Source organism: Anaerococcus sp. AGMB09787, from assembly GCF_022808955.1.
GTDB lineage: Bacteria > Bacillota > Clostridia > Tissierellales > Peptoniphilaceae > Anaerococcus.
Genome location: NZ_JAKZEY010000012.1, coordinates 1 through 57,355, shown reverse-complemented (window position 1 = coordinate 57,355; position 57,355 = coordinate 1). Strand labels below are relative to the sequence as shown.

Genomic DNA, 57,355 nt, shown 5'->3' with positions numbered 1-57,355 from the left:
AGCTCAATATTTAGCTTATCGCTCATTTTTTAATTTTATAGCATACAAAATAGCTATAATAGTCTTGGCGTCTGTGATTTTGCCATTTTCTACCATATTATAAAGCTCATCAATTTCCATAGAAAAGGCCTCGACATTTTCATCTTCGTCTTGGTCAAGCTTGGATTCAGAAAAATCTTGGGCTAGGAAAAATGACAACTTATCATTGGTAAAACCAGGGGAAGCATGCATATCAAAGAGGTAGGATATATCATTTGGAATAAACCCTACTTCTTCTTGGAGTTCTCTCTTGGCAGCCTCTACTGGTAGTTCGTTTGACTCGACAAGACCTGCTGGTATTTCTATAGTTACCTTATCGATAGCTCTCCTGTATTGCTTAACCATCCATAGCTTATCTTCACCATCAAGGGCTATAATTCCAACACCCTTTTGATGATCAACTATCTCTCTTTTGGAATATTTTTTGTTAGCTAACTCTACAGTTTCTACCCTGAGCTTTAAAATTTTACCGTCATATATAGTATCAGATTTGATTGGTTTCTCATAAAATTTTTCATCTTGCATTTCGTAAATCCTCCGCCATTTTCAACATTTCTTTTGATGATTCTATAGTAGTTGGAGTTATGTCTACTCCTCCTATAAGTCTTGCAATTTCGTTAACCCTATTAGCCCCCTCGACTCTTTCAGTCTTAGAAATAGTAAAGGAATCAAGATCCTCCTTGCTAATTAATATATGATTACTTGCTAGAGATGCAATCTGTGGAAGGTGGCTTATAGCTATAATTTGCCTCTTTTTCGATAGTTTAAGGATTCTCTCCCCTACTAGTTGAGCAGTTCTACCGGATATACCCGTATCAATCTCATCGAAAATTAAAGTACCTACCTTATCAGAATCTGAGAAAACTTCCTTGAAGGCTAGCATAATCCTAGAAATCTCTCCACCTGATGCAGTCTTTGATAGGGACTTGAGGATTTCTCCCTTGTTGGTTGCTATAAGAAAGTCTATGTTATCGAGGCCCTTGTTGTTGATAGAATCTTTTATATCGAAGGAGATTTTAAAGTTACCATTTTTTATATTAAGTTCTCTTATGGCATCATTTATCTCATCTTCTAAGACTTTGGCCTTTTTCTTTCTTATATTAGAAAGCCCGCTTGCAGTTTTTTCCATTTTTTTATCAATTTTAGAGATTTCCTTATCGATATTTGACCTCAGATCTTCTATATCTTCAAGCTCTGACCTCCTAGATTTAATTTCTTCATAGTAGGTCCTTATCTCATCGAGGCTTGACCCATACTTTCTCTTTAGGGAAAATATTGCTTGGTTAATCATTTCAAGCTCATAAAGCCTTTCTGGGTCTTGCTCTAAGTTCATCTCATAGGAGTCCAAGTCATTGTATAAGTCATTTACTTCATCAGATAAGGTGATGAGCCTTTGGTAGATATCTTCAATCTTATTATCCATAGAGGTAAACTCATCCAGGTCTGATATAGCTTCGTTAATGTAGGCGGTAACCGATGGGGTAGTAAAGTCAGAAGAATCGATCATCTCCTTAATCTTGTTGGTAATATTTATAATAGAAGTTACACTATTTAACTTTTGGTATTCCATGTTGATAGCTTCTTCGTCAATATTAAAGATATCAACATCTTCAATTTCATTTATTTGATAATTAAGGAGGTCCTTTTCCCTCCTAACTTCTTCATCACTTAGGTTGATATGGGAAAATCTCTCTAAGAATCCTTCCCTTTCCTTATTTAGTCCATAAAGCTCATCCAGTAATTCCTGGCTCTCCTTATCCCTGGTATATTCATCAATAAGATCTACGTAGTTGGACGAATTCATAAAGGAGTTACTATCGCCCTGCCTATAGATATCTATCAATAGGTCTGAAAGCTCTCTTAGAAGGCCAAGGCTAACCATACGGCCATTGATTCTTACAGATGAAGACTTCTTGCCAATAGTTCTGGTGATTATTAATTTGTTATCATCATCAAAAGAAAAGCCCATATCATAGAGCTTATCCTTAAGGTCTTCTTCGACTTCAAATACTGCCTCGATTAGAGTCTTATCAGAAAACTTACCAATAGTGTCCTTATTAGCCCTCTTGCCCAAGGCTAGGTTAATAGCCTCAAATATAAGGGACTTACCTGAACCAGTTTCACCAGTTAATACATTAAACCCATCTTCGAAAAAAATATGGTCTCGTTTTATTATTACAAAGTTATCGATAAATAACTCTTCTAACATTATTTAATCAAACTCCTAAGATCTTCCACTAGTATATCAATTTTCTCTCCATCAACGGGAGAAATAAATATAGTATCAATACCTGTTACTATACCACCTACATTGTCTAGCTTTTCATTTGTTATATAGGCACCACAAACTGTTGCACAATAAGAAATAGTCTTTATCACAACAAGTTGGTTAGACTTCTCGATTGATAGTACTGATTCTTTAAATATCTTTTCCATTCTCTCAGTAAAACTATCATAGTCATTATCAACTACTGTGTACTTATAGTCATAATCATCACTTTGTACTTTAGAAATCCTTAGTTCCTTGATATCCCTAGAAATTGTCGCTTGGGTCGCATTAATTCCATGTTCTTTAAGAAGTTCTGAAAGTTGGCTTTGAGTCTTTACATCATTATTTTGAATTATGTCTAAAATTAATCTTTGTCTAGTATATTTTTTCATATCCGCCTCTAATAATTTCTTTTTGAAAGGTAGTCAATTAAAAATATATAAAAATCATTATTTTCTATATCACTAATTGCTAACTCACATTTTTTATTGATCTCATCTAAAATCGAATTAGCTGCTTGTCTATCCATTATATTTAAAATATTTAACTCATCTGTATAGTCACTCTCTAGTAAGTCATCTTGAATTTGAAAGCCTAGTCCCAAATAATAGCCATATTTCTCAAGGCTCTCGATAACCTTACTATCAGCCCCAGCCACAAGGCCACCTGCTACAAGAGAGGCTACAAAGAAGTCTGCAGTTTTTTTTCCATAAACTCTTAGAATATAGTCTAGGTCATAGTCCTTCCTTTCTTCTAGGTCTAGGACTTGTCCATAGATTACTCCTCTCTTACCTAATTTATTAAAAAGATAATCCCCAGCTCTTATGTAGGCTGGATTTTCCTTAGCAAGGCTAAAGATTAAATTTGCTCCCTCATTTAATAGGGCATCTCCAGTTAATATTCCTATATCCTCACCAAAGTGCTTATGGGTGCTTTCTTTACCACGTCTATAGTCGTCATTATCCATGGCAGGTAGGTCATCATGGACTAGGGTATAAGATTGAAGCATTTCTATAGCCAAGGCAAAATCTATGTCTGCTCCACTTAGGTCATGACCTAGGATTTTGCAAGTTTCAAGATACAAACTCGCTCTAATTCTCTTGCCAGCTTCCATAGAGTATTTCATTGCTTCATCTAATATGCTTGGACTATCAAAGTATTTATTAATTCTTTTTTCTATTGCAATTTTATTTTCTTCTAAATTTTTCTTATATATATTTTTATTCATCTTTACTAATTATCTCAATCTTTGCCCTATAATCTTCTAACTTGTCATTTACTTCCTTATAGAGGTCCTTTGCCCTTTGAAAAATTTCGATACTTTCATCAAGATTGGTATCACTCTTTTCAAGCTCTTCTAAGAGTCCCTCTAATTCTTCAAATTTTTCTTCTAAACTTTTATCCATCTATAACCTTAACCTTTATACTTCCATCATAAAAATCGATTTCAAGCTCATCCCCTGCCTTCACTTGTTTTAAAGAATAAACATCATGCCCCAACCTATTCCTTAGTCTAATAGACTTCTTTCCAAGATCTATTAGGTCTTTTATCCTCTTTAACCTTAAGTCTATAAGCCCAAGCCTAGATATATTTTTTTCATAAGTCCTAAGTAGCTTATTATCAAGGTCATTTTTTATATAAGATAAGTCCTTTAGTCTAGCTTCTATCTTTTGGTAGGGACTATACTTATCTAAGATTTCCTTGTAATAGATTAGCTTAAAATATAGGTCCCCATATTTTTTATTAACAAGGCTATCTATCTTCTCCAACTTATTCCTAAAGTCCTTATCGAAATCAGAATAATTCTTGACTATAAAGCTCCCTGCTTCTGTAGGTGTTTGGAGGCTTAGATCACTTACAAGGTCCAAAAGACTTGAATCAATCTTGTGGCCTATGGCTGATAGGATGGGAGTTTTTGCCCTGTAGGCACTTTCTATAAGGTCTTTCTCATTGAAGGTAGCAAGGTCAACCTCAGATCCTCCACCCCTTGTTATAACTATTACATCTAGATCCATCCTATCAAGTCTTTCTAAGGCCTTGACTATTAGATCAACAGCCTCATTTCCTTGGACTCTGACAGGGTTAAAGTATATGTGAATATCATTGGGCTTTTGATTAATTACTGAAATAAAATCCACAAGGGCAGCCCCATCAGCTGATGTTATTAGACCTATCTTTGAGGGAAATTTCTTGATAGACTTTTTATTGGCCTTATCAAAAAATCCCCTCTTTTGAAAGTCTTCTTTCTTTTTTAAGAACTTGCTATAGGCTTCAGACCTACCTAGGTTAGTTACTTCCTTGGCTGATATTGTGACCCTAGAGGAGTAGTTGTTATAGACCAAAACCCCCTTTACTAGGACCTTCTCTCCTTCATTAAAGTCAAGGTCAATTCCCGATTCTTCATAATAATAGATTACACAGTCAACTAGATCCCTATCTTCCTTAAGTGAAAAATATAAATGGGACTTGTTGAACTTTATATTAGCCAGCTCACCACTTATGTAAACATTTTGAAATATAGGGTCATGTTTTATATTAGATTTTAAATATTCATTAAACTGTTTGACACTTAAAGATTTTCTCATTTATTATCTTTTCTAGTAATAGTTCCCAAGATAGAATTTACAAGCCTATAGTCATCTTGATTAGAATATTTCTTAGCAAGGTTAACTGCTTCATTTATAGAAACTGATGTAGGTATAGCCATAAAATATATTTCATTTATAGATAGGCAAATGATAGCCCTCACTACCTTTGATAAGTTCTTGTGCTTATTATCTAAATTTTCATCTATTTTAGAATCTATATCAGACTTATGGTTAAGGTAAGAATTTAGGCTATCCTTAATAAAGTCTTCCCCTAAAAGATCCTTATCATCTAGGGACCCATCTACTTCTTCAATTTTGCTAATTGAATCTTCATATATTAATCTAAAGATCCGTTCTCTTTGCTCAGTCCTTCTCATATTATTTCAAGATTTTCTACATTTACATCGACTTTATCAACGCTAAGGCCAGTCATATTTTCTACGACATTTTTTACATTGCTTTGTATGTCTTTTACAGTTTTTACTACCTTAACATTATTTTCTAGGTTTACTGTCAAACGGAAGTGTAGTTTCTCTCCATTCTTAGTAACCCTAGACTTAGGGTTTTTGTTTAATAGGTTACGTCCTTGATCTTCACTAATAACCCCATATACATCACTTGCAGCAGCATTTGCTATTTGATCAAGAATCTCATCTGCGATTTTTACTGATCCATTTACAAAATTACTTGCCATAATTAACTCCTTATACTCTTGATAGATAATCTCCTGTTCTTGTATCTATCTTAATAATATCTCCTTGGTTTACAAATACTGGTACTTGGATAACTGCACCAGTTTCTACTGTAGCTGGTTTTGTTACGTTTGTAGCTGTGTCACCCTTTACAGCTGGTTCTGTCTCTGTTACTTGAAGTTCTACAAAGTTTGGTGCTTCTACTAGGAATGGATTACCCTCATAGAATTTGATTTGAACTGATTCGTTTTCCTTTACATAGATGATGGCATCTTTTACATTTTCATATTCGATACCGATTTGTTCAAAAGATTCTGGATCCATAAAGTAGTATAGCTGTCCATCATTGTATAAATATGTCATTTCTTTTGTAGAAATAATAGCTTCTTCAAACTTTTCATTAGGGTTGAAGGTAACATCCTTAGCCCCACCATTCATTACAGATTTAATTTTTGCACGAACGAATGCTGCACCCTTACCTGGTTTAACGTGTTGAAAATCTATTACTTGGTAAACACCATTATCGTATACAAAAGTTACACCTTTTCTTAAATCATTTGCTGAAATCATAAATCCTCCTGTTAATGTTTCTTTTATTATTATACCATAGAGCATATAAATTGATAATAATTTTAAATAAAAATTCTTAAATCATTCCTTTTAATATGTATATGCCCTAAATATTATAAGCTATCTTAGTATATTTGTAAAAAAAATGTATAATTTAAGGGGTGATAGTATGAAAAAATTAGCAATTATAGCAGAATTTAACCCCTTCCATGAGGGACACAAGTATTTAATCGAAAAATCTAAAGAAATAACAAAACCAGACTTATCCCTAGCCATTATGAGTGGAGACTTTGTCCAAAGAGGAGAGCCTGCCATCTTAGATAAGTTTACTAGGGCAAGTATCGCTCTTAATAATGGCCTAGACCTAGTGATAGAGATGCCTAGCTTCATATCCCTCCAGTCAGCTAAGTTTTTTGCCTCAAAATCTATCGATATCTTAAATAAGCTAGGGATAGACTACTTGGCATTCGGTATAGAAAATATGGAGGCAGATTACTTTAAGAAAAAAATTGACTCAATCCTAGAAAAAAATGTCCTGATAGAAGAAAAAACCAAGGACTACTTAGATAAAAACTACTCCTACACCAAGGCAAGCTACCTTGCCCTAGAGAACATAGCCGGCACAGAATTTCTATCTTCAAATAACATCTTGGCCCTAGAGTATATTAAGGCGATTAAAAATATTAATCCAAGAATAAAATATCTACCTATACCTAGAAAAGAAGCCTTAAATAGAGAAAAAAATATAAGCCACCCTAAGTTTGCATCTTCAAGTGCTATTAGGGCGAATCTTGATAAGGATCTATCTTCACTTATGCCAAAAGATTCCTATGAAGAGTTAAAAAAAGCCATGGCAGCAAATATCCTACCATCAGCTGATAGCTTGTTTAGGATTTTCCAATATAAACTTATGATAAGCAATGATAATTTTGATAAAATCCTAGCCTACGAAGAAGGGATGGAAGAATATTTCAAAAAAATTCTAATAGCAAATCCAAACCTTGATTACTTTATAAATAAGGCTACTAGTCCAAGGTATCCTGCGTCAAGGATTAAAAGACTTATATTAAATTACTTACTTGATAACACGAGTGCTCTAAACGATGTGGATATTAATTTTATAAAGATCCTTGCCCTAAATAAAAAAGCCAAGACATCCTTAGGAGAGATGAGTCAGGATATTAAAATAATTATGAGAAAAGCCGAGAGCCTGGACTTGGATAATGATAATTTGCTAGTATATAAGAAAATGATAGAAGCCTCTAATCTCTATTCTATAATAAGTAGGAGAGATTTTAATAGAGACTACAAGGTTAAGTTTTAAAAGAAAAATCGTCCCTTAGTCCTGATAAGTTTAGGATTAGCCTAATACCACCAGTCTGGGACGATTTTTTATTCTTAGTTTTTGTTATTTAATAAATTTTGTCTATTTTTTTCTAGTTGCTCAGCAAGTTGAGAGAAGTTTTGAACTGATCCTTTGAATAGTCTATCAACATAAACATAAGATTGTTCTCTAAGTTTAGCTGCTTCGTTGTTTGCTTCAGCTAGTATTCTTTGAGCTTCATTCCTAGCTTCTCTAGTGATTTCATTTTCTGAAACTAATTGTCTAAACTTATTTCTTGCTTGTTCTTTGATATTGTTAATTTCGTTTTCAGTTTCCTTGAGTCTGCTTTCAGCTTCACCATTAGCTTCTCCAACTATCCTATCTTTCTCATCAATTACCCATTGAGCTTGTTTGATTTCTTCAGGAAGAGAGTCTTTCATCTCCTTTAGTAAATCAAAAATATCGTCTGGATCAACTGATACCTTCCTAGAAAATGGTACTGAAGAAGCCTCATCCAATATATCTTCCATTTCGTTAATTAGACCCATTAATTTATTTTGTGCCATAAGAACCCCCTATTTATAAAAATTTTCTTCAATTTTTTTCTTAACATTGCTACTTACAAATGTAGACACATCCCCTTTAAATCGTATAACTTCCCTTACCCCACTCGAGCTAATAAAGGAGTATTTAGGATTGGACAAAAGAAAAATAGTTTCAAGACCTTCATAAAGCTCGGCATTAAACATGGCTATATTTTTCTCATACTCATAGTCAGTTACTTGCCTTAGGCCCCTAGCTATTAGCTTGACATCCTCTTTTTTGGCAAAGTTAACAAGTAGTCCATCAAAAGATTTTATACTTACATTTGTTAGATTTTCTGCTTCAATTTCTTCTTTTATAATCTCTTCCCTCTCTTCTAAGGTAAAGAGAGAATTTTTATTGTCATTTATTAATACAGCTACGATTACCTCATCATACATCTTGGCCAATCTTTTTATAAGATCTATGTGACCTAGAGTAAGAGGGTCGAAGCTACCTGGATATATTATCTTCATTTCTAATATAAAACTTAATTATTTTCCTTCCATAAGACTTTTCTTTTATCAAACTTAGGTCCAGTTCATGGGAAAAATCTATATCTCTGTCTGATTCAGTTATTATTATACCATTTAAAGCAAGTAATTCATTAGCTATAATTAAATTAAGGCTATCTTCTAGATAATTTGTATCGTAGGGTGGATCTAAGAAGATGTAATCAAACTTAAGCCCATCTTCTTTGTAGGTAGATAAGGCCTTCTTGAAGTCCATCTTACTTACCTTAGCATTAGCAGCCTTTATCTTCTCTAAATTTTCCTTGAGGATCCTAAAGGTGGACAAATTTTTTTCATTAAAATAAACCTCGTAGGCTCCCCTAGATAAAAATTCTATCCCCATCTGTCCTGTTCCAGCAAATAAATCTAGACCCACAAAGTCAACCTTGAAGGGATAGAGCATATCAAAGACTGCTTCCTTTACCTTGTTATCCGTAGGCCTAGAGTCCTTGGACTTAGGTGATAATAAGTTGAATCCCTTGTATTTTCCTGCAATAACTCTCATTAATTTAAAATTATCCTCTTATCTTCCTTAAAAAATTCTTTTATAAATGATAGGTCGCAGTCTTTGTAGTCATTTTCTCTTAGGTAAGAAAATATTTCAAAGCTCTTGTCAATCTCAGCCTGGTCCATATTGAGATATTCGATATCTGATAGGTTCTTACCATGTTGGAGGAGGGATAAGATCTTGCCCCCACCACGCATTTCAAAGTCCTTCTTGGATATTTCAAAGCCATCGGTATTTTCTTCTAGGACCTTGAGTTTGCCATCTGGCCTATCTTTTTCATTAACCAGGAAGCAGTAGGACTTATAGTTGCCCCTGCCAACTCTTCCCCTTAGCTGGTGGAGGGTAGAAAGACCAAAATTATTAGGATTATAGATAACCATAATATTAGCATTTGCGACATCTATCCCTACTTCTATAACAGTAGTCGCTACCAATATATCAAACTTTCCCATAGCAAAATTCTTTAGGACTTGGTCTTTTTCACTTGATTTCAATTTCCCATGAAGGATACCCACCCTAAAGGCTTTGAAGGCTTTTTTATACAACTTATACAAATTTATAAGAGAATTTTTATCATCGCTATCTATGTTATTTGTAACAACATAGACTTGTCTTTTATTTTTTATATTTTCTTCTATAAAATCAAATAAAATATCTTGGCTACCTGTACCTACTAGCTTAGTTTCTATAGGTTTTCTTCCCTTAGGGACTTCATCTATCACAGACATATCCAAGATATTGGATATTTTTAGGTATAGGGTTCTAGGAATCGGGGTCGCAGTCATTGTGAGGTAATTAACATCTTCACCCTTTAGGGCTAGCATCTGCCTTTGACTTACCCCAAACCTATGTTGTTCATCATTTACCACAAATTTCAAATTTTTGAAGCTAACATCTTCTTGAATTATGGCATGGGTCCCTATCAAGATATCAATCTTCCCCTCTGCCAGGTCCTCCTTAAGGTTATCTTTATCCTTGGTAGATCCCGTTAGCAAGGCTACCTTTACGCCAAATTTATTAAAGAGTTCTAAATTTTTCTCATAGTGTTGGATGGCTAGGACTTCTGTCGGTACCATCATGGCAGCTTGGTAAGTATTCATGGCAAAAATTATCATCACAATGAGTGCAACTATGGTCTTACCTGAGCCCACATCCCCTATGAGGAGCCTATTGGCACTATAGGGAGCGACACAATCTCTAAGAATTTCTTTGAGGGACCTTAATTGAGATTTAGTTAGGTCAAAGTCAAGTTCACCCAAAATCTCTTTTAAGTGATAGGATAAGTTAAGCTTATGAGGATGCTTAGTCTTTTTCTTGATTTGATCGAGAAAGACTAGGTCCTTACATAAATCCAAGACTTTAATATTAGACTTTGCCTTTGTTAGGTTAGAAATACTGGTTGGATTATGTACTTCTTCTAGATTGGTAAGTCTTGAACACAATTCAAATTTCTGAACAATTTCCTTGGTTACAAAGTCTTCTTTTGAATCAAAATATTCTAGGGCCTCATTTATAAAAGTATGAACTTGCTTATTGGATAGTCCAGAAGTTAACCTATAAATCGAAACAATAGATCCGATCTGGTCTTCATCCATTTCGCTAAACTCTGGGTTTATCGCCTCTATTTCACCCCTATATTCCTTAATTTTTGTAAAAAACTTATAGGTCTTGCCAATTTTTAGTTTCATAGGCGTGTAACGATCGTAGAGCCATACTAGCCTAATTCTCTCATTACTTCCCTCTTCACTAGCGTAGAGGTAAGAAACGGTCATCTTTCTTAGGTTTTTGGTGTAGAGTTTAGACCTTATCGTCCATATGAAGAAGTGCTTTTTATTATCCTTTCCTTCACCAAGCCTTGTCAATTTTGACCTATCCTCATAGGACTTGGGATAGTAGTTATAAAGATCAGCTACCGAGTAGATATTTAATCTAGCTAGCTGATCTTTTTTCTTTGCTCCGATTCCCTTTAATACATCAATATCCATTATTCGAAGGTGATTGTGTAGTAATAAACTGGTTGGCCACCATAAACTACTTCTACATCTATGTCCTTATGTTTTTTACTAATCTTCTTAGCTATTTCTTTAGCCTTTCTCTTCTCAATATCTTGTCCATAATAAATTGTAACAAGTGATATTTCAGAATCTTCTAGGGCCTTATTAATTAGCTCTTCGCTAGTCTTTTCAATACTTTCTTTACTTGTTGTTATTTGACCATCCAATATGCCTATATAGTTATCCTTTTTGATCTCAATATTATTGACAGAAGTATCCCTTATAGAAATAGATACCTCTCCTACATGCATATCACTTATGGCTTCTTCCATGTTTCTTATATTACTTTGAGGATCTAGGCTTTCATCAAACTCTAGAAGGGCAGTAAATACTTGTGGGATAGCATTTGTTTCTAGGACGAAGGCATTTTTCTCACTTACTTCTGCTGCTTGCTTAGAGCTTAAAATAATATTCTTGTTGTTAGGGAAAATTATTATATTTTCGGCATTAACTTCTTCTATGGCCTTATAAATATCTTCTGTAGATGGATTCATGGTTTGCCCACCAGCTATAATCTTATCGATATTCATAGATTCCATAATTGAGTCATAGCCATCACCACGAGATACTGCTATAAAGCCGTATTTTTTGGCTGCCTTTACTTCCTTACTGGGACACTCCTTGGCGTTAGCCTTAAGATTTTCAAGGCTGATTTTTAAAATAACTCCATCAAGTAGAATCATTTGAACTGTATTTTGGTAAGAATCTGTAAGTAGGCTTGCTTCTAGGGTCTCATCTCCTAGGGTTGACTTATAGTCCTTTGATATCCTCTTCAAGTTATTATCTAACTTTTCTAGGTCAGATTTTTTACCAGCTAATTCAAATTCTATCCTATAAATAAACTTTTCATCATCTACTTCTTCAACTTTAGTAGATAAGTCTATATCCCTAGCTATGTCAGAATTTAGAGCATTTAAAGAGCCTCTTAGTAAGTAGATAAGACCTTGTCCACCTGAATCCACAACTCCTGCTTCCTTTAAAACTGGAAGTTGGTTAGGGGTATTTTCTAGGGCTTGTTGACCAGCTGCTAGGATCTCAACTAGGTACTCATCCATTTCCTTGCTATCGTCATAGGCTTCTTCTGCCTTCTCTGACATCTTGTTTGCAACTGTGAGTATAGTTCCTTCTTTTGGTTGCATAACTGCCTTGTAAGCGGTCTTTGCTGCTTGGTTAAAGATATCCTTGACATCAGCAAGCTCAATTGTAGATTTTCCCTTTACAGTTTTGGAAAGTCCCCTTACTAATTGGGATAAAATTACACCAGAATTCCCCCTGGCTCCCATTAGGGTACCTTGGCTTAAGGCCTTAGCTACTTCATCAACAGATGATAGATTGGAAGCATTAACCTTATCAAGACCAGACTTTATGGTCATTGTCATATTTGTTCCAGTATCTCCATCAGGAACTGGAAAAACATTTAATTCATTTACATGGTCTTTATTTTCATTTAGATATTCATAAGCTCCAATAATCATTTGTTGAAGCTTTGTTGCATCAATACTCTTCATTTAAACTCCTACTTTTCAATTCCTTGAACATAGATATCAACGTTAGATACACTAACTTTCAAAGATTTTTCAATATTATATTTTACATTTTCTATTAGGTTTTGTGCTACTACAGGAATACTTACTCCAAATTTCATAAATAAGGATATGCTTACATTAATGGTTCCATTGTCAAGTCTTTGTACCTTGACTCCCTTTTGTAAATTATTTATTCCTAATAGTTCATAAATGCCGTCTTTAGCAGATACACTAGCAAGACCTACAACTCCGTAGGACTCAATAACGCTCGCCACAGCAATATTGGTAATTATTGAATCATCAATCGTTACCTTGCCTAAATTATTAACATACTTAATAGTCATATTTACCTCCAGTATGAATAGTAAATCTATTTATCTTTTAGGGATATTATACCATATATTAGGCTTTTATATAGGTTAAATAAGGCTAATATTAAAAATATCCTATTGGAAAAAATAAAAAATTGCATAGTTAAATAACTTGTTTACCTTAAAGACCACCCTAAGTTATAAATCCCTATTTTATAATTATTTAAAAAAGAACAGTAACAATTCCTACAAAATTAAATTCTTTAGCTTTCTCTACAAATTTATCTTGCTAGGTTTATTCCACTAAGATATAAAAAATACTAACATATCTTTCTAAATTAAAATATCTATTAATCAGTTTCTAAGATTTTATTTATTTTATAGATGGATGGTAGATAATTTCCTATCCTAGTTTTTATTAGCCAGTAAACAAAAAAACCGGCACAAAGTTTTTCTTCATGCCGATCTCTTAATGGAAATTTATTCCTATTTATTACCCACCTTAGTAGCTTTTATTTTTTATTTTGCAGCTAATCTCTTATATGTTTCGTATCTTTCTTTAGCAGCTTTTTCTGCTTCAGCATATAGTTCGTCAGCTGTTTCAGGGAAGGATCTCTTTAGTGATGAGTATCTTACTTCACCTTGGATAAATTCTTGGAATGATTCTTTTGGTTCTTTAGAATCTAATTGGAATGGATTCTTGCCCTCTTCTGCAAGTCTTGGGTCGAATCTCCATAAGTGCCAGTAACCAGCTTCAACAGCTTGTTTTTCTCTGTATTGAGATTTGCCCATACCAATTCTAATTCCGTGGTTAATACATGGTGCATAAGCTATTACTAATGATGGTCCGTTGTAGCTCTCAGCTTCTTTTAATGCTTTAAGTGTTTGGTTTTGGTTAGCACCCATAGCTACTTGTGCACAGTATACATAACCATAAGATGTCATCATTAGTCCTAGGTCTTTCTTTCTTACTTTCTTACCACTAGCAGCAAATTGTGCTACTGCAGAAAGTGGAGTTGCCTTAGATGATTGTCCACCTGTGTTTGAGTATACTTCTGTATCAAATACTAGGATGTTGATGTCTTCACCACTTGCTAGTACGTGGTCTACACCACCAAATCCGATATCATAGCTCCAACCGTCACCACCGAAGATCCAAATTGATTTTTTGATCATGTAGTCTTTTAGGTCGAAGATGTTGTTTAGAAGTTTGTTAGCTTCTTCGCCTTCAACTTTTTCGTCTTTTAGGCTTAATATCTTAGCTGTTGCTTCTTTAGAAGCTTTTACATCATGTCTTCCTTCGATCCAAGCCTTAAATGCTTCATTGAATGGAGTATCAAGACCAAGTTCGATGAATTGGTTCATGTTTGTTTCAAGTAGAGCCATATTTGCATCAGCAGCAAGTTTCATACCATATCCGTATTCAGCTGCATCTTCAAATAGTGAGTTACCCCAAGCTGGGCCCTTGCCTTCACAGTTCTTTGTATAAGCCATAGCAGGTGCACTAGCTCCCCAGATTGATGAACAACCTGTTGCGTTAGCTACATACATTCTATCTCCGAATAATTGTGTTACTAATTTAGCGTAAGGAGTTTCACCACAACCAGCACAAGCACCTGAAAATTCAAGAAGTGGTTGTCTGAATTGACTTCCCTTTAGTGTTGTTGGATCCATAACTTCATCTTTGTATCCAACTTCTTCGTTAGCATATGTCCAGTTATCTTTTTCTGCTTCAACTTGTTCTTCGAAAGGTTTCATGATTAAAGCCTTGTTTGGAGCAGGACATACGTCAGCACAGTTTCCACATCCTGTACAGTCTAGTGGAGAAACTTGGATTCTAAATTCATATTCATCCATTCCCTTACCGATAGCTTTCTTAGTATCGAAGCCTTCTGGAGCGTTAGCTTTTTCATCAGCTGTTACTAAGAATGGTCTAATTACAGCGTGTGGACATACAAATGAACATTGGTTACATTGGATACAGTTGTCTATTTGCCATTCAGGAACTGTAAGAGCGATACCTCTCTTTTCGTATTGAGTTGTACCTGATTCAAATGATCCGTCTGTTCTATCTGCGAAAGCTGATACTGGTATATCATCTTCTTTTTGTTCTATCATTGGTTTTACAATGTTTTTAACGAAGTCTGAAGCTTTTAATTCTTCTTTAACATCATCTTCTGCATTGATCCAGCTTTCTGGTACTTCTACCTTGTGGATTGATTCAATACCATGATCCACAGCCTTGTAGTTCATGTTTACTATATCGTCACCCTTATGTCCATAAGATTTAACGATAGAATCTTTTAGGTATTTAACAGCTTCATCTATATCAATTATTTTAGCTAGTTTGAAGAAGGCTGATTGCATGATCATATTTGTTCTTGATCCAAGACCGATTTCTTGAGCAATGTGAGATGCATCAATTGTGTAGAAGTGAATCTTATGTTCAGCAATGTAACGTTTCATTTGGCCTGGAAGTCTATCTTCTAGTTCTTCATCAGTCCATGAGCAGTTTAATAGGAAAGCTCCCTCATCTTTTAGCCCCTTTAATAAATCATATTGATTTACATAAGCAGGTTTTGAGCAAGACATAAAGTCAGCTTCGTCTAGTAGGTATGTTGATTTGATTGGGTTTTTACCAAATCTTAAGTGAGACATGGTTAGACCACCTGACTTCTTAGAGTCATAGTCATAGTAACCTTGTGCATACATGTCTGTATTATCACCTATGATCTTGATAGCTTGTTTGTTAGCACCTACAGTACCGTCTGAGCCGAATCCCCAGAATTTACATCTTGTTGTTCCTTCTTGTCTGATCTTTAGGTCTGTTCTTTCAAGTGATTTGTGTGTTAGGTCATCGTTGATTGATATTGTGAAGTCATCTTTTGGTTGATCACTTGCAAGGTTTTTAAATACAGCGTCTATATCTCCAGGAACTGTATCCTTTGAAGAAAGTCCGTATCTACCACCAATTATTAGTGGTCTATCTTCTTGATCAAAATAAGCTGATTTAACATCTAGTAGTAGAGGTTCACCAACTGATCCTTTTTCTTTTGTTCTATCAAGAACAGCGATTCTCTTAACTGTCTTTGGAATAGCTTTTAGAAGGTGTTCTTTAGAGAATGGTCTATAAAGGTGAACTTCGATCATTCCGACTTTTCTGCCTTCTTTTAATAAAGCATCAATAGTTTCTTCTGCTGCTTGGCAAACAGAGCCCATAGCAACGATGATTTCTTCAGCATCGTCAGCACCATAGTAGTTAAATAGTTCGTAATGTGTGCCAATTAGCTCATTAATTTGATGCATATAGTCTTCAGTGATTCCAACTACATCTTCGTAAGCTGTGTTGCTTGCTTCCATTCTTTGGAAGAATATATTCTTTTCTGCTGTACCAACAGTTTTTGGTCTTTCTGGGTTTAGTGATTCATTTTTGAATGCTCTAACTGCATCGTAATCTACAAGTGGAGCTAGGTCTTTATAGTCCCAAACTTCAATTTTTTGTACTTCGTGGCTTGTTCTAAATCCATCGAAGAAGTTTAAGAAAGGAACTCTTCCCTTGATTGCTGATAAGTGAGCAACCGGTGATAAGTCCATAACTTCTTGAACTGAACCTGATGCTAATAGTGCAAAACCAGTTTGTCTTGCTGCCATTACGTCAGAGTGGTCTCCATATATAGATAAAGCGTGAGTTGCTAGTGTTCTTGCTGCAACGTGGAATACACCTGGTAATCTTTCTCCTGCTATTTTATACATGTTAGGGATCATTAATAATAATCCTTGGCTAGCAGTGTATGTAGTAGTTAATGCACCAGCTGATAGTGCTCCGTGAACAGCACCTGCCGCACCGGCTTCTGATTGCATTTCTTTTACTTGTACCGGTCTACCAAAAATATTTTTTCTGCCATTTGCAGCCCAAACATCTACTGCTTCAGGCATTGGTGATGAAGGTGTGATAGGATAGATTGTAGCAACATCTGTAAATGCGTATGATACGTGAGCTGCTGCTGTGTTACCATCCATGGTCTTCATTGCTCTTTTTATTGTCATCTAAGACCTCCTATAATATTTAGTAACAAATATCGTTAACACTATTCTTAGTATAAAAGTTATCTGGAAAATTGTCAAGGGTTTAGATAAATTATTTATAAAAATTTTCTGTATAAATTTATAAAAGTCCCTTCCTATGCTCTAAGTATTTTATCGAGCTAATTTATTTTCCCTCAGAAAATCGACTTTATCGATTATCAAAAAGCACTTTAAAAGTCATTGTTTATCTTTCTAAATATATTATCTGTCAAAACCTTAGCAGCATTATAGCCCATAAATTTTTCCCTTTGATTCATTGCCGCTACTTCTACTATTAGGGCAAGGTTCCTACCAGCCCTAACTGGAACAACCATGTGAGGAACTTTGATATTTAAGATTTCAATATAATGCTCATCTAGGCCAAGCCTATCATATTCATAGTCTTCCTTCCATTGTTCAAGCTCTATAACTAGGTCTATATCTGTCCTTACCTTTACAGCTCCAGATCCATAAAGTTTTCTGACATTTATAATACCTAGTCCCCTAAGTTCCATATAGTGCCTTATATTATCTGGTGAAGTTCCCGTAAGCTTGTTGTTGTATGCTATTATATCTACCATATCGTCCGCTATAAGCCTATGCCCCCTATTAATCAGGTCTAGAGCTGTTTCACTTTTACCAACAGAGGACTTACCCATAAGTAGGACTCCCATACCATATACTTCTAGGAGTTCTCCATGGACATTGGTAGTAGGAGCTAGGTGAAATTCTATCTCATTTGAGAGATCTGATATTAATCTGGTTGAGCTTTGAGGTGACCTAAGGAGAGTCACATCATAATAATCACATAGGTCGACTATATCCTGGTTAATAAACTTGTTGTAGGAAAATATAATTGCAGGAAGTTTATAGGATAAAATTCCCCTAAATCTCTCATACTGCATCCTAGAATCTAGGCTAAAGAGGTAGGTATATTCTACACTGCCTATAACCTGGATCCTATCATGAGGGAATTTCTCGAGGTATCCTGTAAGTTGTAGACCTGGTCTATTTATCTCGGCACTCCTAAGTTCGACTTGGTCAAAGTCTGATGCCTTGTGAATTATTTCTAGATCTAAACTTTCTACAATAGTCGATAGTTTTACTGTTCTATTGCGAGATCCACTCCTGACTTCCTCATCTATTTGATCACTTATATCGTCTATATTCTTGCTATCAGCCATACTTATCCTTTCAGTCTAAAGTATTTGTATATTTCTAAGGCCTGTTTTTTGCCGATTAGATCTACTTCCATAAGATCTTCTACACTGGCCTTTTTTATATTTGAAATTGTTTTAAAATGGTTTAGTAGGTTTTTCTTGGTCTTCTTGCCCACTCCCTTTATATTATCAAGCTCTGAAGTCTTGACGGTATCTTGCATAAGCTTCCTATGGTAATTTATGGCAAACCTGTGGGCTTCTTCTTGGATTTCGTAAATAAGTTTATAGACAGGATCGCGCCTATTGATAGGGATTTCTTGGTTATTGTAGATAATGGCCCTTGTCGTGTGCTTATTATCTTTAACAAGTCCTGCCACCTCTATGTCAAGTCCTACTTCCTTCAAAACCTCTAGGGCAATATTAACTTGACCCTTGCCTCCATCCATTAGTATGAGATCTGGTAAATAGCCAAAACCTGTAGTAGTATTGCCCTTAACAGCTTCTTCCTTGCCTCTTTTTAACCTCCTTGTCAGAATTTCCTTATGGGAGGCATAGTCGTTGGGTCCTTCTACGCTTTTTATCTTAAACTTCCTATATTCCTTGGGTGAAGGAATTCCATCTTCAAAGACAACCATAGACCCTACACTTTGGACTCCGGAAGTATTTGAAATATCGTAGGCCTCAATCCTGTGGATATTGTCAAGCTTCAAGATTTCAGTGAGCTGTTTTATACCAGAAGACTTTTTCCTTTCCTTTCTTTTGACCCTATTGTCATATTTAATCCTCATATCCATGGCATTTCTCATGGCCATATCAACAAGCTCTCTCTTCCTACCAAGCTTAGGCTCAATAAGACTTACCTTCCTGCCGTTTTTTTTGGTGAGGAATTTATTAATAGAATCTAGGTCAGATGGGAGGTTTTGGACAAGAATTTCCTTTGGTATATACATTATGTCCAGGTAAAATTGCTTGACAAAGGATGCCATTATATCAGCATCAGATTCTAGATAATCATTTTTTATTATAAAGTGTTCCCTATCTACAATCTTGCCAGACCTCATGAAAAACACTTGAATTATAACAGCATTTACCCCCTTAGATAATCCGATGATATCCAAGTCGTCTTCCTTGGTCTCGGAGACATTTTGCCTCTCCCTTAGAGTTGACAAGGCCCTATAGTAATCCCTGTACTTGGCTGCCATTTCAAAGTTTAAGTCCTTGCTTTCTTCATTCATTTTCTCTAGAACCCAATTTGATATCTTATCGGACTTATTTTCTAGGAAACTTTTGACATCCCCTATATGGTCCATGTAAGTCCCTTCGTCTTCCCTATCTACACAGGGTGCCTTGCATTTTTTGATAAAATAATTTAGGCAGGGTCTATCAAGTCTTACTTCCTTATCGAAGTTTAGATTACAGGTCCTAAAGGGATAGTAGAGGTGGAAGAGCTCTATGGCATCATTTACGGCATAAGCATCTGGATAAGGACCAAAGTAGTCTGACTTATCATTTACTATCCTTCTAACCTTTTGGATCCTAGGGAATTTTTCTTTTACAATTTTGATGTAGGGATATTGCTTGTCATCCCTTAGGACAATATTGTATTTCGGTCTATTTTTTTTGATTAAATTGCTTTCAAGAACTAGGGCCTCTACCTCGTTTTGAACAATGATATACTCAAAATGGTCAATATGGGAGACCATGGCTAGAACCTTGGCTCCCTTGTTTTTGCTATTATCAAAATATTGACTCACCCTATTTTTTAAATTAATGGCCTTGCCGACATATATTATTTCATCATCAGCATTTCTCATTATATAAACACCTGGCAGGTTGGGTAGTTCTTTTAATTTCTCTTTAATCTCTAATTTGGTCAAATTTCTTTACAGCTCTCTTTCAAATATTCCAAATTTTCCCCTTCTAGGTATGGAGATAATTTTTCATAAGTTTCCTTGTTGTAGTTGTTTAGCCATTCTATTTCATCCCTGGTTAACATCTCGACTTTAACTGGTCTGGTATCTATTGGCAAATAGGTCAATGTTTCAAATTGGTTGAACTTACCAAATTCATTCTCAAAGGCCCTCTTTACATAGGCTTCGTTCTCTATCCTAACTCCGTGGCTTCCTTCGATATAAAGACCTGGTTCGATTGATGTGGTCATGTTTTCAACAAATTCACACTTGTCCCCATTAGCTATTCTTTGTGGACCTTCGTGAACTGTAAGGACAAAGCCAACCCCATGACCTGTGCCATGGAAGAAGTCCTTACCGGCCTTCCATAATGGATACTTGGCAATAGCATCAAGCCTTGCCCCTGTAGTTTTATCCTTGAAACGAGCCAAGAATAGGCTTAGGAAGGATTTAAGAACTAGAGTGTAGTCTATCTTTTCGCTTTCATTAAGGTCCCCTAGGGCTATGGTTCTAGTAATATCTGTAGTACCTTCCTTGTAGTGGGCTCCTGAATCAACTAGGATCAAGCCCCTATCCCTTATAGTTTTGGAGCCTGATGCCTTTGGAGCGTAGTGAACTATAGCCGCATTTTCTTTATAGCCTGCTATTGTTTCAAAGGATTCTTCTATGAAGGTCTCCTCCTCACTTCTCATATCGTGTAGCTTCTTGCTAGCTAGAAGCTCATTAAGAGATCCGGTCTTGGCACCTACTTCTAGCCAATTGAAAAATTTAACAAGGGCAACTCCATCCTTAATGTAGGCTTTTTTGACATTTTCTATTTCTTTATCAGTCTTTATGGCCTTCATCCAAGTCGTTATATTTACTCCTTGGGAAATTTTGACATTGGAATTTATGGCATCATAGATTGATACGTTGGTTCTTTCTGGATCAAGGAAGATCCTGCTCTTGCCAGATATATTCGACAAAAGTCTATAGATTCCTTGGTAGGAATGAATCTTAACTCCCTTATCTTCTAGATAATTACGTACCTCATCAGAAAGTTTATCCTCATCTATACATAAATCTAGACTGTCTTTACCGATTAATACATAAGATAGGACAACTTGGTTGTACTCAACATCGTTACCCCTAATATTTAGTAGATAGCAGATATCTTCTGGAGCACCCAAGAAAATATAGTCATAAGCATTTTCTTCCATGACTTCCCTTATTCTAATAAGCCTATCCTCTAGGCTCTCTCCTGTGTATTCTTCTTGCATAATCCATACAGGCTCCTTTGGTAGGTCAGGTCTATCTTCCCAAATATCAGAAATATAGTCGACATCACTTACTAGTATCCTAGACCCTATATTTTCGCTTAGGTCCTTGTAACCCTTTACTGAATAAGTATTTCCATCAAAGGCAATTTTACCAAACTCAGAAACATTTTCATCCAAATATTCTAAGAGGGTAGGTACTCCTTCCACACCCATCTTCATTAGCTTGAAGCTACCTGCCTTAAGCTCCTCGCTTGCTTGCAAGAAGTATCTTGAATCAGTCCACAACAAGGCCTCATCCATAGTAATGAGGGCAGTTCCTGATGAACCTGTAAAACCAGAAATAAACTCCCTGGTCTTGTAGTAGTCTGATATATACTCACTTTGATGAGGATCAGATGTTGGAACAATATAGGCATCGATGTTCCTGTCCTTCATCAATTTTCTTAGTTTCTCTATTCTATCATTTATAATCATAATTATCTCCTTATAAATAAAAGTAAAGTCCTTGATACTATTATACTAATTATAATTAATTTACATACTTTTTTTATAAGCATATTACGATTGCTATCAGGCTAATTTTCTAAAAATAACAAATCAAAAGTATTCTTCTATAAAAAACTTTTCTTTATCCTAGAAGAGTATAATAATAAAAAGAAAGAAGGTATATATGGATAAAATAATTGAAAGATTTTTAAAATATGTTGCAATGGAAACTACTAGTGATCCATCCTTGGCAGAAGAAAGAAAGCCTACCACTGATGGTCAAATAGTCCTCGCTAAGGAGCTAAAAAAAGAATTAGAAGAACTTGGACTAGAAGCATCTATCAATGAAGAGGGCTTTGTCTTTTCTAAACTACCTGCCAATACTGACAAAAAACTTCCTAGGGTTGGATTCCTATCCCACATGGATACCTCCCCAGAGATGTATGGCAAGATAGAAGAGCCTCAAATTATAAAATACGAGGGTGGAGATATAAAACTTAACCAAGAAAGGTCAATCACAGTTGAAGAATTCCCTATACTTAAAAAACTTGAAGGCCTAACCCTAATTACAACCAGAGGAGAAAGCCTCCTAGGAGCTGATGATAAGTCAGGTATAGCTTCAATTATGAATGCAATCGAATACCTAATAAATAACCCTGACATAGAACATGGGGATGTCCTCATAGCCTTTACCCCTGATGAAGAAATTGGTACAGGATGTGATACCTTCCCGGTTGAAGAATTTGGAGCTGACTTTGCCTACACTGTAGATGGTGGTAACCTTGGCGAACTAGAATATGAATCCTTCAATGCTGCTGGTGCTGATGTTTATATCAAGGGTAAATCAATCCACCCAGGCTCAGCAAAGAACACCATGATTAACTCAATAACAGTGGCTCGTGAGTTTGATAGCCTCCTTGGCGATGTAAGAAGACCAGAGCATACCGAAAATTATGAGGGCTTCTTTCATCTATTGAATATCAAAGGCGACATCGAAAACACCCATCTAGAATATATAATTAGAGAGCATGATAGGGAAAAATTTGAAGCCATGAAGGAAGAATTCAAGTCCTACGGAGAATTTTTAAATAAAAAATATGGAAGCGAGCTTGTTAGGATAGAAATGAAAGATTCCTACTACAATATGGGAGAGGTCATAGCTGACAAGATGGAAATAGTGGACTATGCAAAAAGGGCTATGGAAAATCTAGACATCAAACCAATAATCCAACCAATCCGTGGTGGTACAGATGGATCAAAACTTTCCTTTATGGGACTTCCTACCCCAAACATCTTTACTGGAGGAATGAACTTCCACGGTGTCTATGAACTCATACCAATAGAGCATTTAAAACTAGCAAGTGAAACCATAGTAGAGATCATAAAAGAAATAGCTAAGAATAATTAGTGAAAAATTTTTTAAAATCTGTTACAATAGAAGTATAAATAATAGGAAAAGGAGATTATTATGTCAGATAACAAAATTAGCAATGAAAACCAATATAGAGGAGATAAGGAATTAGATAAAGAATTAAGATCTAAAGCAGACAATTCTGGTGGAGAAACATTAGACAAAAAACTAAGCTCTGACCAAGAAAATCTAAGATCAATCACTGACGAAGCTGACGAAAACTCAAACGTTGGTGTTGAATCACGCAGAACAAGATCTGAATTCTCAGAAAATCCATCTGAAGACGAGTAATTCGAAAATACCAATTGACGGAGTAAAGCTCCGTCTTTTTTGTTTATTTTTAATCTTTCCAAATAAATATTTATAGTAAACATTGCTTATCAATTTTTATATCACAAAGTATGTTACTCCCATGAATTCTAAGAAAGATATTGAATTATTTTATCTAGGTTGTTTTTAAAGATTAGTATTGTAATGCAAATACCAAGTCGTCCTCTTCCCCAAAAAGAAATTTATATTTGAGCAATTGGATAGAACTGAAATAGTAAGTCTATTTTTTATAAAATTAACTTTTATAAGAACTTTAACACTCTCTATATAAACCCTAAGTTTATAGAATTTATTCAAATCCTATAAAAGATATACCTATAAAAATCATAGAATAAACAAGTCCTCCCGATTATAACTACTTATAATCAGAAGGTCTTGTTTCTTTTAGTACTTTATTCTTCAATTTTCTTTCTTACCATATCTCCTTCCCTTAATGGGAGGTCGATTTTTATGAAGATTCTTTCCTTTGGTACATTGGCTACTTCTATATCTTCACCCTTTTTGTTTTTCATATTGTCTATTTTTACTTGGTAGAAATCTGGAGAATTGGAGAAGATTTCTATTTCATCTCCTAAGAAAAACCTATTTCTCTGTTCAATTTCAGCTATTTTGCTTTCTTCATCATAGGATTTGACTACTCCTATGAAGTCATAGGTCCTGATATAGGATGAAGATCCATAGTTTTGGGATGTTTCGTCTGGCTTGTTGTAGAAGAAGGCCTTGGTAAAGTGCCTGTGGCTGGCTTTTTGGATTTCTTTTAGGTATTTTTGAGCTACTTCTTCATTGTATTCACCTTTATAATAGGCATCTATGGCTTGCCTATATGACCTAATTACTGTCGCTACATAGAAGGCTGTCTTCATCCTTCCTTCTATCTTAAAGGAGTCAATTCCTGCCTCAATTAGCTTATCTATTTCATCAATTAGGCAGAGGTCCTTGGAGTTCATGATGAAGGTTCCACCATTTTCGTCTTCGCCTATAGGGTAGTATTCTCCAGGCCTATTTTCTTCTTGAATGGTGTATTTCCATCTGCAAGCTTGGGCGCAGTCTCCCCTATTTGCATCCCTTCCTGTCATGTAGTTAGATAGGAGGCACCTACCTGAGTAGGATATGCACATGGCTCCATGGATAAAGCATTCTATTTCCATATCTTCAGGGGTATTGGCCTTTATTTTTTTGATTTCTTCAAATGATAGCTCTCTAGCTAGGATTATTCTCTTGGCTCCCATATCATGCCAAAATTTAACTGTTTGACTATTTGTAACAGAGGCCTGGGTTGATATATGGAGGTCTATATTGGTGTTTTCCTTGGCTAGGGCAAAAATTCCAGGATCTGATATAATTAGGGCATCTACCTTGATTTCATCAAGAAATTTTAGGTAATCTACTATGCCGACCATATCCTCATCATGGGGTAAGACATTCATGGTTACATGGACCCTTATATCTCTCTCATGGGAGTAGGCAACTGCCTCTCTTAGGTCATCTTTTGAGAAATTTTTGGCATTAGCCCTAAGACCGAAGCTATCTCCTGCCAAAAACACAGCATTGGCACCGTATTTTATAGCGGCCTTTAGCCTCTCCATATCTCCTGCCGGAGCTAATAATTCAACTTGTTTAGTCATTTTCTCTCCTTACACTTAAACTTATACCATCGCCTATGGGTAGAATTGATGTGTAATAATCTTCCCTTGCAGTAATATAAGCTAAAAATTTCCTCAATCTTTTGACTATGGTAATCTTTCTTCGCTCAATAAGATCATCATTACAGACTTCTCCCCTAAATAAAATATTATCACACACTATGACTCCTTTATTATTAAGGAGCTTATGAGCCTCGTCAAAATATTTTTTGTAGGAAGCCTTATTTGCATCTATAAAAATAAAATCAAAGCCTTGATCTAACTTAGACAAGGCTCTTTCTGCATCATCATTTATTAATGTGACTTTTTTATTATATTTTTCAAAATTAGATCTTGCAAGATCTGCCATATTTTTATCAAGTTCTATAGTAATTATATCAGCTCCTGTGTATTTTTCGAATACTAGGGAGCTATAACCTATGGCAGTTCCAATTTCTAAAATCTTCTTTGGTCTTATAATACTTAAGAGACTTACGAGAAAAGACTTAGTTTCTTCTCTCATTATAGGGACTTTGTTATCCCTTGCGTATTTTCTAAGCTCTACAAAGTCCAAGTCATCTATTAAGTCTTCTATAAATGATGTGGTATGAGGGTAATTAATTTTATCTTCAGTCATTTACAATCTCTGAAATTACAGGTAGGATCATAGGATCACGACCTAGCTCGTTATAGATATAGGATTTTAAATCTTCTCTTATCTTATATTTTATTTGGCTAATAGCCCTAATTTCCTTATCTTGACACTTCTTGATAGACCTTAATACTACATCTTTTGAGTTTTCGATAATGTCTTGGTTTTCTTTAACATATACAAAACCTCTTGATACTATCTCTGGTCCTGCAAGGAGTCTTTGGGTGTGCTTGTCTATAGTCAAGGATACTACAACCAAGCCATCTTCTGATAGGTGCTTACGGTCTTTAAGAACAATATTACCTACATCTCCTATACCTGATCCATCTATTAAGATATTACCAGCTTGGACCTTGCCATGGATCCTAGCAGACTTCTTGGTAAATTCAAATACATCTCCATTTGATCCAATATAGATCCTATCCTTAGGGTGGCCCATAGATACTGCTATATCAGAATGTTTTTGGAGTTGTCTAATCTCACCATGGACTGGCACTAGGAACTTTGGTGTAACTAGTTGGTACATAAGCTTGATTTCTTCTTGGCAGGCATGGCCTGAAGCATGGACCTTGGCGAGGGATGAATAAATTATATTACATCCTATCTTGGTAAGATTATTGATTGTATTGTTGATTGCCATTTCGTTGCCTGGAATTACTGATGATGATAGGATAACAGTATCAGTTTCATTTAGGTGGATTTGCTTGTGTTCTCCTGCTGCCATCCTAGTTAGGGCTGATAGGGGTTCTCCTTGAGTACCTGTGGATAGAACAACTATTTCATCGTCAGCGTAGTTCTTTAGGCTCTTCATATCAATAATGGTGTTTGGTTTTAGCTTTAGATAACCTAATTCCTTGGCTATCCTTACATTATTGAGCATAGACCTTCCAGAAAGAGCAACCTTCTTGTTGTATCTCTCTGCTGCATATATAACTTGTTGGACCCTGTGGAGGTTTGATGCAAAGGTTGCAACAATTATCCTAGATCTTGCCCTACCAAAAAGTTGGATAAAGGTCTCTCCAACTTCCCTCTCACTTATGCTATATCCTTCTCTTTCTACATTAGTTGAATCTGCAAATAGGGCAAGTACTCCCTTTTTACCAAGTTCAGCTAGTCTTTGGATATCAGTTGGATCATTATCTATTGGTGTAAAGTCCATCTTGAAGTCACCAGTGAAGATTATTCTTCCGATTGGTGTTTTGACTGCTATAATGCAAGCATCTGGAATTGAGTGGCTGGCTCTAATAAATTCAACAGTAAAACAACCTGCCTTAACAGTATTGTTTACATTAACCATCTTTATCTTGTTAGGGTTTAAGCCATGTTCCTTAAATTTATTTTCCAAAAGTCCCTTAGTTAGTTTAGAACAATAAACATTGGTATCTATTTCTTTTAGAAAATATGGTATAGCACCAATATGGTCTTCATGGGCATGGGTTACAAATATCCCCCTAAGCTTATCCTTGTTTTCTTCAACATAGGTAAAATCAGGAATAACTGTGTCTACTCCCAGCATATCAGCATCAGGGAAGGTTAGACCACAGTCTATCATTATCATATCATTTCCATACTCAACTATAGTTGAGTTCTTACCTACTTCTTGTAATCCCCCTAGTGGGATGACTCTTAACTTTTTATCATCTTTCATTTTTACTCCTTGTTATTCCTACAATCGGAGCAAGTACCATAAATTCTCAATGAATAATAGTCAAGTTCAAAATCATACTTTTCACTTAAGGATGATCTCATCTCTTCACTATCTATACACTCAACTTCTATGATTTTTCCACAGTTGGTACATATCAAATGATCATGGTGTTCATGGTTTTTGTCAATTAATTCATAGGTGTAAGCATTGTCTGTAAATTCTTGCTTATTGACAATCCCTAACTCTTCAAAAATATTAAGGGTTCTATAAACTGTAGCTATACCAACTTGCTTGTGTTCTAAATGAATTTCAGAAAAAAGTTCCTCAGGCGTTATATGTTTTGCCTCTGAGTCTTGGAGGGCTTTGAATACTATTTGTCTTTGCTTGGTAAATTTTTGGTTGTTCTGTTCAAAAATCTTCTTAACCTGATCAATATTCATCTTTTTCTTCTTTCATCTCTTCATAAAAGCTAATGATTTCATCTAATTTTTTATCATCGTCTATAGCCTTAAATATAATTTCCTTATCTTCTTCAATAATTTCACAAATTAGAATCAATTCATCATTTACTTGCTTTAGGGCGGCATAATTTGCTTCGTCTACTCCGAATGTATCTATTAGTTCAAATTCAACTTCATTATTCTCTTCGTCGAGTAAAATAATCTTATCCATTTTTTCTCCTATCCAAATATGTTTGTAGAATAAAGGCTGCCGCAATCTTGTCTATATACTTCTTGCGATTTTCTCTTCTAACTTTCATATCCATAAGGACAGCCTCTGATTGAATAGTAGTCATGCGTTCATCTTCATATACAATTTCGATATCAATTTCTTTCTTTATAATGTCGACAAAGCTCATCACCTTCATAGATTGGGGACCTATAGTATTGTTCATATTCTTAGGTAGACCCACTACAAGAAGGCCAGCTTTGTATTCCTTTATCAATTCCTTAAGCCTATTGATATCATTTTTAACTTTTGTTCTCTTTATAGTTTCTACTGGTTGGGCGAGTAAAAACATAGGGTCACTTACAGCAACCCCGATTGTTTTATCACCGACATCAAGTCCTATTATTCTACTCATTAATATATTCTTCTAATAATTCTTCTAATAACCTATCTCTATCTATTGATCTTATAAGTTTTCTAGCTCCGTTATGAGCAGTTATATAAGTTGGATCACCTGATAATAAATATCCCACTATTTGACCTGTTGGATTGTATCCTTTTTCCTTTAGGGCAGCATATACTGTTGTTAGTATTTCCCTTATGTCTTTTTCTGAATCTTTTTGTGCTTTAAATAGCATGGTCTCATTGAAGTTATTCTTATCAGTCATATATATACTCCTTAAATGATTTCGTAAACTTTATCTAGAGCCTCATCTAACTTAGAAATGTCCTTTCCTCCAGCTTGAGCAAAGTTCTTTCTACCACCACCGTTTCCTCCAGTAATTTGGGCAACGGTTCTTACGATTTTACCTGCATCATATCTATCTGTTAGCTTATCATCCACTGAAACTGTAAATACTATCTTATCATCCACAGAAGCAAAGACTATAATTAGATTATCTACCTTGCTCTTGATCCTATTTTCATAGTCACGTAGCTCATCCATACTAGCCTTGTCAAACTTCTTGACTAGGACGTTAACACCGTTAATTTCTTTGATAGCTTCTTTTAATTCTCCAACTATATCTTGGGAGCTTGTAGCCTTTAGTCTATTAATCTCTTGTTTTTGACTTTCTATCTCAGCTTTTAGGTTATCAATCCTATTTTCGATGTTGTTTTGATTGGTATTTAATTGTCTAGCTATGCTTGCTAGCTTATTTTCATCTTCTAACAAGAGCTCATATACCTTAGTTCCTGTTATAGCTTCTATTCTTCTAACTCCAGCTGATACTGAAGACTCTGATTTGATTTTAAACATCAATATATCTGATGTGTTATTTACATGGCAGCCACCACAAAGTTCCTTTGAGTAATCTCCCATGCTTACAACTCTAACCTTATCCTTATACTTATCTTCAAATAAGCCTATAGCACCTGCTTCTTGTGAGTCCTTGTAGTCCATAATTTCCTTGGTAACTACATCTCTCTTGGCAATTTGCCTATTAACAATTTGCTCTATTTGAGATAACTCTTCACTTGTCAAGGCCTTATTGTGGGTAAAGTCAAATCTTAATTTATTTTCATCTACCAGTGATCCTGCTTGTCCAACTTGACTTCCTAATACATCTTTTAGTGCTTGGTCTAATAGGTGGGTAGCTGAGTGGTTTCTCTCGATAGCATAACGTCTATCCTTATCTACCTCAAAGCTTGCCCCATCATTTATAGCTAGTTTTCCTTCTATAACTTCTACATAATGGAAATAGATATCTTTTTGCTTTTGGACGTCGATTACCCTTGCCTTAAAGTTTTCATTATAGATATATCCTGTATCGGCAACTTCCCCGCCGCCCTCAGCATAAAACGAAGTCTTATCAGATATTACTATACCATTTTCTCCTTGATCTTCACTTATAGAATCAACTTGATCATTATTTTGGTAGAGTCTAAGAACCTTGCCTTCTACGACTAGGTTGTCATAACCTAGGAAGTCGGTCTTAGCGATGCCTTCAGTATTTAGGTTATCAAGTGACCAACCTGCCTCTTTCTTCCTAGCATCCCTGGCTGTTTGCTTTTGGATTTCCATTTCCTTATCGAAGGCCTCTTCATCAACACTTAGGTTATTTTCTTCTAGTATTTCCTTGGTTAAGTCTAGTGGGAAACCATAGGTGTCATACAATCTAAAGGCTTCTTTTCCATCAAGGATAGACTCACCCTTAGCTTTGATAGCTTCGATCTTTTCTTCTAGCATAAGTAGGCCTTGGTCGATAGTTTTTTGGAATCTGTCTTCTTCTTCTATGATTATTTCTTTAATTTTTTCTCTATTGTCTTCTAGTTCTTGGTATTCTACCTTGTAGGAATCTATTACCTTATCAACTATTTTACTTAGGAATTCTCCTTCTATTCCTAGTAATTTTCCATGCCTATACGCTCTTCTTATAAGTCTTCTAAGAACATAGCCTCTCTTTTCATTTGATGGAATTACTCCATCTCCTACTAAAAAGGTCATAGCCTTGGTATGATCTGCTATTACTCTGATAGATACATCGGATTTCTTGTCTTTCTTATATTTTTTGCCAGAAACTTTTTCAATTTCATCAATGATAGCAGCCATAACGTCAACTTCAAAGATGTTGTCTTTTTCTTGAAGGACCATGGCAATCCTCTCAAGACCCATACCTGTATCTATATTTGGATGGGCAAGTGGAGTGTAATTTTTATCCTTTTCCTTGTTAAATTGGGTAAATACTAGATTCCACACTTCCATAAACCTATCTGAATCATCATTGCCAGGTTTAGTATCATTCTCATCTACTGCCCTAGCTTCTCCCCTATCGACAAAGATTTCTGAACAAGGACCACATGGACCCATTTCGATTTCCCAGAAGTTATCTTCCTTGCCTTGTCTCAAAATTCTTTCTGGATCTATACCTATCTTATCCTTCCATATATTGTAGGCTTCATCATCATCCTTGTAAACTGTTACCCATAGGAGGTCCTTAGAAATTTCAAGTTCTGAAGTCAAAAATTCGTAGGCCCAGCTTATGGCTTCTTCCTTAAAATAATCCCCAAAGGAAAAGTTACCCAGCATCTCAAAGAATGTTCCATGGCGTTCAGTCTTCCCAACTCTCTCAATATCTGCAGTCCTAACACATTTTTGAGATGAAGTCGCCCTATTATTTTTCATCTTCTTCTCACCAGTAAAATATTTCTTTAGGGGTGCCATACCAGCATTTATTAGTAGTAGTGAATCATCATCTACAGGTATTAGTGGAAAAGATTTAAGTAGGGTATGGCCCTTGTCCTTAGCAAAAAAGTTTAAAAATTTACTTCTTAACTCATTCATTCCTAATTGTTTCATTTGTTTACCTCATACTTCTTGATTTATAATATTTTCTAAAGTAATAGAATCAACAGCGTCGTTAATTACCTGGTCTATCCTATTAAAAACACTGTATGCATCACACTTATTGTAGCAGTCATAACTACCACTTACACATTCACTCATCGTGATATTTCCCTCAAGGGCCCTCAAAACCTCGCCGACACTTATATCCTTGAGGTCTTTTGTAATCATATAGCCACCCTTGGGGCCTCTTTGAGACTTGATTAGTCCCTCGTTTTTTAAGAGCCTAATTAGCTGTTCCAAGTAGTTCTCTGATAAATTTAGCTTATCGGAGATTTCGGATACAGATATATAGCCCTTGTTCTTATTGGAAGCCAGGTAGCACATGGCTCTCAATCCATACCTTCCTCTTGTTGATAATTTCATTTTATCACCTATATTGTTATTAAATCCTTCAATGCCTCGAAAAATTTATCGCCTATTCCAGTAACTTTTTTTATGTCTTCGATTTTTTCAAATCGATTTTCTTCTCTATAGTTTATAATGGCTTCTGCTCTTTTTTCTCCAACATTGGGAAGCTCCATAAGCTCTTCCTTGCTGGCAGTGTTTATATTGACAAGTCCACCAGCACTTGTACTTTCGCTCAAATTTAGGTCTTCTTCTATAATATCTTCATCGATATCCGGTATGTATATTTTCATTTGGTCTTCTAATTTAATAGCTAAATTCAAGTTCTTGTTGTTGGCTCTTTCTGTTAGGCCTCCTGCCATTTTTATTAAATCCTCAAGCCTATCATCATCTCCTATGATATAGACACCAGGATTTGTGATTTGGCCTGTTATGTAGACTTTTCTATCAGCCTTTTCCTTAGTAATTTCTTCTTGATTTTCTTCAGAAATACTATCTTCTGCTATTATTTTTAAATCTTCGTCCCTTTTAAAGGCACTAGAAAAGTCTCCCTTAAAGAAACTCCTAGCACCCAGGGCAACTATTACAACTACCAAAAAATAAATTATCTTATCTCTTTTATCCTCTGACATTGTAAGCTCCTACAATTTAGGGAACTATCTCTCCCATAAATTATCTAAGTCGTAAAATTCACGTTGTTTTTGTGTAAATATGTGAACAATTACATCTCCTACATCAAGGAGAATCCATTCACCCTCCCTAAGACCCTCCTTAGAAAATACCTTATATCCTTCCTTTTCTAGGTCTTCTTCGACATAATCTGCCAAGGCGCGGGTTTGGTTAATTGATCCACCACTTGCTATAATGAAAGCATCAGCTACTGACGAATTATCTAGCTCTATAGTTTTTATATCTATAGCAAGTTTATCGTCTAAGGTCTTTAAAATTCTTTCAACTTTTTCCATTTTTCTCCTTTATTAGATAATTTCTAGCCTCAAAAGTAAGACTTTCGATATAAGACTTCTTATCTATTAAAAACTTTATATTATGATCTAGGCACTCTAAAAGTCCCTGATCGATATCCTCAAAAGCCTTTTTCCTTATATCCTCTACTCCTGGATAGTCCCTTTTTTCTTCGATGGCATCTGCCAAGAATACTATCTTCTCATAGAGGCTCATATTGGCCCTACCAGTCGTGTGGTACCTTATAGCATCTAGGATATCATTATCTTTAATATTATACACTTTTTGGGCAACTTCTGCCCCTACAAATGCATGGATAACAGGACTTGTTGGATCGATTTTTTCATCTATCTTTAGGTCAAGCTCTCTTATATATTTCTCTTCATTGTACTTGGCACAATCATGCAAAACGGCCGCCGCCTTTACCTTGTCAACTTCTATATCAAGATCTTCACTTAGCTTAATAGCTGCATCTACCACTCTTAGACTATGCTTGTAACGTTTTTTGCCTATGTCCTCCAATAGCTTATCCTTATATAAGTCTATATCAAACATACAACCCCCTATTTTCTATTATATATTTTACTCCATCCCTTACTAAGTATTTGATGCTTTTGTCATCCTTAACCAAGCCCCTAATAAGGGTTGATGAGATATTTATATTTAGGTTGTTTATTAAAAAAATATTTGGATTATCCTTCCTTATATCGTGAACCTTCCTAACCAGTTCGCTATCTTCGTCTATATTAGACCTGGTAAAGACAATAATATTGGTATCCAAGATATCCTCGTAGTTTTTCCAGGTATCTATGGTTAAGAAAGAATCTTCTCCCATGATATAAAAAATATCATCATCTGGAAAATTTTCCCTAAAATATTTTATAGTATCGTCAGTGTAGTGAACTATATGGTCTGTGGATTCATAGGTTGATAGGACTAGCTTGTCATTATCCTTTATGGCTTCGCTCACCATCTCAACTCTAATACTTGTAGCAGTCTTTTTCCTATCTCTCTTGTGGGGAGGATCTGAGCTTGGCAAAATTATAACCCTATCCAAATTCATATAGTTAATACAATTTTCCACAACTATAAGATGGCCAATGTGAATGGGGTCAAAAGTTCCTCCAAAAAGTCCTATCCTCATTATAATCCGTACTTATTTTCTTCGTTTTTTCTATAAATTGTAAAAATTGAACCCAGGTGGGATATAAATTCTGCATCGAGTCTTTCGATAACATCATTTACTATCTCTTCTTGGTCATCTAAATTATTAGATAAAATTTTGATCTTAATTAGCTCTCTTGCTTCCAAGGCTTCATCTATAGCCTCAATTAACTCATCAGTTATAGAATTTTTGCCTATATTTATTACAGGCTTAAAATCATGTGCCTCTTGCTTGAGAGCTGCTCTTTGTTTACCTGTTAACATAAATTCCCCTATTCGTAATATTCAAATACAATATCTCCAAAGGCTACGCTGTCACCTTCTTCGATACCCATTTCCTTTAACTTATCAAAAACTCCCATTTCCCTAAGTTTTTTCTCAAAGTGCATGGCTCCGTCATATTCCTTGTAGTCGACCTTCTCTAAGAGGTTGTCAACCCTCTTACCATAAACAAGGTAGATATCTCCATCCTTGCCAAAGTTTAGGTCATAGTCGATTTTCTTATTGTAGAAGCTATCTAGGAAGTCTTCGTCAACTTCTTCCATTAGGTCAAATTCCTTGGCCTTACTTTGACTTAACAAGTCATAAACACCATCTATTAATTCTTTTATACCCTTAGTTGTAGCAGCTGATATGGTAAATATCTTATATTTTTCACCAAATTCTTCTATAAACTTATCAGCATTGTTATTATAATCTAAGTCAGACTTATTGAGGGCCACTATCATTGGCTTATCCCCTAGTCTATCATCATATAGGCTTAGTTCCTTGTTTATTAACTTAAAGTCTTCTATAGGATCTCTACCCTCTATGCCAGATATATCTACCAAGTGTACTAGGACCCTACACCTTTCTATGTGCTTTAAGAAATCATGGCCCAAGCCATTTCCATCGCTAGCCCCCTCTATAAGACCAGGAATATCAGCCACTATAAAGCTTCTTTCCCTATCTATATTTACAACTCCGAGATTTGGATCAAGGGTTGTGAAGTGGTAGTTGGCAATTTTGGGCTTGGCCTTTGATATTACTGAGATTAGGGTAGACTTACCTACATTAGGTAGACCGACAAGGCCCACGTCAGCAAGGATTTTAAGTTCTAGTATTACTTCTATCTCTTGGCCCTTTTTGCCTATTTCTGCAAACCTAGGAGCTTGTCTAATGGAGCTTTTGAAGTGGACATTACCCCTGCCCCCCTTGCCTCCCTTGGCAATTACAAATTCTTCTCCATCGACACTCATATCTTTAACAATTACATTAGATTCTGCTTCTCTTATAACTGTACCCATTGGGACATTAATATAAAGATCTTCGCCTTTTTTGCCAAATTTTTTGCTCTTGCCACCAGCTTCTCCATTAGGAGCCAGGTACTTTGTCTTATATCTAAATTCATCTAGGGTTGATAGGTTTCTAGTAGCCCTAAGGACAATAGAGCCACCATTACCACCATCGCCACCGGCAGGGCCACCGTTTGGCTCATACTTTTCTCTTCTCCAAGCAACAGCTCCGTTTCCACCATCTCCTGCCTTGAGGTATACTTTTGCGTAATCTATCATAGGATTTTCCTCTCATATAAAAAAGCTTGCCAACAGGCAAGCCCTAATTTAAGCTATTTCTTCTTGAGCGTAAACAGAAACTTGCTTTCTGTCTCTTCCTCTTCTTTCAAATTTAACAACGCCTTCGCATACAGCATATAGAGTATCATCAGCACCCTTTTTAACATTGTTGCCTGGATGAATCTTGGTTCCTCTTTGTCTTACTATGATTGTTCCAGCATTAACAAATTGTCCATCGCTTCTCTTAACACCAAGCATTTTAGGATTTGAATCTCTACCGTTCTTTGATGAAGATACTCCCTTTTTACTTGACAATCTTTGTAAATCAATATTTCTTATCATATTCAAGTCTCCTTATAATTTAATTTTACGTAATCACCATAATTCGATAATAAAGTTTGGACTCCTGTTTCAAAATAAGCAAATACTGTTGCTATTTCCTTGCTATCTTCATCTGTTCTCAAATACAATATATCACCATCGTCGATAAATTCTACCTTATCAGCATATTGGTCCAAGGTATTTACACATGAATAAGCAAGTATTGTAACAGCAGAGCAAACTATATCGCTGCCATGTTCAGCAAAGTCTGCATGGCCTCTTATTTCATAACCTACTCTTCTATCGTCTTTAATTAATACTTCAACATTAATCATTAAAGAGATATGCTATCAATTTTTACTAAAGTATAAGGTTGTCTGTGACCGTGTTTTTTTCTGTATTTTTTCTTTGGTTTATACTTAAATACAACTATTTTCTTTTCTTTGTTTTGATCTTCAACTGTCGCAGTAACTTTTGCGTTTTCTACGTATGGAGCTCCAACTTTTACTTCATCTCCTGCTACTAAAAGAACTTGATCAAATTCTACGGTTTCACCAACTTCGTTGTTAAGTTTTTCAACTCTAACTAAGTCACCTTCTGATACTTTGTATTGTTTTCCACCTGTCTTTATAATTGCGTACATGGAAACCTCCTATTACTTAAAATTCTCGCCAGATTTGGGGATCAGAACCCGAAACTGAGCGGTTTACTTATTTATATTACTGTACTTTACCATCCTTGTCAAGATATTTTTATAATTTCCATTGATTTTATAGCATCTTCTTCTAATTTTTCTATATCTAAGTTTTCTTCAGATTTCTTTATAAATTCAAGCTTAGGTTTTGTTACTGGATTTGCTGGGGCAAAGATAGAGCAGCAATCATCATAAGGTTCAATTGCCTTCTCATAGGTATCTATATTTACAGAGATATCTATTATATCCTTCTTGTCCATGGCTATAAGGGGTCTAAGGATAGGTAAATCTGTCGCTTCATTTATTACAGAAACTGACTCTATTGTTTGGCTTGCCACTTGCCCTAGGCTCTCACCTGTAATAAGGCTTTGGTAGCCATAATCTTTTGCAAGCTTACTTGCAATTCTCATCATAAACCTCCTAGATAAAATCGTAGTATCCCTTCTAGGACAATTTTGACTGATGGCCTTATATATTTCTGCGAGATTTATTGAATAAACTGTCATTTCTCCAGTATAGGCTGATAAAAGTCTTGCAAGATCCATAGCCTTTTGGTGGGCCCTCTTTGAGGTAAAGGGATAAGAATGGAAGTGGAGGGCGTTTATCTCCATCCCTCTCTTTGCCATAAGAAAACCTGCAACAGGTGAATCAATCCCACCAGATAAAAGCAAGAGTCCACTACCAGATGAACCTATAGGTAGGCCTCCTAGACCCTCTTCCCTTACTATATAAACATAGGCATGGGCCTTGATATCGATGCTTATTACAAAATCAGGCTTATGGACATCAACACTCAAGTTTTTCTTATTTTTTAGGACTACTCCACCTATCTTGCTGGATAATTGAGGAGATATAAGAGGAAAGGACTTGTCAGTTCTCTTTGACTCAACCTTAAAGGTTTTAGCTTGGTCCCCGTAATAAAACTCTACAAGGTCGATTACACTCTTTGATAAGACTTCTAGGTCTTTCTCCGTTTTTATAACCTCTGCTATGTAGGAAATACCAAAAACCTTCTTGATTTCTTTTTTTAGCCTATCAAATTTGGGCCTATCTGCCTTGATATAGAGTTTAGAAGACTCTACATACATATCTTCATAGCCTATATCCTTTATATTTCTTTTTATATTATTAATAGCAGTCTTGTAAAAGGTATTTCTATTCTTACCCTTTAAGAAAATCTCTCCAAAGCTTATTGCTAGTAACCATTCCATTAAAAAACTCCTCTTATCATTTCAATACCCTCTCTTAGGGCTTCTACTGTCGTGTCTAAATCTTCCCTTCTTATATCCCTTGAAAAAGAAAATCTAATAGCCCCATCAATATAATCCACAGGTACATCTATGGCAGATAGAATCCTGCTCTTGGCTCCCAAGGCACAGGCTGATCCTGATGAAACATAAATCTCCCTATCTTCTAGAAAATGAACTAGGACCTCAGACTTTATATTTTTGAAGGCAACATTTAATATATAGGGACTATAATATTCTTCTGGAGAAATAACCATATAATCACTTATACTTTCTTCTATTTTTTCTTTGAGATAAGTCCTAAGTCCGTCTATATAGGAATAATTATCCTCATTTACAGCGTCCCTTAAGGCTACTGCCATGGCATAGATGGCTGGATGATTTTCTGTACCAGAACTTATCACCTCTTGCCTGCCACCAAAGAGAAGTGGTTTTATCTTTGATAGAATCTTCTTTTTGACGTAAAGGCCCCCTACTCCCTTGGGTCCGTGAAACTTGTGGCCAGAAAAACTCATTGTATCAACACCAAGATCTTCTACATCTACAGGAATTTTTCCTAGGGCCTGGGTTCCATCCAAGTGGATCAAAATGTTTTCATCAAAGTCTTTTACAATTTTACTAATAGTCTTTATATCAGTAATTGACCCAGTTTCATTGTTTACATAGATTAGTGATAGAAGTTTGACCTCATGGGATAGATTTTTCTTCAAATCATCTAGATCTATCTGTCCATCCCTTGTATTTTTCAAATAAATCACTTTCTTGAAGTCACTATTGTTAAGGGCATCATACACAGATGAATGCTCTATAGAAGAGCTAAGGGCAAGGCCGTCCTTACCAGCAAGGGATGCTATAACAATATTGTTAGATTCTGTCGCCCCCTTAGTGAAGTAAATTTCACTCTCCTTGGCATTAATTATATTTGCTATTTCTTTCCTTGATTTTTTTATAAGATTTTCTGATTCCATACCATAGGAATGGATAGCTGAAGCATTAGCATAGTAATTTTCTAAGACATAAACTTCAGCCTCTATGGCTTTTTTACTCATTTTACTTGTAGCAGCGTTGTCTAAATAAATCATAATATCTCCTTAACTCTTTTTATTATATTGTTATTAAAAAAGATTACAAACAGTATAGTAGACCTATGATATGTATAAAAAAAATTATTGCTTGTAAGAACATTAAAGAAAATCAAATAGTATTAGATATAGAAACAACTGGACTTGATTCATCAGTTGATACCCTAGTGGTCTTGGGCCTAGTTTTTCGTGAAGATAAGAAGGCCTACACCATCCAATACTTTGCAGAAGATGATAGTGAAGAAGAAAGGCTCCTAAGAATATACTTAGAAAAGTCAGCCGAGAAGGAAATTATTACCTACAATGGAGATACCTTTGATATCCCCTTTCTAAATAACCGCCTTATCGCCCATAAACTTCTTCCAATATTTCCACCTACCATAGACCTCCTAAAAGTTATCAAGAAATACCGTATATTTTTTGACTTCGACTCCCTCAAACTTTCTGATATGGAGAAGTTGGTAGGTTTTTATAGGGTAGATCCATCAAGGTACAAGACCATTAGTAAGCTAAGTGATGACCTTGGCAAAAGGGATAAGCCCTTCCCAATTATTAAACATAACCAAAATGATATCATTGCAACCGAGCTATTGATGGATATAGAGAAGTCTTTTATAAAAGAATTAACAATAGGGACCAGGCTTGGTCAAGTTTCCCTAAAATCAGTCTATATTAATAATGATATAGCTAATATCAAGCTAGAATCCTCAGAGGAGCAAGAAGAGGCATTTTTTGTAAATGATAATTATGATATCTCAATAAAAAATAAAAACATAACCATCAATCTCCAAGTCCTCTACGGCCTCCTTGATGGCAAAACTAGAGGCCATATAGCTATAAATACCTTTGCCATAGAAAATCAAACCGACCTTAGGATAGATCCTCACTTCCTAGTTATAAGGCAGGGACACATTTACAAGTACAAAAACATCCTAAGTTTAAGCAAAAAAATAATTGAGAATCACTTGTGATCCTCAATTCCTTATGTTTTCGATTTGCCAGTCAATAGGCCTCATATTGTTTTCTTCTAAAAATTTATTAGTCTTGGAAAAGACTTTTGATCCAAAAAATCCCCTATAGGCAGATAGTGGTGATGGGTGGACTGACTTTAAAATAAGATGGTTCTTATTAGTAATTAGCTTCTCCTTGGATCTTGCATTGGCTCCCCAGAGGATAAAGACTATAGGTTTTTCTCTCTTATTTAGAAGCTCTATTATCCTATCAGTTAGATTTTCCCAGCCCATACCCTTGTGGGAATTAGCATTTCCTTCCCTTACAGTAAGGACTGTATTCAAGAGCAAGACTCCCTGTTCTGCCCACTTAATCAGGTTGCCATTATCTGGAATGTATAGACCTAGGTCATCATGAAGTTCCTTGTAAATATTTTGTAGGGAAGGTGGAGTAGGGACTCCCTTTTGGACAGAAAAGGCAAAACCATGGGCCTGACCCCTGCCATGATATGGATCTTGTCCCAAGATTACTACCCTTACATCCTTATAAGGAACATAAACTAGAGCATTAAAGATATCATACATATCAGGATAAATCTTTTGAGTTTTATATTCTCTTATCAAAAACTGCCTCAAAGTCTTATAGTAAGGCTTCTCCCATTCATCCTTTAAAAGCTCATCCCAATCATTTCCAATGTGAACGCTCATTTTTCTTCCTCTTTATTTTCAAATACCACATAAATTATAATCAAAAAACATCCAGTTGACACCAAAATATCGGCTATATTAAAGACTGGGAAATTTATAAAGGCAAACTCTATAAAGTCGACTACATAACCTTGAAATAACCTGTCATAAAAATTTCCCAAGGCTCCAGAAATTATTAGAGCAAAGGCGTAATTTAAAATTTTGGGATTGGTCTTTAGGTTTTTGATGAAATAATATAGCAAAAATCCTACTATTGCTAGGGTTAAAAGTATAAAAAACGCCCTCTTATCTTGTAATATCCCGAAGGCCGCTCCCCTATTTTCTACATAGGTCAGATTGATTATCGGCCCATCTATGGGGTTATTTATAAAATTATTCACTGCGTAATTTTTGCTAAGTCTATCTAAAACTATTCCTATTATAATTAAAAGTGCATATATCATACTAACTTCCTATACTCTATATGGTAATTATCCTTCTTGCTTCTGCCAGTCACCCCATCAAAGATAAATCTCCCAACTCCTCTAATCGAAATCATAGAATTTTCTTCAACCTTGTAGGCTACATCGGTTATGGTTTGGTAGTTTACCTTGACTTGGGATTTGTTAATAATTTCCTTGACCTTAGACCTAGAGGTACTCATTAAAAGAGAGACTATATTATCTAGTCTAAGTGATGATACAAAACCTGATTTTTCTATATAGGCTGGTTCGACTACCTTTAGTTCGTTAGAAGGCTTAAAGTCTATAGAAACCCCTTCATTTTTTATCTTACTTAGGTTGTATTTGATAAAAGGACCATCTTCCTTTAGAACCACAAACTCGCATCTGCCATCACTGACCTCTATATCCCCTATCCTTTCCCTATCAAAGCCAAGGTGGATCAAGGCTCCAAGGACATCAGGGTGTTTTATATCTAGGCTTTCAAATTCAAGTACCCTTATATAGTCTTCACTATTAAGTGGCTCATAGTAGGGCTTAGCCACAAAAATTTGCCTCTCAGCTCTTTCATTTCCTCCAAGAAAAACTAGATCTATATTATTTTTCCTAGCTATGTCCCCTATAACAGATCTTTCGAAGGGATCCAAGAAAAAGCTAGAAGTTTCCCTAGACGTATAGTAGGCCTTTTCTAGAGATGAGATGGCCTTTTTTATATTCGATTTTTTACTCTTATCACTTATAAAGTCTAAATTATATTCTAAAGCCATTAACTTTCCTAAAAAAATATATCTGCTGCACCATAGGATACAGCAGATTAAGCAAAATAAGGTCTATAATTGATTGTAATTTCCATCCTCAACTTGTTCCCTAATATCTTGACTAACTTCAACTCCTGATGGACTAATTATAAAGATTCCCTTATTTACTTTAGTTACACTTCCATCTACGGCATATACAGCTCCTGAAACAAAGTCGAAAATTCTTCTTCTTAGGTCTGTGTCAACCATTTCCAAATTTAATACTACAACTTTTCTATTAAGGATATCATCAATAACCTTAGGTGCATCTTGGTCATATTCAAGTGGTTCTTGAATAGAAATTCTCATCCCAGCTGATGGACTAAAAGTTTTATCGTTCATATTGACTATGTTATCTCCTCTCCTTGATGTTGTAGAAAAATTATATGATACTTCCTTATCCTTTGATGAATTTGTACTATAGGTACTATCATCTCCTTCATAAGACTTATCACTAAAAAGACTAGAATAATTTGTTTTATTAGTAGTTTCTACTGGTTTTGTTTCTACTTTTTCGTCTTCGTCATCATAATACAATTGCTCATCGTCGTAATCATCATAATTATCATCGATGCCTATAAATTCTTTAAACCTGTCTAACATAATACTCCCTCTTGAAATTTTTCTTCTCTATAACTATTATAACATTTTAGCAAAAAATTTCGACTTTAATATTCATTTTTAAGATCCCTACCCATGAGGTCTCTTACAGATTGGTCGACATCCTTGCCTTCAAACAAGACCTTGTATAACTCATTTGTTATAGGCATTTCTATACCCATATCCCTAGATAGCTCATAAACTGCCTTGGTTGTAGGAATTCCTTCGATAACCATATTTATTTCCTTGGACAAGTCATCTAGGCTCTTACCTTGACCTATTAATTTACCGGCCCTATTATTTCTAGAGTGTTCACTAGTAGCAGTTACAATAAGGTCTCCAATCCCTGCAAGTCCATGGATTGTCTTAGGCTCCGCTCCTAGGTGGCTGGCAAATCTTTCCATCTCGTGGATGCCCCTAGTAATTAGGGCAGCCTTGGAATTATCTCCATAGCCTAGGCCACTTGCCATACCAATAGAGAAGGCCAGGATATTTTTTACACTACCTCCTAATTCTACCCCATTTACATCAGTAGAGGTATAGACTCTAAAGTAGGACCTGGAGAAAATATTTTGAATTTCCTTGGCAAGTTTTAGATCTTCTGAGGCACAAACTACCACAGTAGGCATATTATCTATAACTTCTTCTGCATGAGATGGTCCACTTAATACCGCAAAGTTTAAATCTCCATAGATATCCTTCAAGATCTCAGATATCCTATAGTGGGTATTAAGTTCAAGTCCCTTGGATAAGTTTATTATAACTTGATCATCCCTTAGCCATTCCTTGGTATTTTCATAGACCCTTCTCACATTTTGTGTAGGGATAGCATTTATAAGGATTCTATTTTCAAAGCAAGTTTTAAGATCTGATGTAGCCCTTATATTTTCTGAAAGTTTTTTCTTAGGGAAGTATTTAAAATTGACATGGTCCTCATTTATTGATCTCTCAAGATCCCTATCCCTTGCATAAAGTAAGACTTCGTTCTTATCACTTAGGAGAGAGGCTATAGCACTAGCCCAACTCCCAGCACCGATTATTGATATTTTCATAATAGCTCCTAAAATAGTTTCTTCTCTTCCCCTTTGATAAGCCTTTTTATATTATCCTTATGACGCAACTCAACCAAGGCTCCAATAAATAATACAGCAAAGGAGAAAGAACTTATCCCGTGATAGTAAAAGCCTAGTAGAGGCGCTAGACTTGCTACCACAACTGATCCCAATGATACCTTCCTAGTTAAAACAACTAAGATTATAAAAATAGTAATTAGGATCATCGCCATCTTAAAATCTGCAACACATAGGGCTCCAAAGGAAGTGGCTATGCCCTTACCACCTCTAAATTTGAGAAAGATACTAAAGATATGGCCCAAAACTACAAATATTAGTGCAATTGTAACTCCTCCATCTACTATCAATTTTTTACCGATAAAGACTGCAAGTATCCCCTTAAAATAATCGAAGACGAAGGTCATAATGCCTGCAGACTTACCAAAATTTCTAAGTAGATTAGTAGCACCTATATTACCTGAACCCAGAGTCCTTATATCTTGCTTGTAGACAAACTTGGCTATAACAAAGCCTGCTGGAAGAGATCCAAGGAGGTAGGATAGCAAGGCTATAAAAATCTTCATCATTCTTCTCCCCTTTGTTTGAATACAAAGCTAAAAGGCACACCTGTTAGCCTATAATTTTGTCTGATTTGATTTTCTAAATACCTGGTATAGGAAAAGTGGACTAGGTCCCTGTTATTGATTGATAGCATAAACTTAGGTGGGACAGTGCCGACCTGAGAAATATAGAAGATCTTGAGCCTCTTACCCTTATCTTGTGGTGGTGGATTGAGCATTATAGCATCTTGCAAGATGTTATTTAGCATACCTGTCTTAATTCTTGTGTGGTAGTTATTTGATACCACCTCTATTAGGTCTAATAGCTTATCTATTCTCTTATTTTCAAGAACTGAAATAAATACTATTGGTGCATAGGGTGCAAATGATAGAGTAGATCTGATTTCTTTTTCAATCTTGACCATGGTGTTGGTGTCCTTATCAACTAGGTCCCACTTGTTTACAGCTATTATCATAGCCTTCTTGTTATTGTGGGCATAGCCTGCAATCTTGGCATCTTGTTCAGTAACACCTACACTTGCATCAATCAAGAACAAGCAAATTTCTGCACTATCTACCGCATCAAAGGTCCTTTGGTTGGCATAGTATTCTACATTTTCCTTTACTCTGGACTTTCTTCTAAGGCCAGCCGTATCTATTAAAACATAATTATTATCATTATAAGACCAGTAAGAATCTACTGCATCCCTAGTAGTACCAGCTATATCTGTTACAATCATCCTCTCTTCATTTAGTAGAAGATTTACTAGGGATGATTTTCCAGCGTTAGGCTTACCGATTATAGCAATCCTTGTAGCATCTTCTATCTCATCGTAGGCTGAGAAGTCTATAAAAGAGATGATTTTATCTAAGAGATCTCCAAGACCCTTAGCCTGCTCCGCACTAATCATTGCAAGCTCATCAAAGCCAAGTTGATAAAAATCATAGACGCTATCTGTATTTTTAAAGGAATCTAGCTTGTTAGCTACTATTATTACCGGTTTATTGTATCTTCTTATTTCATTGGCTATATCTACATCATAAGGATTCAATCCCTCATTTCCATCTACCATAAATAGGATAAGGTCAGTTTCCATAAGAGCCTTTTCTACCTGACCCTTTACTTCCGTATTCATAACTTCCTTATTTGAAATATCAAGACCACCAGTATCAACTAGTAAGAATTCCTTATCTTGCCAGTCAACCTTATCGACTATCCTATCCCTGGTAACTCCTGATATGTCCTCAGTTATTGATTTTCTTTTTCCAACCAACCTATTAAATAAGGTCGATTTTCCTACATTGGTCCTTCCGACCAAGGTAACCATTGGCATAACCATAATTAATCTCCGTAATTAAGAATTACCGTCAGGTCAACCCAGAAGATTTTCCCAACGGTGATAACTTATTTTTCTTATTTTTTTCTAACTTGCATCAAGTTTTCTTTTTCTACTTTTTTGTCCATCGCTTTAACAATAATTATTGAAATCGCAAGAAATACCCCTACTGATATGAGGGTCATGAGGTTTATATCTAAGCCTGTATTTGTAAAAAAGAGGCTTGGTAAGATTGCACCTATAAACATCATAACTACAGGGATGAGGTAGACCTTAGCAGTAAGCTTGGTTACTTCGCTAGCATCTCCTTCTATAACTACCCAATCTCCCTTTTTGATATCTTCGTGGGTGTAGACTTCAATTTCAGTAGTCTTGCTCTCTGCGCAGTTTCCATTGGCAGCACAAGATCCACAAGCCCCATTTCTAAAGACTTCTACTGTCAAGCGTCCTTTATCATTATTTAAAACTAATCCCTCTTTTGTTAATTTATCCATATTACTCCTTATCTAATTTTATAGAAAGTTCATTTAATGCCCTATCATCTATTGGGCTTGGAGCCTCAGATAGTGGACAAGTAGCAGATTGTGTTTTAGGGAAAGCTATAACATCCTTAATATTTTCAGTTTTAGCAAATAGCATTATTAGTCTATCTAGTCCATAGGCAAGTCCTGCATGAGGTGGTGTACCATATTTAAGGGCTTCAATGAAGAAACCAAATTTGTTCTTAATATCTTCTTCTGTCAAATTAAGGGCTTCAAAGACCTTTTCTTGGAGGTCTGAATTGTTAATTCTGACAGATCCCCCACCCATTTCATCGCCGTTGATTACTATATCGTAGGCTTGAGTCCTAACCTTGCCTGGTTCTGTAAGAAGAAGGTCAATATCTTCTTCATTTGGCATGGTGAATGGATGGTGTTGGCTCACATATCTTCCCTCTTCTTCAGAGTACTCGAACATTGGGAAGTTTACAACCCAACATAGGGCATATTCTTTTTCATAAAGGTCATTGTCCTTGGCAACTTTTCTCCTCAAAGCTCCCATACCTTCAAGAACTGTCTTGTCCTTGTCAGCTCCTATTAGTACTAGGTCATTATCCTCAAGATTTAGAGCTTCTTTTAGTTTTTCTAGGATATCATCTGTTAAGAATTTCTTGATTGATGATTGGATTTCTTCTTGATACTTTATATAGGAAAGTCCCTTTAGTCCATAGTCCTTAACAAAGTCTGTTAGCTTGTCTAATTGCTTTCTTGAGTACTTATCAGCCAGATTTTTAAAGTTGATGGCCCTTACAGATCTACCCTCTAGAGTATTATCACTAAATACCTTAAAGTCACTATCTTTAAATATCTCACTAACATTTTGGATCTTGTAACCATACCTTAGGTCAGGCTTGTCTGATCCATAGGAATCCATGGCTTCTTTATAGTCCATCCTAGCTATAGGAAGTTCAAGGTCATAGTCTGTATACTTGTCAAAGAGTTCCTTAATGAGTCCCTCATTCATTTCGATTACGTCATCTTGGTTGGCAAAGCTCATTTCAAGGTCTAATTGGGTGAATTCTGGTTGTCTATTAGCCCTTAGGTCTTCATCTCTAAAGCATTTTACAACTTGGAAATACCTATCCAAAGAGCCTATCATTAGGATTTGCTTTAAAAGTTGTGGTGATTGTGGTAGGGCATAGAACTTACCCTCGTTTATCCTTGAAGGCACCACATAGTCCCTTGCTCCTTCTGGAGTAGGTTTGGTCAAAAATGGAGTCTCAACTTCAGTAAAGCCATGCTCATACATATATTCACGAGCAGTTCTAATGATATCAGACCTGAGTTTGAGATTTTTTTGAACCGAAGGCTTTCTCATATCGAGGTACCTATATTTTAATTTCAAGTTCTCGCTTACATCATCGTCGTCTTTGATATAGATTGGTGGGGTATTGGCACTATCAAGAATGTTGATCTTATCGGCAACTATTTCTATGTCACCTGTAGGTATTTCACTATTTTTTGATTCTCTCTCCCTAACACTTCCCTTAACTTCAATGACATACTCTTGGGATATTTCCCTTGCCTTTTTGTAGTTGTCCTTATCTTCTTCCCTGACAACTATTTGAGTAATTCCAGTCTTATCCCTAAGGTCTATAAATACTAGAGAACCAAGGTTTCTTTTCTTTCCAACCCATCCCATAAGGACTACACTCTTGCCAATGTCTTGGCTTCTTAGCTCTCCACACATATTAGTTCTTTTAAATTCCATACTTCCTCCTAATTTATAAACGGATTATTTTGTAATTCATATTTTAGACTTGTATAGTCACCATGACCTGGTAATATTTGATAATCTCCGTCAAGACTACCTAGCTTGTTTTTTATTGAATTTACTATTTGTAGGTAGTTACCCCCTGGTAGGTCAGTTCTTCCAACTGAAAGTTTAAATAAGGTATCTCCGACAAATATTATATCATTAATCTTATAGGACATCGAATCTAGAGTATGTCCTGGGGTCTTTATCGCTTCTATCTCAAAGTCAGAAAAGACTTCATTATCCTTTAGATATCTATCTATCGGAACATATACATCATAATCATAGGCTAAGTTATAGTCTGGATCATTGGCTATATCCCTGCTATCTTCGCTGGCATAGACATCTACTTGGTATAAGTCCTTATAATATTTAAGTCCTAGTACATGGTCAAAATGGCTATGAGTTTGAATGATAAATTGAATATCGAGGTCATTCTGTTCAACATAGTTTTCAAGCTTCTTTACGGGATAAGCAGCATCTACTATGAAAGCTCTATTATTTTCATCACTAACTATATACATATTAGTCGATACTGGACCGGCTATAAATCTCTTAATTTCCACTAAATAATCCTTTCACTATCTAAAAGAATGGTGATAGGCCCATCATTTATAAGGGATACCTTCATGTGGGTCTGGAATTTGCCTGCCTTTACAGATATGCCTTCTTTTTCAAGTTCTTCTATCATTATTTCATAATATTCTTCTGCCTTATCAGGTTTCGCTGATTCTATAAATGAAGGCCTATTGCCCTTTCTGGCATCGCCGTAGAGGGTAAATTGGGAGATTAGCAAAATTTCTCCCCCTACATCTTTGATAGATAGGTTTAATTTCCCATCGTTATCTTCAAAAATTCTTAGTTTAGCTATTTTCCTTTTTATATATTCTAAATCTTCAAGCGTATCACTATCTTTAACTGCAAGCAAGACCATAAAGCCCTTATCAATCTCTGAAATTAATTCTCCATCAACAGATACACTTGAATTTTCAACTTTTTGTACTACTGCTCTCATTAATTTTTAACCCTATATACGTTATTTACAGTCTTTATAGACTTTAATTTTCCTATAATATCTGATAATTGATTCATATTATTTACTTCTATTAAAAGGTCTACAACAGCCTCATCTTGGTCAGTTCTAGCATTTATGCCTAGAATATTAACATTGAAAGTAGACATCATCTTGCTTATATCATAAAGTATGGATGGGGCATTGGTCGTTATGACTTGAATCTTAACAGGGAATTTATCCTGCTTGGAGTTGGTCCAATAAACATCTATAAGTCTTTCTGGTGACTTGGAATTTATAATATTTGGACAAGTCTTAACATGGACTGATATGCCCTTACCCTTGGTAATAAAGCCTACAATTGGATCTCCTGGCACTGGCGTACAGCACTTAGCAAACTTGACTTCTACATCTTCTTCTAGGTCGCTTACCTTGACTTGGTTATTGATATTAGTAGGTTGGTCATGGTTTCTGTTGATATCAATTGGTTTATTGAGGTCTTCTTCCTTCTTGAGATCTGCTTCAAATCTCAAGAGTTTTTGAACTATGGCCTCAGGGTTTGTCTTGCCATAACCAACTGATGCATACATCTCATCTTCTGTAGGAAATCCTAGGTCTCTTATTATCTTTTCAATCCATTCTTCCTTTAGGAGACTCTTGTAGGACTGCCTATATTTCTTGGCTTCCTTGATTACCATACCAAGACCCATCTCAATATTCTCTTCCTTGTTGTATTTCTTAAAGAATTGCTTGATCTTGTTTTTAGCTTGGTTTGATTTTACAAAATTGAGCCAGTCCCTAGACGGACCACGGGAGTTTTTGCTGGTGATTATCTCTACCACATCTCCAGTTTTTAGTTGGTGAGTTAGGGGAACCATCTTTCCGTTGACCTTGGCCCCTACGCATGAATTACCAACTTCTGTGTGGATTTTGTAAGCAAAATCAATGGAGCAAGATCCCATTGGTAGAGAGTATACTTCTCCGCTAGGAGAGTAGACATATATTTCTCTTGAGAAAAAGTCAGTCTTTAGGGTATCCATAAACTCCTTGTTGTTTACTTCATTTCCCCCTTCTTGTTGCCATTCTATTAGCCTTCTTAAAAAGCTCATGGCATCATCGAAGTCTGTCTGGACAGTATTATTTTCCTTATAACGCCAATGGGCTGCTATACCATATTCACATTCCTTGTGCATTTGCCTGGTTCTTATTTGAACCTCAAAAGGCTTAGAATCTTCTCCAAAAACTGTAGTATGGAGGGACCTGTATCCATTTGGTTTGGGTTGGCCGATATAATCCTTTATCCTATTTGGTATAGGTCTCCATAGGGAATGGACCTTACCTAGGACTGCATAACATTCCCCAATTGTATCAACTATGACCCTTACAGCTGTTAGGTCATAGATTTCATCAAAGGCTATCCCATTTCTTTCCATCTTTTTATTTATGGAATAAAGGGACTTAGGCCTACCACTTATTTCATAGTCTATGCCAGTTCCTTCCAAGGACTTGGAGAGAGTTTCGATAATTTCGTTGATATAGGCTTCTCTTTCTCGCCTTTTGACATTTACCATTTCAGCTAGCTCATAGTACTTATCTGGCTCTTGGTACCTAAAACATAGGTCTTCTAGCTCCCACTTTAGGGAGTAAATACCCAGCCTATGGGCAAGGGGAACATAGATCTCCAGGGTCTCATCTGCTATTTGCTTTTGCTTTTGACGAGTCATATACTCTAGAGTTCTCATATTGTGGAGCCTATCAGAAAGTTTGATTAGGACTACCCTAACATCATTGGACATGGCCATAACCATCTTCCTGATATTTTCGGCTTGTTTTTCTTCTCTAGATGTATAGTTTAAGTTTTTAAGTTTGGTTACCCCATCTACCAAGAAGGTAATCTCTTCTCCAAACTCCTCTGCCATCTCCTCACGACTTACTGGGGTATCTTCTAGGACATCGTGCATCAAACCTGCACAAATGGTCTCATCATCAAGCTTCATTTGGGACAATTTCTTAGCCACTGCTATGGGATGGATAAAATAATCTTCTCCTGAATTTCTCTTTTGTCCCCTATGGTTGTATTCTGCAAAATCGTAGGCTTTCTTGATAATTTCCATATTGGCTTTGGCATTATTGCCTAAGATATACTCTTCAAATTTTATATATTCTTTTTTAAAATCGGTTGCCATTACATCACCTTAAATCTATTATTTTTACTTGTAAACTTCTCACATCCCTAAATTCATTGATATCAGGATAGTAGATTAAGTCTATTTTATTGCCTACAATATTATTATCAAACTTTACATTAAGATAATCATAGTAGTCTCGAGCATTAAATTTGATAGCATCTATATATTGCCCCTGGCTATGAAGCCTTAGTTTCATAGTATTCTTCTCCTTGCCTAGCATGGAAATATTGGCTATATCTACACCCTTACTTGCAAATACTGGCTTAGGGTTATCCTTACCAAAAGGCCCCAGGTCCTTTAATTTTTCTGCAAATTCTAGGGTTAACTTGGATATGTTTATAGCTGCATCGATATTTATATCTTCTATGAGATCACTTTCCTTAAGCTTGGCATTGGTATTGAGATACTTTCTAAACTTATCTAGAATTTCTTTTTTCATGGAAAGTCCACAAGCCATAGGGTGACCCCCAAAGGACTCTAATTTCTTGGCAGTAGGAAGAATTTCCTTATAAATATTATATGCTTCTATAGACCTACCAGATCCCTTAATAATTCCTTCTTCCTTGGCATCTGTAAGGACTAGGGTTGGCCTATAGTATTTTTCCTTGATCCTACCTGCGACAATCCCACAAATCGATTCATCTATACTAGGCTCATAAACTACTATGACCTTATCCTTGTCATAACCCTTCTCTACAATTTCCTTATCTGCCTTTTTAAGTCCTTCTTCAGTGAGGACCTTCCTATGGTTATTTAGTTCGACTAATTGTTTGGCAAGGTCATGAATCTTGTCTATATCTTCTTCTGTTAGTAGTTCTACGGCAAGCTTGGCTGTCGAAAGCCTACCAGTGGCATTCATAAGAGGGCCTAGAATAAAGCCTAGGGTATATTCTGTAATCTCCTTAGTCCAACCAGCTTCTTCTAATAAAATCTTTATGGCAAGCTTATCTGTGTGGTTTAGTCTCTTTAGGCCTTCTATAACAAAGATCCTATTTTCATCAGTAAGGGATACTATATCACAAACCGTTCCCATGGCTACATACTCTAGGAGAGAATATAGGTAATCAAGGTCTCCATCAAGTTTTTGGTAGAGGGCTGATATAAGTTTGAAGGCTACTCCTGCCCCACACAAGTCCCTAAAGGGGTACCTACTATCTAACCTATGGGGATTAATTACTGCATCAGCATCAGGCAAGACCTGCTCTACCCAATCTCCCTCACCCTTTTTGCTAATTTGGTGGTGGTCGGTTACTATTACCCTAATTCCTGCTTCCTTGAGTCTTTTAATCTCATCAAAGCCAGTTATACCATTATCGCATGTTATAACTAACTTGACCCCATCGGCGATAGCCTTCTCACTCATCTTTGATGAAATTCCATAGCCTTCTTCTACCCTTTGGGGGATATCATAGGAAATATTGTCATAATAAAACAAAAACCCATCCAGAAGGGTCATTACAGAAGCTATCCCATCTTGGTCATAGTCGCCAAAGATCCTTATCTCTTCTCCTTCTTGGATAGTATCAATTATAATCTCTACGGCCTTATCCATATCATTTAACAAAAATGGATCATGGAGCTTATCTAGGCTAGGATGAACAAACATATCAACAAGCTTGGGATCAACTATGTCCCTATTCGCAAGAATTAGGGCCTCAATCTTGGATAAGTTTTTATTCTTTAGATTGTTTATATAATTTTCGTTCTTCCTATAGATAAACCAGTTTGCCATAAAATATCCTTCCTTTCCTATAATTATACTTCATTTATTGAACTGATAAAGAAAAGAGAAATAAGGCCCTTCCATGATTAGGTTATAATAATATATTCTAGAAAAATTAATAGGTATCTATATCGAGTTAAATGATTTTATAATTTATTGCAGTTTTGATTTTGTATCATGAAATAAGTCTTTTATTAAAAAATTAAAAAAAGCCCATAGTATTTACCTATATCTTAGCAAATATAATGGACTTTATTTATTATAAGCTTTATCATTCAAGAATTGTTTTTATCTCATCTATTAAAATTTCTAGGTAGGAATTATTATCAGCTGATCCAGTAATTATAACTAGGCTTTCTCCTTCAATAGATATAACATCTCCCACAATCCCTGACTTTGTAAGGACCTTAGAGGAAATTTCTAGGTTTTCCCTAATAAATTTGGAATTTTTCTTCTCAGCCAAATAATCTTTTACGCTTACTTTATAAAAATAAACTAGAAGGATAAGTATTATTATATATTCAAACTTCATTGGTAACCGTATTTTTTATAAAATTCTTCCTTGTATTCTAGGAACCTATCTTCCATAATGGCTTCTCTTATATTTTCACACATTTTGAGGAGGAAGTAGAGGTTGTGGTAGGTTAATAACCTTGCTCCGAGTATTTCATTAGCATTTAATAAGTGTCTAATGTAGGCTCTGGAGTAATTCCTACAGGTATAGCAATCACACTCTTCATCTACCGGTCTAGAGTCTTCCTTATAGGCGGCATTTCTTACGACAAGCTTGCCTTGGGATGTAAGAGCTGTACCATTTCTAGCTATCCTTGTTGGAAGGACACAATCAGCCATATCAATTCCTGCCTCGAAGGATTCAAAGAGGTAGTCAGGAGTTCCTACTCCCATATTGTACCTTGGCTTATCTTCTGGGAGGAGGGGTGTTGTGAAGTTTAGGATTTCAATCATCTTTTCCTTGGTTTCTCCAACAGAAAGACCACCGATAGAAAAGCCATCGAAGTCCATAGCTGTAGTCTTATTGACAGAAATTTCCCTAAGGTCCTTAAACATCCCCCCTTGGACTATGCCAAAGAGACTTTGGTGAGGCTTGCTATGTTCTTTGTGGTAGTCATAGCCCCTCTTGGCCCACCTTACAGTCCTCTCCATAGAATCCTTGACATAGTCATAGTCAGCATTGGCATCAACACATTCATCAAAGCTCATCATTATATCTGATCCAATATCATTTTGGATAGAAATGGCTTTTTCTGGGGTAAAGAAGTGCTTGGACCCATCTATATGGGACCTAAACAAGACTCCATCTTCGCTAATGCTCCTATTTTCTGCGAGGGAAAAGACTTGAAAACCACCACTATCGGTAAGGATTGGCTTGTCCCAATTCATAAATTTATGGAGACCATCAGCCTTCCTCATAATATCCATACCAGGTCTTAGGTAGAGGTGGTAAGTATTGGCAAGGATAATCTTTGCTCCTAAATTATCAAGGTCTTCTGGGGTCATGGTCTTTACAGTTCCCAAGGTCCCTACTGGCATAAAAATAGGAGTTGGTATGTCCCCATGACTTGTGTGGATTACCCCTACTCTTGCATTTGAGTATTTATCTTTTTTAATTAATTCATATTTTAATCCCATAAATCACCTATTTTATAAACATACAATCTCCAAAGGAGAAGAACCTATATTTTTCTTCAACTGCATACTTGTAGGCATCCAGTATTATCTCCCTTGATGTAAAGGCAGCCACTAGCATAATGAGTGTTGACTTTGGCAAGTGGAAATTAGTTATTAGACAGTCTACTGCCTTGTATTCAAAGCCTGGATAGATAAATATCTCTGTCCATCCACTATCTGCCCTTATCTCACCACACTTTTCATAGATAGATTCCAAGGTTCTAACTGATGTAGTCCCAACGGCTATGACCCTTTTGCCATTTTGGTGGGCAGAGTTAATTATATCTGCAGTTTCTTGGTTAAGGGTATAAAATTCGGAATGCATCTTATGATCTGTGATTTCTTCTTCGTTGACAGGTCTAAAGGTACCTAGTCCTACATTTAAAGTCAAGAAGGCAAGCTTAACTCCCTTGGCCTCAATCCTCTCTAAAAGCTCTTTGGTAAAGTGAAGGCCTGCTGTTGGAGCTGCAACTGATCCAGGATTTTTGGAATAGACTGTTTGGTAGTCTTCTGGGTCCTTGAGCTTCTCTTTGATATAAGGAGGTAGGGGCATATTGCCGAGCCTATCAAGGATTTCTCCAAAAACTCCCTCATAATCAAATTCTATAACCCTATTGCCATCTTCTTTTATATCTATAACTTCACAGGAGAGGTCATCTGAAAATATTACTTGACTTCCTATTTTCATCTTTTTACCAGGTCTAACTAAGACTTCCCATTTTTTGCCCTCTATGTTGTTAAGCAAAAATACTTCTATAGACTCTTCCTTGCCTTCCCTATGGCCAAAAAGTCTAGCTGGGATTACCCTGGTATCATTCATTACCAAGACATCACCAGGATTTAGGTAGTCGATTATATCGTAGAATACCTTATCTTCCCTCTCTCCTGTCTTTCTATCTAAAACAAGCATCCTAGCATTATCCCTCTTATCTGATGGATGTTGGGCTATTAACTCTTCTGGTAGGTAGTAGTTAAAATCTTCTGTCTTCATTTATCATCCTCCATTTTTAATCCATAATAATCATAAACTTTTTTGGTTAGAATCCTCCCCCTAGGAGTCCTAGAAATAAATCCTATCTGCAAGAGGTAAGGCTCGTAGACATCTTCGATAGTTACATTTTCTACCCCAGTTGATGCCGCAATGGTGTCTACTCCAACTGGCCCACCATTAAAGTTCTCGTACATAGTCATGATTATTTTCTTATCCATATTATCAAGGCCCATTGGGTCAATTTCAAGAAGTTCAAGGCCCTTCTTACTTGTTTCTAGATCTATCCTTGAATCAGCCTTGACTATGGCAAAATCTCTTACCCTCTTCAATAGCCTGTTAGCAATTCTTGGAGTTCCCCTAGACCTTCTAGCAATTTCGTAGGCACCTTCATCATCTATTTCTATATCAAGGATATTAGCCGACCTCTTTACTATGGTTGATAGGTCCTTATTGTTGTATAAGTTTAGAGACAGCAAAACTCCAAACCTATCCCTTAGGGGAGCTGATAGCATACCGGATCTGGTTGTTGCTCCTACTAGGGTGAATTTCTCTAGGTCTATCCTTATTGACTGGGCGTTTGGCCCCTTGCCTACTATAATATCTAGGGCGAAGTCCTCCATAGCAGAATATAGGATCTCTTCAACTGACCTATTTATCCTATGGATCTCATCAATAAATAAAACATCTCCATGAGATAAATTGGTCAAGATACTGGCAAGGTCCGATGGTCTTTCTATGGCAGGACCGCTAGTTACCCTAAGATTAACTCCCAGCTCATTTGCAATAATTGCAGCGAGGGTCGTCTTACCAAGACCAGGAGGCCCTTGGAGTAATACGTGGTCCAGGGGTTCATTTCTAGCAAGGGATGACTTTATAAAAATCCCTAGCTTCTCCTTGACCTTATCTTGACCTATGTAGTCCTTAAACCACCTAGGCCTAATGGTATTTTCTGTTTGTAAATCTTCTAGTTGTTCATTACTTCCTACTATTCTTCCATTTTCATCAAACATAAATCACCTAAATCAACCTTTTTAAACTTTCCTTGACTAGCTCTTCTAGGCTTAGGTCAAGCCCTCTTAGCTCACCTAGGACCCTACCTATATCATTTTTCTGATAGCCCAGGTTAACAAGGGCTTCCTTGGCTACGCTTAAGTCATCGTCATTACTTGTCGGTTCTACTTGAGTTGGGGCACTTAAAGTAAAGGTCATCTTCTTTACCGTATCGACCAGCTCTAGGATAATCCTTGAGGCACTCTTCTTTCCTACTCCCTTGGCCTTGGTTAGCTTATTTATATCATTATTGACTATAGCAGTCTTTATATCATTTACACTTAGGGATGACAATATTCCGAGGGCCACCTTGGGTCCTATGGATGAGACTCCTATTAGCATAATAAACATCTCTAGCTCTTCTTTGGATATGAAACCAAATAAAGAAAGGTCATCCTCCCTCACATTCATGTAGGTGTAGATCTTGTATTCATTATTAATTTCAAGGTTACTTAGGGTAGATAGGGATGCATGGACTAAGTAACCTATATTATTATTTTCTACGACTAAGGAATCTTCTCTTATATCTCTTACTGTTCCTATAATATATGAAATCATTAATTTAACCTGTATCTTTCTTTAAATCTCTGGCTTAGGACATGGGTTAGAGCTACTGCTAGGGCATCTGCAGCATCGTCAGGCTTTGGAATCTCCTTTAGGTTTAGTAGCTTAGTTACTGTTAGCATCATCTGACTTTTGGGTGCCCTACCATAACCTGTGATGGCCTGCTTTATTTGGAGAGGGGTGTATTCATAGATCGGAAGTCCTTGTTTTTGGGCACAAAGGACTTGGATCCCCCTAGCATGGCCCACAGTTATAGCTGTTTTTACATTGGAGTTAAAGAATAACTCCTCAATAGAAAACTCATCCGGCTTAAATTCTTTGATGATATCATTTAGATTATCATACAAGAGTTCCAACCTTTTGCCTGTCTTTTCCTTGGATGAAGTTGTAACAACCCCATTTTCTATTACTTTAATCTTATTTTCCTTAAATTCAATTACCCCGTAGCCCATAATAGCTATGCCGGGATCTATCCCTAATATTATCATATTCCCA

General features: G+C 35.9%; 63 protein-coding genes (1 of these 63 cut by a window edge). 4 read left to right on the top strand and 59 right to left on the bottom strand.

The window, feature by feature from the left end; translation table 11 throughout:
* The 10 genes in view from MUN42_RS03800 to efp are tightly spaced (at most 10 nt apart) and all read right to left on the bottom strand, a layout consistent with a single transcriptional unit that may run on beyond the window.
* Positions 1-26 carry the beginning of a segregation/condensation protein A gene (locus MUN42_RS03800; protein ID WP_243343055.1) on the bottom strand. 667 nt of this gene lie to the left of the window's left edge, so the window shows 26 of its 693 coding nt (coding positions 1-26); the start codon lies at positions 24-26; its stop codon lies off the left edge, out of view.
* Positions 16-564: an NUDIX hydrolase gene (locus MUN42_RS03795; protein ID WP_243343053.1), complete on the bottom strand. Its 549-nt coding sequence runs from the start codon at positions 562-564 to the stop codon at positions 16-18. Before MUN42_RS03795 ends, MUN42_RS03800 begins: the two co-directional genes overlap by 11 nt.
* Entirely contained in the window at positions 554-2,248 is a 1,695-nt protein-coding gene (gene recN / locus MUN42_RS03790; RefSeq protein WP_243343052.1) for a DNA repair protein RecN, read from the bottom strand. Before recN ends, MUN42_RS03795 begins: the two co-directional genes overlap by 11 nt.
* Complete coding sequence (gene argR / locus MUN42_RS03785; protein ID WP_243343051.1) at positions 2,248-2,700, bottom strand: arginine repressor; 453 nt, start codon at positions 2,698-2,700, stop codon at positions 2,248-2,250. The genes recN and argR overlap by 1 nt, the downstream gene beginning before the upstream one ends.
* A gap of 8 nt (positions 2,701-2,708) precedes the next feature.
* Entirely contained in the window at positions 2,709-3,536 is an 828-nt protein-coding gene (locus MUN42_RS03780) for a polyprenyl synthetase family protein (protein WP_243343050.1), read from the bottom strand.
* The gene (xseB, locus tag MUN42_RS03775; protein ID WP_243343049.1) at positions 3,529-3,714 is read right to left on the bottom strand and encodes an exodeoxyribonuclease VII small subunit; all 186 of its coding nucleotides are present in this window, start codon (positions 3,712-3,714) and stop codon (positions 3,529-3,531) included. The genes MUN42_RS03780 and xseB overlap by 8 nt, the downstream gene beginning before the upstream one ends.
* Complete coding sequence (xseA, locus tag MUN42_RS03770; protein ID WP_243343048.1) at positions 3,707-4,894, bottom strand: exodeoxyribonuclease VII large subunit; 1,188 nt, start codon at positions 4,892-4,894, stop codon at positions 3,707-3,709. Before xseA ends, xseB begins: the two co-directional genes overlap by 8 nt.
* Positions 4,891-5,274, bottom strand: a complete 384-nt coding sequence (locus MUN42_RS03765) for a transcription antitermination factor NusB (protein WP_243343047.1) — start codon at positions 5,272-5,274, stop codon at positions 4,891-4,893. Before MUN42_RS03765 ends, xseA begins: the two co-directional genes overlap by 4 nt.
* Positions 5,271-5,591 carry an Asp23/Gls24 family envelope stress response protein gene (locus MUN42_RS03760; protein ID WP_243343045.1) on the bottom strand — a complete coding sequence of 107 codons (321 nt, stop codon included), beginning with the start codon at positions 5,589-5,591 and terminating at the stop codon, positions 5,271-5,273. The genes MUN42_RS03765 and MUN42_RS03760 overlap by 4 nt, the downstream gene beginning before the upstream one ends.
* Before the next feature lie 10 nt (positions 5,592-5,601).
* The gene (efp, locus tag MUN42_RS03755) at positions 5,602-6,159 is read right to left on the bottom strand and encodes an elongation factor P (protein ID WP_243343044.1); all 558 of its coding nucleotides are present in this window, start codon (positions 6,157-6,159) and stop codon (positions 5,602-5,604) included.
* A 169-nt stretch (positions 6,160-6,328) separates the two neighbouring features.
* Between efp and MUN42_RS03750 the strand changes: the two genes are divergently transcribed.
* The gene (locus MUN42_RS03750) at positions 6,329-7,483 is read left to right on the top strand and encodes a nucleotidyltransferase family protein (RefSeq protein ID WP_243343043.1); all 1,155 of its coding nucleotides are present in this window, start codon (positions 6,329-6,331) and stop codon (positions 7,481-7,483) included.
* A 74-nt stretch (positions 7,484-7,557) separates the two neighbouring features.
* Here the strand turns inward: MUN42_RS03750 and MUN42_RS03745 are convergent, their stop codons facing one another.
* The 10 genes from MUN42_RS03745 to MUN42_RS03700 all read right to left on the bottom strand — a co-directional run bounded on the left by MUN42_RS03745 (position 7,558) and on the right by MUN42_RS03700 (position 21,844).
* The gene (locus MUN42_RS03745; protein ID WP_243343042.1) at positions 7,558-8,049 is read right to left on the bottom strand and encodes an ATPase; all 492 of its coding nucleotides are present in this window, start codon (positions 8,047-8,049) and stop codon (positions 7,558-7,560) included.
* A gap of 9 nt (positions 8,050-8,058) precedes the next feature.
* A complete protein-coding gene (coaD, locus tag MUN42_RS03740) occupies positions 8,059-8,541 on the bottom strand; it encodes a pantetheine-phosphate adenylyltransferase (RefSeq protein ID WP_243343041.1) in 483 nt (160 codons plus the stop codon).
* Positions 8,519-9,082, bottom strand: coding sequence for a 16S rRNA (guanine(966)-N(2))-methyltransferase RsmD (gene rsmD, locus MUN42_RS03735; protein WP_243343040.1), 564 nt, complete (start codon positions 9,080-9,082; stop codon positions 8,519-8,521). Before rsmD ends, coaD begins: the two co-directional genes overlap by 23 nt.
* Entirely contained in the window at positions 9,082-11,070 is a 1,989-nt protein-coding gene (locus MUN42_RS03730; protein WP_243343038.1) for an ATP-dependent DNA helicase RecG, read from the bottom strand. Before MUN42_RS03730 ends, rsmD begins: the two co-directional genes overlap by 1 nt.
* Entirely contained in the window at positions 11,070-12,647 is a 1,578-nt protein-coding gene (locus MUN42_RS03725) for a DAK2 domain-containing protein (protein WP_243343037.1), read from the bottom strand. The genes MUN42_RS03730 and MUN42_RS03725 overlap by 1 nt, the downstream gene beginning before the upstream one ends.
* Positions 12,648-12,655: 8 nt before the next feature.
* On the bottom strand, positions 12,656-13,009 hold the full coding sequence (locus MUN42_RS03720) for an Asp23/Gls24 family envelope stress response protein (protein WP_243343036.1): 354 nt from the start codon (positions 13,007-13,009) through the stop codon (positions 12,656-12,658).
* A gap of 486 nt (positions 13,010-13,495) precedes the next feature.
* Complete coding sequence (gene nifJ / locus MUN42_RS03715) at positions 13,496-17,023, bottom strand: pyruvate:ferredoxin (flavodoxin) oxidoreductase (protein WP_243343035.1); 3,528 nt, start codon at positions 17,021-17,023, stop codon at positions 13,496-13,498.
* Between the two features lie 209 nt (positions 17,024-17,232).
* Positions 17,233-18,225, bottom strand: coding sequence for an HPr(Ser) kinase/phosphatase (gene hprK, locus MUN42_RS03710; protein ID WP_243343034.1), 993 nt, complete (start codon positions 18,223-18,225; stop codon positions 17,233-17,235).
* A gap of 2 nt (positions 18,226-18,227) precedes the next feature.
* Positions 18,228-20,078, bottom strand: a complete 1,851-nt coding sequence (gene uvrC / locus MUN42_RS03705; RefSeq protein ID WP_279323794.1) for an excinuclease ABC subunit UvrC — start codon at positions 20,076-20,078, stop codon at positions 18,228-18,230.
* Positions 20,075-21,844 carry an aminopeptidase P family protein gene (locus MUN42_RS03700; RefSeq protein WP_243343033.1) on the bottom strand — a complete coding sequence of 590 codons (1,770 nt, stop codon included), beginning with the start codon at positions 21,842-21,844 and terminating at the stop codon, positions 20,075-20,077. The genes uvrC and MUN42_RS03700 overlap by 4 nt, the downstream gene beginning before the upstream one ends.
* Positions 21,845-22,040: 196 nt before the next feature.
* Between MUN42_RS03700 and pepT the strand changes: the two genes are divergently transcribed.
* Together pepT and MUN42_RS03690 are read left to right on the top strand one after the other, a co-directional pair.
* The gene (gene pepT, locus MUN42_RS03695; RefSeq protein ID WP_243343031.1) at positions 22,041-23,264 is read left to right on the top strand and encodes a peptidase T; all 1,224 of its coding nucleotides are present in this window, start codon (positions 22,041-22,043) and stop codon (positions 23,262-23,264) included.
* A 60-nt stretch (positions 23,265-23,324) separates the two neighbouring features.
* Entirely contained in the window at positions 23,325-23,558 is a 234-nt protein-coding gene (locus tag MUN42_RS03690) for an elastin-binding protein EbpS (protein ID WP_243343030.1), read from the top strand.
* A 431-nt stretch (positions 23,559-23,989) separates the two neighbouring features.
* Here the strand turns inward: MUN42_RS03690 and MUN42_RS03685 are convergent, their stop codons facing one another.
* From MUN42_RS03685 to MUN42_RS03590, 20 genes are all read right to left on the bottom strand, one after another.
* The gene (locus MUN42_RS03685; RefSeq protein WP_243343029.1) at positions 23,990-25,222 is read right to left on the bottom strand and encodes a U32 family peptidase; all 1,233 of its coding nucleotides are present in this window, start codon (positions 25,220-25,222) and stop codon (positions 23,990-23,992) included.
* Entirely contained in the window at positions 25,215-25,856 is a 642-nt protein-coding gene (locus tag MUN42_RS03680; protein WP_243343028.1) for an O-methyltransferase, read from the bottom strand. The genes MUN42_RS03685 and MUN42_RS03680 overlap by 8 nt, the downstream gene beginning before the upstream one ends.
* Entirely contained in the window at positions 25,849-27,519 is a 1,671-nt protein-coding gene (locus tag MUN42_RS03675; protein WP_243343027.1) for a ribonuclease J, read from the bottom strand. Before MUN42_RS03675 ends, MUN42_RS03680 begins: the two co-directional genes overlap by 8 nt.
* 2 nt (positions 27,520-27,521) lie before the next feature.
* Complete coding sequence (locus MUN42_RS03670) at positions 27,522-27,959, bottom strand: Fur family transcriptional regulator (protein WP_243343026.1); 438 nt, start codon at positions 27,957-27,959, stop codon at positions 27,522-27,524.
* Positions 27,949-28,191 (bottom strand): DUF1292 domain-containing protein, encoded by a 243-nt coding sequence (locus MUN42_RS03665; RefSeq protein ID WP_243343024.1) that lies wholly within the window; start codon positions 28,189-28,191, stop codon positions 27,949-27,951. Before MUN42_RS03665 ends, MUN42_RS03670 begins: the two co-directional genes overlap by 11 nt.
* Positions 28,184-28,603 carry a Holliday junction resolvase RuvX gene (gene ruvX / locus MUN42_RS03660; RefSeq protein ID WP_243343023.1) on the bottom strand — a complete coding sequence of 140 codons (420 nt, stop codon included), beginning with the start codon at positions 28,601-28,603 and terminating at the stop codon, positions 28,184-28,186. The genes MUN42_RS03665 and ruvX overlap by 8 nt, the downstream gene beginning before the upstream one ends.
* A complete protein-coding gene (locus tag MUN42_RS03655; RefSeq protein ID WP_243343022.1) occupies positions 28,596-28,856 on the bottom strand; it encodes an IreB family regulatory phosphoprotein in 261 nt (86 codons plus the stop codon). Before MUN42_RS03655 ends, ruvX begins: the two co-directional genes overlap by 8 nt.
* Before the next feature lie 11 nt (positions 28,857-28,867).
* Positions 28,868-31,486 carry an alanine--tRNA ligase gene (gene alaS, locus MUN42_RS03650; protein WP_243343021.1) on the bottom strand — a complete coding sequence of 873 codons (2,619 nt, stop codon included), beginning with the start codon at positions 31,484-31,486 and terminating at the stop codon, positions 28,868-28,870.
* A gap of 9 nt (positions 31,487-31,495) precedes the next feature.
* The gene (locus MUN42_RS03645) at positions 31,496-31,897 is read right to left on the bottom strand and encodes an Rrf2 family transcriptional regulator (protein ID WP_243343020.1); all 402 of its coding nucleotides are present in this window, start codon (positions 31,895-31,897) and stop codon (positions 31,496-31,498) included.
* Positions 31,898-31,905: 8 nt separating this feature from the next.
* On the bottom strand, positions 31,906-32,511 hold the full coding sequence (locus MUN42_RS03640; protein ID WP_243343018.1) for a helix-hairpin-helix domain-containing protein: 606 nt from the start codon (positions 32,509-32,511) through the stop codon (positions 31,906-31,908).
* Positions 32,512-32,535: 24 nt separating this feature from the next.
* Positions 32,536-32,844, bottom strand: coding sequence for a ribosome silencing factor (rsfS, locus tag MUN42_RS03635; RefSeq protein WP_243343017.1), 309 nt, complete (start codon positions 32,842-32,844; stop codon positions 32,536-32,538).
* Positions 32,831-33,397, bottom strand: a complete 567-nt coding sequence (gene yqeK, locus MUN42_RS03630; RefSeq protein WP_243343016.1) for a bis(5'-nucleosyl)-tetraphosphatase (symmetrical) YqeK — start codon at positions 33,395-33,397, stop codon at positions 32,831-32,833. Before yqeK ends, rsfS begins: the two co-directional genes overlap by 14 nt.
* Complete coding sequence (gene nadD / locus MUN42_RS03625; RefSeq protein ID WP_243343015.1) at positions 33,390-33,986, bottom strand: nicotinate (nicotinamide) nucleotide adenylyltransferase; 597 nt, start codon at positions 33,984-33,986, stop codon at positions 33,390-33,392. Before nadD ends, yqeK begins: the two co-directional genes overlap by 8 nt.
* A complete protein-coding gene (gene yhbY, locus MUN42_RS03620) occupies positions 33,986-34,270 on the bottom strand; it encodes a ribosome assembly RNA-binding protein YhbY (RefSeq protein ID WP_243343014.1) in 285 nt (94 codons plus the stop codon). The genes nadD and yhbY overlap by 1 nt, the downstream gene beginning before the upstream one ends.
* An 8-nt stretch (positions 34,271-34,278) precedes the next feature.
* Positions 34,279-35,559 (bottom strand): GTPase ObgE, encoded by a 1,281-nt coding sequence (gene obgE, locus MUN42_RS03615; protein WP_243343013.1) that lies wholly within the window; start codon positions 35,557-35,559, stop codon positions 34,279-34,281.
* Between the two features lie 48 nt (positions 35,560-35,607).
* On the bottom strand, positions 35,608-35,901 hold the full coding sequence (gene rpmA / locus MUN42_RS03610) for a 50S ribosomal protein L27 (RefSeq protein WP_243343011.1): 294 nt from the start codon (positions 35,899-35,901) through the stop codon (positions 35,608-35,610).
* A 2-nt stretch (positions 35,902-35,903) separates the two neighbouring features.
* Positions 35,904-36,215, bottom strand: a complete 312-nt coding sequence (locus MUN42_RS03605; RefSeq protein ID WP_243343010.1) for a ribosomal-processing cysteine protease Prp — start codon at positions 36,213-36,215, stop codon at positions 35,904-35,906.
* Positions 36,215-36,523, bottom strand: coding sequence for a 50S ribosomal protein L21 (rplU, locus tag MUN42_RS03600; protein ID WP_243343009.1), 309 nt, complete (start codon positions 36,521-36,523; stop codon positions 36,215-36,217). Before rplU ends, MUN42_RS03605 begins: the two co-directional genes overlap by 1 nt.
* 98 nt (positions 36,524-36,621) lie before the next feature.
* The gene (gene thiI, locus MUN42_RS03595; protein ID WP_243343008.1) at positions 36,622-37,785 is read right to left on the bottom strand and encodes a tRNA uracil 4-sulfurtransferase ThiI; all 1,164 of its coding nucleotides are present in this window, start codon (positions 37,783-37,785) and stop codon (positions 36,622-36,624) included.
* Entirely contained in the window at positions 37,785-38,903 is a 1,119-nt protein-coding gene (locus MUN42_RS03590) for a cysteine desulfurase family protein (RefSeq protein WP_243343007.1), read from the bottom strand. The genes thiI and MUN42_RS03590 overlap by 1 nt, the downstream gene beginning before the upstream one ends.
* Positions 38,904-38,968: 65 nt before the next feature.
* On the opposite strand from MUN42_RS03590, the gene MUN42_RS03585 reads away from it, so the two are divergent.
* Positions 38,969-39,874 (top strand): ribonuclease H-like domain-containing protein, encoded by a 906-nt coding sequence (locus MUN42_RS03585; protein WP_243343005.1) that lies wholly within the window; start codon positions 38,969-38,971, stop codon positions 39,872-39,874.
* Positions 39,875-39,877: 3 nt separating this feature from the next.
* Here the strand turns inward: MUN42_RS03585 and MUN42_RS03580 are convergent, their stop codons facing one another.
* From MUN42_RS03580 to ruvC, 19 genes are all read right to left on the bottom strand, one after another.
* The gene (locus MUN42_RS03580; protein ID WP_243343004.1) at positions 39,878-40,561 is read right to left on the bottom strand and encodes a uracil-DNA glycosylase; all 684 of its coding nucleotides are present in this window, start codon (positions 40,559-40,561) and stop codon (positions 39,878-39,880) included.
* A complete protein-coding gene (gene lspA, locus MUN42_RS03575; RefSeq protein WP_243343003.1) occupies positions 40,558-41,004 on the bottom strand; it encodes a signal peptidase II in 447 nt (148 codons plus the stop codon). The genes MUN42_RS03580 and lspA overlap by 4 nt, the downstream gene beginning before the upstream one ends.
* Complete coding sequence (locus MUN42_RS03570) at positions 41,001-41,768, bottom strand: YlmH/Sll1252 family protein (protein ID WP_243343002.1); 768 nt, start codon at positions 41,766-41,768, stop codon at positions 41,001-41,003. Before MUN42_RS03570 ends, lspA begins: the two co-directional genes overlap by 4 nt.
* Before the next feature lie 63 nt (positions 41,769-41,831).
* Positions 41,832-42,401: a cell division protein SepF gene (locus MUN42_RS03565; RefSeq protein ID WP_243343001.1), complete on the bottom strand. Its 570-nt coding sequence runs from the start codon at positions 42,399-42,401 to the stop codon at positions 41,832-41,834.
* 65 nt (positions 42,402-42,466) lie between these two features.
* Positions 42,467-43,450, bottom strand: a complete 984-nt coding sequence (locus tag MUN42_RS03560) for an NAD(P)H-dependent glycerol-3-phosphate dehydrogenase (protein WP_243343000.1) — start codon at positions 43,448-43,450, stop codon at positions 42,467-42,469.
* A gap of 8 nt (positions 43,451-43,458) precedes the next feature.
* Positions 43,459-44,037 (bottom strand): glycerol-3-phosphate 1-O-acyltransferase PlsY, encoded by a 579-nt coding sequence (gene plsY / locus MUN42_RS03555; protein ID WP_243342998.1) that lies wholly within the window; start codon positions 44,035-44,037, stop codon positions 43,459-43,461.
* Complete coding sequence (gene der / locus MUN42_RS03550) at positions 44,034-45,350, bottom strand: ribosome biogenesis GTPase Der (protein ID WP_243342997.1); 1,317 nt, start codon at positions 45,348-45,350, stop codon at positions 44,034-44,036. Before der ends, plsY begins: the two co-directional genes overlap by 4 nt.
* Before the next feature lie 74 nt (positions 45,351-45,424).
* A complete protein-coding gene (locus MUN42_RS03545) occupies positions 45,425-45,841 on the bottom strand; it encodes a SoxR reducing system RseC family protein (RefSeq protein WP_243342996.1) in 417 nt (138 codons plus the stop codon).
* 1 nt (position 45,842) lies between these two features.
* Positions 45,843-47,597 carry an aspartate--tRNA ligase gene (aspS, locus tag MUN42_RS03540; RefSeq protein ID WP_243342995.1) on the bottom strand — a complete coding sequence of 585 codons (1,755 nt, stop codon included), beginning with the start codon at positions 47,595-47,597 and terminating at the stop codon, positions 45,843-45,845.
* An 8-nt stretch (positions 47,598-47,605) separates the two neighbouring features.
* Entirely contained in the window at positions 47,606-48,208 is a 603-nt protein-coding gene (locus MUN42_RS03535) for an MBL fold metallo-hydrolase (RefSeq protein WP_243342994.1), read from the bottom strand.
* Complete coding sequence (gene dtd / locus MUN42_RS03530; RefSeq protein ID WP_243342993.1) at positions 48,208-48,657, bottom strand: D-aminoacyl-tRNA deacylase; 450 nt, start codon at positions 48,655-48,657, stop codon at positions 48,208-48,210. Before dtd ends, MUN42_RS03535 begins: the two co-directional genes overlap by 1 nt.
* Complete coding sequence (locus tag MUN42_RS03525; RefSeq protein ID WP_243342991.1) at positions 48,657-50,840, bottom strand: bifunctional (p)ppGpp synthetase/guanosine-3',5'-bis(diphosphate) 3'-pyrophosphohydrolase; 2,184 nt, start codon at positions 50,838-50,840, stop codon at positions 48,657-48,659. Before MUN42_RS03525 ends, dtd begins: the two co-directional genes overlap by 1 nt.
* Positions 50,841-50,844: 4 nt before the next feature.
* Positions 50,845-52,575, bottom strand: coding sequence for a single-stranded-DNA-specific exonuclease RecJ (gene recJ, locus MUN42_RS03520; protein WP_243342990.1), 1,731 nt, complete (start codon positions 52,573-52,575; stop codon positions 50,845-50,847).
* Positions 52,576-52,837: 262 nt separating this feature from the next.
* Positions 52,838-53,098, bottom strand: a complete 261-nt coding sequence (locus MUN42_RS03515; RefSeq protein WP_243342989.1) for a preprotein translocase subunit YajC — start codon at positions 53,096-53,098, stop codon at positions 52,838-52,840.
* Complete coding sequence (gene tgt / locus MUN42_RS03510) at positions 53,095-54,216, bottom strand: tRNA guanosine(34) transglycosylase Tgt (RefSeq protein WP_243342988.1); 1,122 nt, start codon at positions 54,214-54,216, stop codon at positions 53,095-53,097. The genes MUN42_RS03515 and tgt overlap by 4 nt, the downstream gene beginning before the upstream one ends.
* A 7-nt stretch (positions 54,217-54,223) precedes the next feature.
* The gene (gene queA / locus MUN42_RS03505) at positions 54,224-55,246 is read right to left on the bottom strand and encodes a tRNA preQ1(34) S-adenosylmethionine ribosyltransferase-isomerase QueA (RefSeq protein WP_243342986.1); all 1,023 of its coding nucleotides are present in this window, start codon (positions 55,244-55,246) and stop codon (positions 54,224-54,226) included.
* Complete coding sequence (ruvB, locus tag MUN42_RS03500) at positions 55,243-56,256, bottom strand: Holliday junction branch migration DNA helicase RuvB (RefSeq protein WP_243342985.1); 1,014 nt, start codon at positions 56,254-56,256, stop codon at positions 55,243-55,245. Before ruvB ends, queA begins: the two co-directional genes overlap by 4 nt.
* A gap of 7 nt (positions 56,257-56,263) precedes the next feature.
* Positions 56,264-56,854: a Holliday junction branch migration protein RuvA gene (gene ruvA, locus MUN42_RS03495; RefSeq protein WP_243342984.1), complete on the bottom strand. Its 591-nt coding sequence runs from the start codon at positions 56,852-56,854 to the stop codon at positions 56,264-56,266.
* Positions 56,854-57,348, bottom strand: a complete 495-nt coding sequence (gene ruvC / locus MUN42_RS03490; RefSeq protein ID WP_243343165.1) for a crossover junction endodeoxyribonuclease RuvC — start codon at positions 57,346-57,348, stop codon at positions 56,854-56,856. Before ruvC ends, ruvA begins: the two co-directional genes overlap by 1 nt.
* Positions 57,349-57,355 lie beyond the last annotated feature (7 nt).

Bases quoted from the DNA above. Each gene is read 5' to 3' on its own strand.
- MUN42_RS03795 (WP_243343053.1), bottom strand. From the start codon at position 564: ATGCAAGATGAAAAATTTTATGAGAAACCAATCAAATCTGATACTATA.
- recN (WP_243343052.1), bottom strand. From the start codon at position 2,248: ATGTTAGAAGAGTTATTTATCGATAACTTTGTAATAATAAAACGAGAC.
- argR (WP_243343051.1), bottom strand. From the start codon at position 2,700: ATGAAAAAATATACTAGACAAAGATTAATTTTAGACATAATTCAAAAT.
- MUN42_RS03780 (WP_243343050.1), bottom strand. From the start codon at position 3,536: ATGAATAAAAATATATATAAGAAAAATTTAGAAGAAAATAAAATTGCA.
- xseB (WP_243343049.1), bottom strand. From the start codon at position 3,714: ATGGATAAAAGTTTAGAAGAAAAATTTGAAGAATTAGAGGGACTCTTA.
- xseA (WP_243343048.1), bottom strand. From the start codon at position 4,894: ATGAGAAAATCTTTAAGTGTCAAACAGTTTAATGAATATTTAAAATCT.
- MUN42_RS03765 (WP_243343047.1), bottom strand. From the start codon at position 5,274: ATGAGAAGGACTGAGCAAAGAGAACGGATCTTTAGATTAATATATGAA.
- MUN42_RS03760 (WP_243343045.1), bottom strand. From the start codon at position 5,591: ATGGCAAGTAATTTTGTAAATGGATCAGTAAAAATCGCAGATGAGATT.
- efp (WP_243343044.1), bottom strand. From the start codon at position 6,159: ATGATTTCAGCAAATGATTTAAGAAAAGGTGTAACTTTTGTATACGAT.
- MUN42_RS03750 (WP_243343043.1), top strand. From the start codon at position 6,329: ATGAAAAAATTAGCAATTATAGCAGAATTTAACCCCTTCCATGAGGGA.
- MUN42_RS03745 (WP_243343042.1), bottom strand. From the start codon at position 8,049: ATGGCACAAAATAAATTAATGGGTCTAATTAACGAAATGGAAGATATA.
- coaD (WP_243343041.1), bottom strand. From the start codon at position 8,541: ATGAAGATAATATATCCAGGTAGCTTCGACCCTCTTACTCTAGGTCAC.
- rsmD (WP_243343040.1), bottom strand. From the start codon at position 9,082: ATGAGAGTTATTGCAGGAAAATACAAGGGATTCAACTTATTATCACCT.
- MUN42_RS03730 (WP_243343038.1), bottom strand. From the start codon at position 11,070: ATGGATATTGATGTATTAAAGGGAATCGGAGCAAAGAAAAAAGATCAG.
- MUN42_RS03725 (WP_243343037.1), bottom strand. From the start codon at position 12,647: ATGAAGAGTATTGATGCAACAAAGCTTCAACAAATGATTATTGGAGCT.
- MUN42_RS03720 (WP_243343036.1), bottom strand. From the start codon at position 13,009: ATGACTATTAAGTATGTTAATAATTTAGGCAAGGTAACGATTGATGAT.
- nifJ (WP_243343035.1), bottom strand. From the start codon at position 17,023: ATGACAATAAAAAGAGCAATGAAGACCATGGATGGTAACACAGCAGCA.
- hprK (WP_243343034.1), bottom strand. From the start codon at position 18,225: ATGGCTGATAGCAAGAATATAGACGATATAAGTGATCAAATAGATGAG.
- MUN42_RS03700 (WP_243343033.1), bottom strand. From the start codon at position 21,844: ATGATTATAAATGATAGAATAGAGAAACTAAGAAAATTGATGAAGGAC.
- pepT (WP_243343031.1), top strand. From the start codon at position 22,041: ATGGATAAAATAATTGAAAGATTTTTAAAATATGTTGCAATGGAAACT.
- MUN42_RS03690 (WP_243343030.1), top strand. From the start codon at position 23,325: ATGTCAGATAACAAAATTAGCAATGAAAACCAATATAGAGGAGATAAG.
- MUN42_RS03685 (WP_243343029.1), bottom strand. From the start codon at position 25,222: ATGACTAAACAAGTTGAATTATTAGCTCCGGCAGGAGATATGGAGAGG.
- MUN42_RS03680 (WP_243343028.1), bottom strand. From the start codon at position 25,856: ATGACTGAAGATAAAATTAATTACCCTCATACCACATCATTTATAGAA.
- MUN42_RS03675 (WP_243343027.1), bottom strand. From the start codon at position 27,519: ATGAAAGATGATAAAAAGTTAAGAGTCATCCCACTAGGGGGATTACAA.
- MUN42_RS03670 (WP_243343026.1), bottom strand. From the start codon at position 27,959: ATGAATATTGATCAGGTTAAGAAGATTTTTGAACAGAACAACCAAAAA.
- MUN42_RS03665 (WP_243343024.1), bottom strand. From the start codon at position 28,191: ATGGATAAGATTATTTTACTCGACGAAGAGAATAATGAAGTTGAATTT.
- ruvX (WP_243343023.1), bottom strand. From the start codon at position 28,603: ATGAGTAGAATAATAGGACTTGATGTCGGTGATAAAACAATCGGGGTT.
- MUN42_RS03655 (WP_243343022.1), bottom strand. From the start codon at position 28,856: ATGACTGATAAGAATAACTTCAATGAGACCATGCTATTTAAAGCACAA.
- alaS (WP_243343021.1), bottom strand. From the start codon at position 31,486: ATGAAACAATTAGGAATGAATGAGTTAAGAAGTAAATTTTTAAACTTT.
- MUN42_RS03645 (WP_243343020.1), bottom strand. From the start codon at position 31,897: ATGAAATTATCAACAAGAGGAAGGTATGGATTGAGAGCCATGTGCTAC.
- MUN42_RS03640 (WP_243343018.1), bottom strand. From the start codon at position 32,511: ATGTCAGAGGATAAAAGAGATAAGATAATTTATTTTTTGGTAGTTGTA.
- rsfS (WP_243343017.1), bottom strand. From the start codon at position 32,844: ATGGAAAAAGTTGAAAGAATTTTAAAGACCTTAGACGATAAACTTGCT.
- yqeK (WP_243343016.1), bottom strand. From the start codon at position 33,397: ATGTTTGATATAGACTTATATAAGGATAAGCTATTGGAGGACATAGGC.
- nadD (WP_243343015.1), bottom strand. From the start codon at position 33,986: ATGAGGATAGGACTTTTTGGAGGAACTTTTGACCCCATTCACATTGGC.
- yhbY (WP_243343014.1), bottom strand. From the start codon at position 34,270: ATGTTAACAGGTAAACAAAGAGCAGCTCTCAAGCAAGAGGCACATGAT.
- obgE (WP_243343013.1), bottom strand. From the start codon at position 35,559: ATGATAGATTACGCAAAAGTATACCTCAAGGCAGGAGATGGTGGAAAC.
- rpmA (WP_243343011.1), bottom strand. From the start codon at position 35,901: ATGATAAGAAATATTGATTTACAAAGATTGTCAAGTAAAAAGGGAGTA.
- MUN42_RS03605 (WP_243343010.1), bottom strand. From the start codon at position 36,215: ATGATTAATGTTGAAGTATTAATTAAAGACGATAGAAGAGTAGGTTAT.
- rplU (WP_243343009.1), bottom strand. From the start codon at position 36,523: ATGTACGCAATTATAAAGACAGGTGGAAAACAATACAAAGTATCAGAA.
- thiI (WP_243343008.1), bottom strand. From the start codon at position 37,785: ATGGAATGGTTACTAGCAATAAGCTTTGGAGAGATTTTCTTAAAGGGT.
- MUN42_RS03590 (WP_243343007.1), bottom strand. From the start codon at position 38,903: ATGATTTATTTAGACAACGCTGCTACAAGTAAAATGAGTAAAAAAGCC.
- MUN42_RS03585 (WP_243343005.1), top strand. From the start codon at position 38,969: ATGATATGTATAAAAAAAATTATTGCTTGTAAGAACATTAAAGAAAAT.
- MUN42_RS03580 (WP_243343004.1), bottom strand. From the start codon at position 40,561: ATGAGCGTTCACATTGGAAATGATTGGGATGAGCTTTTAAAGGATGAA.
- lspA (WP_243343003.1), bottom strand. From the start codon at position 41,004: ATGATATATGCACTTTTAATTATAATAGGAATAGTTTTAGATAGACTT.
- MUN42_RS03570 (WP_243343002.1), bottom strand. From the start codon at position 41,768: ATGGCTTTAGAATATAATTTAGACTTTATAAGTGATAAGAGTAAAAAA.
- MUN42_RS03565 (WP_243343001.1), bottom strand. From the start codon at position 42,401: ATGTTAGACAGGTTTAAAGAATTTATAGGCATCGATGATAATTATGAT.
- MUN42_RS03560 (WP_243343000.1), bottom strand. From the start codon at position 43,450: ATGAAAATATCAATAATCGGTGCTGGGAGTTGGGCTAGTGCTATAGCC.
- plsY (WP_243342998.1), bottom strand. From the start codon at position 44,037: ATGATGAAGATTTTTATAGCCTTGCTATCCTACCTCCTTGGATCTCTT.
- der (WP_243342997.1), bottom strand. From the start codon at position 45,350: ATGGTTATGCCAATGGTTACCTTGGTCGGAAGGACCAATGTAGGAAAA.
- MUN42_RS03545 (WP_243342996.1), bottom strand. From the start codon at position 45,841: ATGGATAAATTAACAAAAGAGGGATTAGTTTTAAATAATGATAAAGGA.
- aspS (WP_243342995.1), bottom strand. From the start codon at position 47,597: ATGGAATTTAAAAGAACTAATATGTGTGGAGAGCTAAGAAGCCAAGAC.
- dtd (WP_243342993.1), bottom strand. From the start codon at position 48,657: ATGAGAGCAGTAGTACAAAAAGTTGAAAATTCAAGTGTATCTGTTGAT.
- MUN42_RS03525 (WP_243342991.1), bottom strand. From the start codon at position 50,840: ATGGCAACCGATTTTAAAAAAGAATATATAAAATTTGAAGAGTATATC.
- recJ (WP_243342990.1), bottom strand. From the start codon at position 52,575: ATGGCAAACTGGTTTATCTATAGGAAGAACGAAAATTATATAAACAAT.
- MUN42_RS03515 (WP_243342989.1), bottom strand. From the start codon at position 53,098: ATGAAGTTTGAATATATAATAATACTTATCCTTCTAGTTTATTTTTAT.
- tgt (WP_243342988.1), bottom strand. From the start codon at position 54,216: ATGGGATTAAAATATGAATTAATTAAAAAAGATAAATACTCAAATGCA.
- queA (WP_243342986.1), bottom strand. From the start codon at position 55,246: ATGAAGACAGAAGATTTTAACTACTACCTACCAGAAGAGTTAATAGCC.
- ruvB (WP_243342985.1), bottom strand. From the start codon at position 56,256: ATGTTTGATGAAAATGGAAGAATAGTAGGAAGTAATGAACAACTAGAA.
- ruvA (WP_243342984.1), bottom strand. From the start codon at position 56,854: ATGATTTCATATATTATAGGAACAGTAAGAGATATAAGAGAAGATTCC.
- ruvC (WP_243343165.1), bottom strand. From the start codon at position 57,348: ATGATAATATTAGGGATAGATCCCGGCATAGCTATTATGGGCTACGGG.